49 protein-coding genes and 4 tRNA genes (2 of these 53 cut by a window edge) are annotated in these 57,671 nt (G+C 61.8%); 24 read left to right on the top strand and 29 right to left on the bottom strand.

Annotated elements, in window-relative coordinates:
- The 9 genes from clpP to AC07V5_RS14155 all read left to right on the top strand — a co-directional run.
- A protein-coding gene (clpP, locus tag AC07V5_RS14115; RefSeq protein ID WP_495116306.1) for an ATP-dependent Clp endopeptidase proteolytic subunit ClpP crosses the window boundary here: on the top strand, positions 1-561 show its 3' portion. 48 nt of this gene lie to the left of the window's left edge; the window shows 561 of its 609 coding nt (coding positions 49-609); its start codon lies off the left edge, out of view; its stop codon occupies positions 559-561.
- A 133-nt stretch (positions 562-694) separates the two neighbouring features.
- Positions 695-1,966: an ATP-dependent Clp protease ATP-binding subunit ClpX gene (clpX, locus tag AC07V5_RS14120; protein ID WP_495116307.1), complete on the top strand. Its 1,272-nt coding sequence runs from the start codon at positions 695-697 to the stop codon at positions 1,964-1,966.
- Between the two features lie 59 nt (positions 1,967-2,025).
- Positions 2,026-4,440, top strand: coding sequence for an endopeptidase La (lon, locus tag AC07V5_RS14125; protein WP_495116308.1), 2,415 nt, complete (start codon positions 2,026-2,028; stop codon positions 4,438-4,440).
- Positions 4,441-4,532: 92 nt separating this feature from the next.
- Positions 4,533-4,608, top strand: a tRNA-Gly gene (locus tag AC07V5_RS14130).
- 76 nt (positions 4,609-4,684) lie between these two features.
- A tRNA-Cys gene (locus tag AC07V5_RS14135) sits at positions 4,685-4,758 on the top strand.
- Positions 4,759-4,771: 13 nt separating this feature from the next.
- A tRNA-Gly gene (locus AC07V5_RS14140) sits at positions 4,772-4,847 on the top strand.
- 57 nt (positions 4,848-4,904) lie between these two features.
- Positions 4,905-4,980, top strand: a tRNA-Gly gene (locus AC07V5_RS14145).
- 218 nt (positions 4,981-5,198) lie between these two features.
- Positions 5,199-6,500: a site-specific integrase gene (locus AC07V5_RS14150; RefSeq protein WP_495116309.1), complete on the top strand. Its 1,302-nt coding sequence runs from the start codon at positions 5,199-5,201 to the stop codon at positions 6,498-6,500.
- 303 nt (positions 6,501-6,803) lie between these two features.
- A complete protein-coding gene (locus AC07V5_RS14155) occupies positions 6,804-8,093 on the top strand; it encodes a tyrosine-type recombinase/integrase (protein WP_495116310.1) in 1,290 nt (429 codons plus the stop codon).
- A 118-nt stretch (positions 8,094-8,211) separates the two neighbouring features.
- Here the strand turns inward: AC07V5_RS14155 and AC07V5_RS14160 are convergent, their stop codons facing one another.
- The 8 genes from AC07V5_RS14160 to AC07V5_RS14195 form a co-directional block, all read right to left on the bottom strand.
- Positions 8,212-8,820, bottom strand: a complete 609-nt coding sequence (locus AC07V5_RS14160) for a hypothetical protein (protein WP_495116311.1) — start codon at positions 8,818-8,820, stop codon at positions 8,212-8,214.
- Between the two features lie 252 nt (positions 8,821-9,072).
- Positions 9,073-9,855, bottom strand: coding sequence for a hypothetical protein (locus tag AC07V5_RS14165; protein ID WP_495116312.1), 783 nt, complete (start codon positions 9,853-9,855; stop codon positions 9,073-9,075).
- A 12-nt stretch (positions 9,856-9,867) separates the two neighbouring features.
- Positions 9,868-10,257: a hypothetical protein gene (locus tag AC07V5_RS14170; RefSeq protein WP_495116313.1), complete on the bottom strand. Its 390-nt coding sequence runs from the start codon at positions 10,255-10,257 to the stop codon at positions 9,868-9,870.
- A gap of 491 nt (positions 10,258-10,748) precedes the next feature.
- On the bottom strand, positions 10,749-12,581 hold the full coding sequence (locus tag AC07V5_RS14175) for a type IV secretory system conjugative DNA transfer family protein (protein WP_495116314.1): 1,833 nt from the start codon (positions 12,579-12,581) through the stop codon (positions 10,749-10,751).
- Positions 12,582-12,598: 17 nt separating this feature from the next.
- Positions 12,599-13,426, bottom strand: coding sequence for a hypothetical protein (locus tag AC07V5_RS14180; protein WP_495116315.1), 828 nt, complete (start codon positions 13,424-13,426; stop codon positions 12,599-12,601).
- A gap of 45 nt (positions 13,427-13,471) precedes the next feature.
- Positions 13,472-14,035 (bottom strand): hypothetical protein, encoded by a 564-nt coding sequence (locus AC07V5_RS14185; protein WP_495116316.1) that lies wholly within the window; start codon positions 14,033-14,035, stop codon positions 13,472-13,474.
- A 16-nt stretch (positions 14,036-14,051) separates the two neighbouring features.
- Positions 14,052-14,822, bottom strand: a complete 771-nt coding sequence (locus AC07V5_RS14190) for a hypothetical protein (RefSeq protein ID WP_495116317.1) — start codon at positions 14,820-14,822, stop codon at positions 14,052-14,054.
- Positions 14,823-14,919: 97 nt separating this feature from the next.
- Entirely contained in the window at positions 14,920-15,477 is a 558-nt protein-coding gene (locus AC07V5_RS14195) for a hypothetical protein (protein ID WP_495116318.1), read from the bottom strand.
- Positions 15,478-15,826: 349 nt separating this feature from the next.
- On the opposite strand from AC07V5_RS14195, the gene AC07V5_RS14200 reads away from it, so the two are divergent.
- Positions 15,827-16,201 (top strand): plasmid mobilization protein, encoded by a 375-nt coding sequence (locus AC07V5_RS14200; protein ID WP_495116319.1) that lies wholly within the window; start codon positions 15,827-15,829, stop codon positions 16,199-16,201.
- A 9-nt stretch (positions 16,202-16,210) separates the two neighbouring features.
- Positions 16,211-17,569, top strand: a complete 1,359-nt coding sequence (locus AC07V5_RS14205) for a relaxase/mobilization nuclease domain-containing protein (RefSeq protein ID WP_495116320.1) — start codon at positions 16,211-16,213, stop codon at positions 17,567-17,569.
- Positions 17,570-17,593: 24 nt separating this feature from the next.
- Here the strand turns inward: AC07V5_RS14205 and AC07V5_RS14210 are convergent, their stop codons facing one another.
- The 3 genes from AC07V5_RS14210 to AC07V5_RS14220 all read right to left on the bottom strand — a co-directional run bounded on the left by AC07V5_RS14210 (position 17,594) and on the right by AC07V5_RS14220 (position 18,818).
- Positions 17,594-18,082, bottom strand: coding sequence for a hypothetical protein (locus AC07V5_RS14210; RefSeq protein ID WP_495116321.1), 489 nt, complete (start codon positions 18,080-18,082; stop codon positions 17,594-17,596).
- 24 nt (positions 18,083-18,106) lie between these two features.
- On the bottom strand, positions 18,107-18,523 hold the full coding sequence (locus tag AC07V5_RS14215) for a hypothetical protein (RefSeq protein WP_495116322.1): 417 nt from the start codon (positions 18,521-18,523) through the stop codon (positions 18,107-18,109).
- 103 nt (positions 18,524-18,626) lie between these two features.
- Positions 18,627-18,818, bottom strand: coding sequence for a hypothetical protein (locus AC07V5_RS14220; RefSeq protein ID WP_495116323.1), 192 nt, complete (start codon positions 18,816-18,818; stop codon positions 18,627-18,629).
- Positions 18,819-19,103: 285 nt separating this feature from the next.
- Between AC07V5_RS14220 and AC07V5_RS14225 the strand changes: the two genes are divergently transcribed.
- Both AC07V5_RS14225 and AC07V5_RS14230 read left to right on the top strand, forming a co-directional pair.
- Positions 19,104-19,301, top strand: coding sequence for a hypothetical protein (locus AC07V5_RS14225; RefSeq protein ID WP_495116324.1), 198 nt, complete (start codon positions 19,104-19,106; stop codon positions 19,299-19,301).
- Positions 19,302-19,616: 315 nt separating this feature from the next.
- A complete protein-coding gene (locus AC07V5_RS14230) occupies positions 19,617-20,573 on the top strand; it encodes a hypothetical protein (RefSeq protein ID WP_495116325.1) in 957 nt (318 codons plus the stop codon).
- Between the two features lie 75 nt (positions 20,574-20,648).
- Here the strand turns inward: AC07V5_RS14230 and AC07V5_RS14235 are convergent, their stop codons facing one another.
- The 9 genes from AC07V5_RS14235 to murI form a co-directional block, all read right to left on the bottom strand.
- Complete coding sequence (locus AC07V5_RS14235) at positions 20,649-20,945, bottom strand: H-NS histone family protein (RefSeq protein WP_495116326.1); 297 nt, start codon at positions 20,943-20,945, stop codon at positions 20,649-20,651.
- A gap of 110 nt (positions 20,946-21,055) precedes the next feature.
- The gene (locus AC07V5_RS14240; protein WP_495116327.1) at positions 21,056-21,700 is read right to left on the bottom strand and encodes a hypothetical protein; all 645 of its coding nucleotides are present in this window, start codon (positions 21,698-21,700) and stop codon (positions 21,056-21,058) included.
- Positions 21,701-21,842: 142 nt separating this feature from the next.
- On the bottom strand, positions 21,843-23,084 hold the full coding sequence (locus AC07V5_RS14245; protein WP_495116328.1) for a hypothetical protein: 1,242 nt from the start codon (positions 23,082-23,084) through the stop codon (positions 21,843-21,845).
- 377 nt (positions 23,085-23,461) lie between these two features.
- Complete coding sequence (locus AC07V5_RS14250; protein ID WP_495116329.1) at positions 23,462-24,391, bottom strand: hypothetical protein; 930 nt, start codon at positions 24,389-24,391, stop codon at positions 23,462-23,464.
- A 36-nt stretch (positions 24,392-24,427) separates the two neighbouring features.
- Complete coding sequence (locus tag AC07V5_RS14255) at positions 24,428-25,702, bottom strand: type II toxin-antitoxin system HipA family toxin (RefSeq protein ID WP_495116330.1); 1,275 nt, start codon at positions 25,700-25,702, stop codon at positions 24,428-24,430.
- Positions 25,692-26,030 (bottom strand): helix-turn-helix domain-containing protein, encoded by a 339-nt coding sequence (locus tag AC07V5_RS14260; RefSeq protein ID WP_495116331.1) that lies wholly within the window; start codon positions 26,028-26,030, stop codon positions 25,692-25,694. The genes AC07V5_RS14255 and AC07V5_RS14260 overlap by 11 nt, the downstream gene beginning before the upstream one ends.
- A gap of 215 nt (positions 26,031-26,245) precedes the next feature.
- A complete protein-coding gene (locus AC07V5_RS14265; protein ID WP_495116332.1) occupies positions 26,246-27,988 on the bottom strand; it encodes a UvrD-helicase domain-containing protein in 1,743 nt (580 codons plus the stop codon).
- Complete coding sequence (locus tag AC07V5_RS14270; RefSeq protein WP_495116333.1) at positions 27,985-30,075, bottom strand: ATP-dependent nuclease; 2,091 nt, start codon at positions 30,073-30,075, stop codon at positions 27,985-27,987. The genes AC07V5_RS14265 and AC07V5_RS14270 overlap by 4 nt, the downstream gene beginning before the upstream one ends.
- 608 nt (positions 30,076-30,683) lie before the next feature.
- Positions 30,684-31,514, bottom strand: coding sequence for a glutamate racemase (gene murI / locus AC07V5_RS14275; RefSeq protein WP_495116334.1), 831 nt, complete (start codon positions 31,512-31,514; stop codon positions 30,684-30,686).
- A 172-nt stretch (positions 31,515-31,686) separates the two neighbouring features.
- Between murI and AC07V5_RS14280 the strand changes: the two genes are divergently transcribed.
- The 4 genes from AC07V5_RS14280 (at position 31,687) to AC07V5_RS14295 (ending at position 36,204) form a co-directional block, all read left to right on the top strand.
- The gene (locus tag AC07V5_RS14280; RefSeq protein ID WP_495116335.1) at positions 31,687-32,442 is read left to right on the top strand and encodes an electron transfer flavoprotein subunit beta/FixA family protein; all 756 of its coding nucleotides are present in this window, start codon (positions 31,687-31,689) and stop codon (positions 32,440-32,442) included.
- Positions 32,442-33,374, top strand: a complete 933-nt coding sequence (locus tag AC07V5_RS14285) for an electron transfer flavoprotein subunit alpha/FixB family protein (protein WP_495116336.1) — start codon at positions 32,442-32,444, stop codon at positions 33,372-33,374. The genes AC07V5_RS14280 and AC07V5_RS14285 overlap by 1 nt, the downstream gene beginning before the upstream one ends.
- Before the next feature lie 76 nt (positions 33,375-33,450).
- Entirely contained in the window at positions 33,451-35,238 is a 1,788-nt protein-coding gene (locus AC07V5_RS14290; RefSeq protein WP_495116337.1) for an acyl-CoA dehydrogenase, read from the top strand.
- 12 nt (positions 35,239-35,250) lie between these two features.
- Entirely contained in the window at positions 35,251-36,204 is a 954-nt protein-coding gene (locus tag AC07V5_RS14295) for an NAD(P)H-dependent flavin oxidoreductase (RefSeq protein WP_495116338.1), read from the top strand.
- Positions 36,205-36,253: 49 nt separating this feature from the next.
- Here the strand turns inward: AC07V5_RS14295 and AC07V5_RS14300 are convergent, their stop codons facing one another.
- The gene (locus AC07V5_RS14300; protein WP_495116339.1) at positions 36,254-38,524 is read right to left on the bottom strand and encodes a heavy metal translocating P-type ATPase; all 2,271 of its coding nucleotides are present in this window, start codon (positions 38,522-38,524) and stop codon (positions 36,254-36,256) included.
- Between the two features lie 98 nt (positions 38,525-38,622).
- On the opposite strand from AC07V5_RS14300, the gene cadR reads away from it, so the two are divergent.
- Together cadR and AC07V5_RS14310 are read left to right on the top strand one after the other, a co-directional pair.
- Positions 38,623-39,075 carry a Cd(II)/Pb(II)-responsive transcriptional regulator gene (cadR, locus tag AC07V5_RS14305; protein WP_495116340.1) on the top strand — a complete coding sequence of 151 codons (453 nt, stop codon included), beginning with the start codon at positions 38,623-38,625 and terminating at the stop codon, positions 39,073-39,075.
- Between the two features lie 365 nt (positions 39,076-39,440).
- A complete protein-coding gene (locus AC07V5_RS14310) occupies positions 39,441-41,153 on the top strand; it encodes a beta-1,3-glucanase family protein (protein WP_495116341.1) in 1,713 nt (570 codons plus the stop codon).
- A 102-nt stretch (positions 41,154-41,255) separates the two neighbouring features.
- On the opposite strand, the gene AC07V5_RS14315 is transcribed toward AC07V5_RS14310, so the two are convergent.
- From AC07V5_RS14315 to AC07V5_RS14345, 7 genes are read right to left on the bottom strand one after another with little or no spacing between them, the layout of a single operon-like run.
- Complete coding sequence (locus AC07V5_RS14315; protein WP_495116342.1) at positions 41,256-41,615, bottom strand: hypothetical protein; 360 nt, start codon at positions 41,613-41,615, stop codon at positions 41,256-41,258.
- 8 nt (positions 41,616-41,623) lie between these two features.
- On the bottom strand, positions 41,624-42,274 hold the full coding sequence (locus AC07V5_RS14320; RefSeq protein ID WP_495116343.1) for a trimeric intracellular cation channel family protein: 651 nt from the start codon (positions 42,272-42,274) through the stop codon (positions 41,624-41,626).
- Between the two features lie 20 nt (positions 42,275-42,294).
- Positions 42,295-44,241 (bottom strand): 3'-5' exonuclease, encoded by a 1,947-nt coding sequence (locus AC07V5_RS14325; RefSeq protein WP_495116344.1) that lies wholly within the window; start codon positions 44,239-44,241, stop codon positions 42,295-42,297.
- Positions 44,242-44,286: 45 nt separating this feature from the next.
- On the bottom strand, positions 44,287-45,852 hold the full coding sequence (locus tag AC07V5_RS14330) for an ABC transporter substrate-binding protein (RefSeq protein ID WP_495116345.1): 1,566 nt from the start codon (positions 45,850-45,852) through the stop codon (positions 44,287-44,289).
- Entirely contained in the window at positions 45,849-47,417 is a 1,569-nt protein-coding gene (locus AC07V5_RS14335; protein ID WP_495116346.1) for an ABC transporter substrate-binding protein, read from the bottom strand. The genes AC07V5_RS14330 and AC07V5_RS14335 overlap by 4 nt, the downstream gene beginning before the upstream one ends.
- 59 nt (positions 47,418-47,476) lie before the next feature.
- Positions 47,477-47,767, bottom strand: a complete 291-nt coding sequence (locus AC07V5_RS14340; protein WP_495116347.1) for a hypothetical protein — start codon at positions 47,765-47,767, stop codon at positions 47,477-47,479.
- Complete coding sequence (locus tag AC07V5_RS14345; RefSeq protein ID WP_495116348.1) at positions 47,745-48,392, bottom strand: FMN-binding negative transcriptional regulator; 648 nt, start codon at positions 48,390-48,392, stop codon at positions 47,745-47,747. Before AC07V5_RS14345 ends, AC07V5_RS14340 begins: the two co-directional genes overlap by 23 nt.
- Before the next feature lie 98 nt (positions 48,393-48,490).
- Between AC07V5_RS14345 and pdxR the strand changes: the two genes are divergently transcribed.
- Entirely contained in the window at positions 48,491-49,957 is a 1,467-nt protein-coding gene (gene pdxR / locus AC07V5_RS14350) for a MocR-like pyridoxine biosynthesis transcription factor PdxR (RefSeq protein WP_495116349.1), read from the top strand.
- A 99-nt stretch (positions 49,958-50,056) separates the two neighbouring features.
- Here the strand turns inward: pdxR and AC07V5_RS14355 are convergent, their stop codons facing one another.
- Positions 50,057-50,899 carry a 2OG-Fe(II) oxygenase family protein gene (locus AC07V5_RS14355; RefSeq protein ID WP_495116350.1) on the bottom strand — a complete coding sequence of 281 codons (843 nt, stop codon included), beginning with the start codon at positions 50,897-50,899 and terminating at the stop codon, positions 50,057-50,059.
- 299 nt (positions 50,900-51,198) lie between these two features.
- Between AC07V5_RS14355 and AC07V5_RS14360 the strand changes: the two genes are divergently transcribed.
- The 4 genes from AC07V5_RS14360 to zapE form a co-directional block, all read left to right on the top strand.
- On the top strand, positions 51,199-54,054 hold the full coding sequence (locus AC07V5_RS14360; protein WP_495116351.1) for a 2-oxoglutarate dehydrogenase E1 component: 2,856 nt from the start codon (positions 51,199-51,201) through the stop codon (positions 54,052-54,054).
- A 90-nt stretch (positions 54,055-54,144) separates the two neighbouring features.
- Positions 54,145-55,413: a 2-oxoglutarate dehydrogenase complex dihydrolipoyllysine-residue succinyltransferase gene (odhB, locus tag AC07V5_RS14365; protein WP_495116352.1), complete on the top strand. Its 1,269-nt coding sequence runs from the start codon at positions 54,145-54,147 to the stop codon at positions 55,411-55,413.
- Positions 55,414-55,431: 18 nt separating this feature from the next.
- Positions 55,432-56,853, top strand: coding sequence for a dihydrolipoyl dehydrogenase (gene lpdA / locus AC07V5_RS14370; protein WP_495116353.1), 1,422 nt, complete (start codon positions 55,432-55,434; stop codon positions 56,851-56,853).
- A gap of 1 nt (position 56,854) precedes the next feature.
- Positions 56,855-57,671, top strand: the 5' portion of a protein-coding gene (gene zapE, locus AC07V5_RS14375) for a cell division protein ZapE (protein ID WP_495116354.1). Its footprint extends 284 nt past the window's final position; the window shows 817 of its 1,101 coding nt (coding positions 1-817); the start codon lies at positions 56,855-56,857; its stop codon lies off the right edge, out of view.

Consider the following 57,671-nt stretch of genomic DNA (forward strand, 5'->3'; position numbering starts at 1 on the left):
GAACAGTCCGGCCGGGGCGAGCGCGCCTACGACATCTACTCGCGCCTGCTGCGTGAGCGAATCATCTTTCTGGTCGGCCCCGTCAACGACGGCGTCGCCAACCTCGTCGTCGCGCAGATGTTGTTCCTGGAGAGCGAAAACCCCGACAAGGAGATTTCGCTCTACATCAACAGCCCTGGCGGCAGCGTGTCGGCCGGCATGTCCATCTTCGACACGATGAACTTCATCAAGCCCGCGGTGTCGACGCTGTGCATGGGCATGGCGGCCAGCATGGGCGCCTTCCTGCTCGCAGCCGGCGCCAAGGGCAAGCGCTTCTCGCTGCCCAACGCCAAGGTCATGATCCACCAGCCTCTCGGTGGCGCACAGGGTCAGGCCACGGATATTGAGATCCATGCGCGTGAAATCCTGAAGACTCGCGACACCCTGAATCGCATCCTGGCCGAGCGCACAGGCCAGACCCTGGAGAAAATCCAGTCGGATACCGAGCGCGACTACTTCATGTCTGCGGCCGAGGCCCAGGGCTACGGTCTGGTCGACCAGGTGCTGGAGCACCGGCCCTGAGTCGTGAGGGGGTGTAACCGGCCCCCGGATTCGCAGTGAAATCGGGGCCCTTATCCCCACAAGGGCCCCGAGATCGTTTGGACTATCATCATTCAGGCACCCGCCTGTTCCCTGGCATTTCCCGAGCAGACCTATGGCCGACAAAAAAGGCACTTCCAGCGAAAAAGTTCTGTACTGCTCGTTCTGCGGCAAGAGCCAGCACGAGGTCAAGAAGCTGATTGCCGGTCCGTCCGTCTTCATCTGCGACGAATGCATCGAGCTGTGCAACGACATCGTCCGCGATGAGATTCCTGCACCGGTGCCCGCTGCGCGCGCCGGCAAATCCGACCTGCCGGTGCCGAGCGAGATCAAGTCCAGCCTGGACCAATACGTCATCGGCCAGGACGTCGCCAAGCGCACGCTGGCCGTCGCGGTCTACAACCACTACAAGCGGCTGCGCCACATGGCGACGAGCAAGGACTCGGTCGAGCTGTCCAAGAGCAACATCCTGCTGATCGGCCCGACGGGCTCTGGCAAGACGCTGCTGGCACAGACGCTGGCGCGCCTGCTGAACGTGCCCTTCGTGATCGCCGATGCAACGACGCTGACCGAAGCTGGCTACGTCGGCGAGGACGTCGAGAACATCATCCAGAAGCTGCTGCAGAACTGCAATTACGACGTCGAGCGCGCGCAGCGCGGCATCGTCTACATCGACGAAATCGACAAGATTTCGCGCAAGGCCGATAACCCGTCCATCACGCGGGACGTGTCCGGTGAAGGCGTGCAGCAGGCGCTGCTCAAGCTCGTCGAAGGCACGATGGCTTCGGTGCCTCCGCAGGGCGGCCGCAAGCACCCCAACCAGGACTTCCTGCAGATCGACACGACCAACATCCTGTTCATCTGCGGCGGCGCGTTCGACGGCCTGGAAAAGGTCATCCAGAACCGCAGCGAGAAGTCGGGTATCGGCTTCGGCGCGACCGTGAAGAGCAAGTCCGACAAGCGTGTCGGCGAGGTCTTCCGCGAGTGCGAGCCGGAGGACATCATCAAGTTCGGCCTCATCCCCGAACTCGTTGGTCGCCTGCCCGTCGTCGCCACCTTGGGCGAGCTGACCGAGGACGCCCTGGTGCAGATCCTTACCGAGCCCAAGAACGCGCTGGTCAAGCAGTACCAGCAGCTGTTCGAGATGGACGGCGTCGAGCTCGAAATCCGCAAGCCGGCCCTGGCTGCCATCGCCCGCAAGGCGCTGGCGCGCAAGACCGGCGCCCGCGGCCTGCGTTCCATCATGGAGCAGTCGCTGATCGACACCATGTTCGACCTGCCCGCGCTCGATGGTGTCGAGAAGGTTGTGCTCGACGAGCACAACATCGAGGACACATCGGCACGTCCCTTGCTGGTCTACCGCGAACAAGCCAAGGCCAGCGCCTAAGCCCTCAACTTGCAATCGCCACCTCAGGCCATATCTCGGCCTGAGAAAGAGAGGTCTTCATGTCCGGACATCCCATCCTCCCCGCCGACCCCATTACGCTGCCGCTGCTGCCGCTGCGCGATGTCGTCGTCTTCCCGCACATGGTCATCCCGCTGTTCGTCGGGCGCCCCAAGTCCATCAAGGCCCTGGAAGCTGCGATGGAAGCGGGCCGCCAGATCATGCTGGTCGCCCAGAAGGCCGCCGGCAAGGACGAGCCCAAGCCCGAAGACATGTTCGAAGTCGGCTGCGTCTCCAGCATCCTGCAGATGCTGAAGCTGCCTGACGGCACCGTGAAGGTGCTGGTCGAAGGCCTGCAGCGCGCCACGACGCTGTCCATCACCGAGCCGGGTGAGCACTTCGTTGCTGAAGTGACTCCCATCCCGCCCGAGACCGAGCATGCGCCTGAGGTCGAGGCCCTGCGCCGCGCCGTCACGCAGCAGTTCGACCAGTACGTCAAGCTCAACAAGAAGATCCCGCCCGAGATCCTCACGTCCATCGGCGGCATCGACGATCCGGGTCGCCTGGCGGACACCATCGCCGCCCACCTGCCGCTCAAGCTCGACGCCAAGCAGGCCGTGCTGGACTTGTCCGAAGTGGCCAAGCGGCTGGAGAAGTTGCTTGACCTGCTCGAGCACGAAGTCGACATCCTGCAGGTCGAAAAGCGCATCCGTGGCCGCGTCAAGCGTCAGATGGAGAAGAGCCAGCGCGAGTACTACCTGAACGAGCAGGTCAAGGCTATCCAGAAGGAACTCGGTGACGGCGAAGAAGGCGCCGACATGGAGGAGCTCGAGAAGAAGATCATCGCGGCCAAGATGCCCAAGGAGGCGCGCAAGAAGGCAGACGCCGAGCTGAAGAAGCTCAAGCTGATGTCGCCCATGTCCGCCGAGGCGACGGTGGTGCGCAACTACATAGACACGCTGGTCAACCTGCCCTGGAGCAAGAAGACCAAGATCAAGCACGACCTCAAGAATGCCGAGGACGTACTGAACGAAGACCACTACGGCCTCGAGAAGGTCAAGGACCGCATCCTTGAATATCTCGCGGTGCAGCAGCGCGTCGAGAAGGTCAAGGCGCCCATCCTGTGTCTGGTGGGCCCCCCGGGCGTTGGCAAGACCTCGCTCGGCCAGAGCGTGGCTCGCGCCACCGGCCGCAAGTTCATCCGCATGGCGCTGGGCGGCGTGCGCGATGAAGCCGAGATCCGCGGCCATCGCCGCACCTACATCGGCTCCATGCCCGGCAAGGTGCTGCAGTCGCTGACCAAGGTCGGTACGCGCAACCCGCTGTTCCTGCTCGACGAGATCGACAAGCTGGGCATGGACTTCCGCGGCGACCCGTCATCGGCGCTGCTGGAAGTGCTCGACCCCGAGCAGAACCACACCTTCGGTGACCACTACATCGAGGTCGATTTCGACCTGTCCGATGTGATGTTCGTGGCCACGTCCAACTCGATGAACATCCCGCCAGCCCTGCTGGACCGGATGGAAGTCATCCGTTTGTCGGGCTACACCGAAGACGAGAAGGTCAACATCGCTCAGACCTACCTGCTGCCCAAGCAACGCAAGAACAACGGCGTGCTGGACGAAGAGCTGGATGTCACCGAGTCTGCTGTGCGCGGGATCATTCGCTACTACACGCGTGAAGCTGGCGTGCGCTCGCTTGAACGCGAGATGTCCAAGATCTGCCGCAAGGTCGTCAAGGGCATCCAGCTCAAGACCTACGAAGGCAAGGTCACCGTCACCGAGGACAACCTCAACGACTTCCTGGGCGTGCGCAAGTACGACTTCGGCCGCGCCGAGAAGAAGAACCAGGTTGGCCAGGTGGTCGGCCTTGCATGGACCGAAGTGGGCGGCGATCTGCTGACCATCGAAGCCACTGCGATGCCGGGCAAGGGCAACATCATCCGCACCGGCTCGCTGGGCGATGTGATGAAGGAATCCGTCGAGGCTGCTCGGACGGTGGTGCGTTCACGCGCACGTCGCCTGGGCATCAAGGACGAGGTCTTCGAGAAGCGCGACGTGCACGTTCACGTGCCCGATGGCGCCACGCCCAAGGACGGCCCGAGCGCGGGTGCTGCGATGACGACGGCCTTCGTGTCGGCGCTGACCGGCATCCCGGTGCGCGCTGATGTGGCGATGACCGGTGAGATCACGCTGCGCGGCGAGGTCACGGCCATCGGCGGCCTGAAGGAGAAGTTGCTCGCGGCTCATCGCGGCGGCATCAAGACCGTGATGATCCCGGAGGACAACGTCAAGGACCTGCAGGACATCCCCGAGAACGTCAAGAACCAGCTCGAGATCGTGCCGGTGCGTTGGATCGAGCGTGTTCTCGAGGTGGCGCTGGAAACCATGCCCACGCCGCTGCCCGACGAGGAGGTGGCCGTGGCTGCCGCCAAGCCGGAAGAGGCTGCAGCCAAGAGCACGGTTGCGGCGCACTGAGTGCGACTGGCTTGTCATCCGACCAAAAATTGGATTACAATGCGAGCTTCGCTAGATAGGCAGCTGCATAGCTGATTGTCTAGAGGAACAAAGCGGGATTAGCTCAGTTGGTAGAGCGATACCTTGCCAAGGTATAGGTCGAGAGTTCGAGCCTCTTATCCCGCTCCAGTTTTTCCGAAAGGGAAGCCCAGGCTTCCCTTTTCCGTCAGGGTCGCGCCAAACGGCTCTGGCTTGGGTTTACGGCGGCGCGATAGCAAAGCGGTTATGCCCCGGATTGCAAATCCGGTTAGTCCGGTTCGACTCCGGATCGCGCCTCCAAAAAAGCACTCATGCGGGTGTAGCTCAGTTGGTAGAGCGCAACCTTGCCAAGGTTGAGGTCACGAGTTCGAGCCTCGTTACCCGCTCCATAAAATCGGTTCGCACCGATGTTTGGCTCCGATGTAAAAGTCGGTGCCGGACGAAATGCGGGATTAGCTCAGTTGGTAGAGCGATACCTTGCCAAGGTATAGGTCGAGAGTTCGAGCCTCTTATCCCGCTCCAAACTTCACGGGAGATTCGTTGATCGGATCTCCCGTTTTCTTTTTGCGGCTCGGATAATCCGCCCGCCGCCTGGGTGGCGAAATCGGTAAACGCAGCGGACTTAAAAGCAGAAATCTGTTTTCACACAGCGAAATTTCTGCTTAAAAATCAAAGAGTTAGGTGCGTTTCGGCGAAAAAAGCTAACCTACACATGTCTTGCACATTTTTCGAGGTGCAGCATGGCGGACGAGAAGCACACCCTGCTCGATGGCAAGCTCCACGTCTACAGACGTGAGAACAGCCGGTTCTGGCAATGCTCGACGTACCTCGGTGGCCGCAACCATCGAGCAACCACCAAAGAAGACAACCTTGCGCTCGCGTTTGATTTCGCCCGCGAGTGGTACATGCAGCGCTACGTTGAGGAACGGCGTCGCCGCCGCGATGCCGCTGCTGTTCTGCTGGACGGGACCGTCCAGCCTCCCATCGGAACCGACACGACGACGGATCGTCGGCGTCGGCGAACGCCTTCCGGCCCGACCTTCGGCGAGGCCTGCGAGGCCTTCCAGGCCGAATACACCATCATCACGCAGGGCGAGCGCAATGCTCGCTACGTTAAGCAGAAGGCTGACCAGATCCGCATGCACCTGTTGCCGTTCTTCGGCGCGGATCGGCCGGTGGTCGAGATCACATCAGGCCTGATCCAGGAATACCGCGTCCACCGGCAAACGTCCCGCAAGCACGCGAAGACCGGCGAGCCGATCCGTCCATCACGCAGCACGATGCATAGTGAGTCCGTCACGCTGCGCCAGGTGCTGAAGACAGCGAACCGCAAGGGCTGGATCTCGGCTCTTCCCGATATGACGGTGGCCTACCGAGCCTCGGGCAAGGTCGTGCATCGGGCTTGGTTCTCTCCTGACGAGTACCGCATGCTCTACGAGGCCACGCGTGAGCGTGCCAAGAATCCCAAGAAAGAGCGCTGGCGCGAGGCATGCGAGCAGCTCCACGATTACGTTCTCTTCATGGGGAACACGGGCCTCCGGCCTGATGAGGCCCAGCGCCTCCAGCATCGCGACGTCACCGTGGTGAAGGACGACGGCACCGGCGAGCGCATCCTTGAAATCGCAGTTCGTGGCAAACGCGGGGTCGGCTACTGCAAGAGCATGCCCGGTGCCGTGTATCCGTACCAACGTCTGAAGAAACGTAAGAACCCTAAACCGACAGATCCGGTGTTCGGGAACATTCAACGTGAGTTATTCAATGCGATCCTGACCGAGCTTAATCTCAAGGTCGACCGCGAGGGAAACGCGCGCACGACGTATAGCCTTCGGCATACATACATTTGTATGCGGCTCATGGAAGGCGCCGACATCTACCAAATTGCCAAAAACTGTCGGACAAGTGTGGAAATGATTGAGACGTACTACGCTTCCCACATCAAGAATACGCTCGATGCGACGGCGATCAATGTCCGCAAACCAAAGGCATCGGCAGCAAGAAGGAAGGCATCCAATGCTGCGGCGTTGGAAGCTGACCCTGCATAACGCTTATAGGACGCTGAGATATCCACAGTTTTAGCACACGCGCTAGCACATTTCTGGTTTTGTGGGTGATTTATCTAATTAGATCAGATACTTAAAGAGTAGACTTTCTGTCTCATAACCTGAAGGTCGTAGGTTCAAATCCTACTCCCGCAACCAGATTTCTCAATTAAATCAATAGTCCGGAAATCTGGGGCCAGCGAGAGTAGGAGTAAATCTACTATCACAGCGCTAGCACATTTTTGACTTCCCGTTCTCAACCTGATAACCATAGGTTGCAGGTCCAAAAAGAACGGGAGGTTTTTCGTGGCAACACACAAAATCCTGGGCGGCAAAGCCCAGCTTTACCAACGGCCAAACAGCGGATGCTGGCATTGCTCGGCGAGCATCGCCGGCAAGCAGCACCGAACAAGTACAAAAGAGGAAAGCTTCGCACTCGCGAAGCAGATTGCTGAAGACTGGTTTCTCACCCTGTCGGGGAAGAGCAGAGCAGGCCTTCTCGTCTCCGAGAAGACCTTCGAGCAAGCCTCAGCTCAATTCCTCAAGGAATATGAAGTCATCACCGAGGGGCATCGCAGCCCCCGGTGGGTTGAAGGCCACGCCTTGCGACTGCGCCTTCACCTCAACCCCTTTCTCGGCGCTATGGGCCTTTCAGAGATCAGCGCTGGCAAGGTGCAGGAATACCGCATGCACCGCATGACGTCGCGGGTCGACAAGAACGGCAAGGTCATGAAGCCAGCGCGCAGCACTTTGCACGATGAAATCGTGACGTTGCGCCAAACCCTCAAGACGGCCATTCGCCATCGTTGGCTTACATCTTTGCCAGACCTATCGATGCCCTACCGCACACAGGGCAAGATCGTTCATAGGCCGTGGTTCAGTCCCGAAGAGTACAAGCAGCTCTACGAGGCTACTCGGGCTTACGCGCGCGAGGCGCCTGAACGGTTTCGGTGGCACGCCGAGCAGGTGCACGACTTCGTGCTCTTCCTGGCCAACACTGGTCTGCGCCCCGATGAGGCGAAGAACCTTCAGCATCGCGATGTGCTGATCGCTGAAGACGATGCCACCGGGAAGCGCATCCTTGAAATTGAGGTGAGGGGAAAGCGCGGGGTTGGCTATTGCAAGAGCATGCCGAGCGCCGTGCAGCCCTACGAACGCTTGCTTCAGCGACAGCGCCCGGTTGGTCCGTCCCAATCCAAAAGGGCCAGGCGCAACCGTGGCGAGGACGCGGCTGAAGGGTCTCAAGAGATGCGCTATCCGCAGCCGACGGATCCCGTTTTTCCGGGCAACCACATCAAGCTATTTAATGGCGTGCTCACGCGCGCCAATTTAAAAAAGGATCGCGACGGGAACCGGCGCACCGCTTATAGCTTAAGGCACACCTATATCTGCATGCGCCTCACAGAGGGCGCTGACATTTATCAGATTGCCAAGAATTGTCGTACGAGCGTCGAGATGATTGAGAGATTCTATGCAGCTCACATTAAAAACACACTCGATGCTGCGGCAATCAACGTCGTACGACCTAAGCGCGCCGCATCCAAAGCAAGGCACGCTAGGGCTTCAATGACGAACGAAACAAAGGTTTCGTCTTAGCTCTTCGAAATGACGGAGGTCATTTCTTGACAAGAGCCGTTTAGCGGCTCTTGCAAATGGGGTTCAGCCCCTGCTTGCAAGCATTGCTCATGGATTAGGCCTTATGCCGTCCGCAATACTATAGAATCGGTATATTTTGAAATGTTAAAGGATGAAAGCGTCCCGCTATCTTGAGCTTTAGTTGCATTTCCTTAACTTGCGTCATGCCTGCAGGCATTGACTCGAACATGAACACCATCTGAGTCTTAATATTGTGAGCAAGTACGCCACGAATGTAGCCCGTGTACTCTGTAAATGCACTTTGAACGTCGCCAATCATGGCGTGAACAATCCGGGCTTTATTGCCCCGTTCATCGTAGATAACGCAGCAATTGCCAAATTGAATTCCAAACTCGATAGGCACTTCAAAATTGGTCACAACCATGAGGCATGTGATCCGATTTTCGTTATCTCTTTGACAGAACGTCGACTCGACGTTGAGGCCGCGAGGAACGTTGAGAGCTGCACGAGCAGTTGCTGAAGCAGGAATTGCCGCGCTCGGCGTCTGCTGCGCGTCTTCTATTTGATTAGTCTTGCCGTGCAGCGTTGCGGCAGGCGCGTATGCAGGATTTGGATCTTGATACCCGTTGTCACGAATTGGAGTAGGCTCCGTTCGGTGCTGGGTAATTCGCAGGTGTGTTTGAGAGCAATCAATATTTATGTTGCCATCAATCTTGACGTAAGCCATGTTGGGTGAGCATGGCGCGGAGCTTGATTGGTTGACATTTGCCGGCGGCAATTCGGGCCTTGCTTGGCTAGCTGGCCGGGACGCTGCAGCTATGGCAGGCGAAACCAGAGGACTAGCGCTCTGCGGTCCATCCAGTAGCACGTAGGCCGATACGGCGAGGGCTATCGCGGCAAATGCTGCCAACAGCAAATAAAGGATTTTTGCAATTCGCCCCGGCATTTCTGGTTTGCTATGTGATTCGAGATGAATAACTTAGCGGATCGGTATGTCGCGAAGCGCCACGCTTTGGAAGCGGCCGGCTATTTTTAGCTTCAACCGCATCTCCTTAACGAGGGACGCCCCGGTGGGCAATGACTCAAACGTAATGACCACCCTTGTCTGAACGTCTTGAATGAGTTGGCTCCGAACGTAGCCTGTGTGTCGTGAGAATGGACCGCCAACATTGCCAATCATGGCGTAAGTAATTCGGGCTTCGTTTCCTCGTTGATCGTAGATAACGCAACAGGTTCCAAACTGAATTCCGAACTCCGTTGTCGCATTGAAATTGGTAATGACCAACAAGCATGCGATGCCTCCACCTCCGTCTCGTTGACAGGATTCAGCGTCTAAATTCATGCCGCCTGACGGGGGAGGGACGAAGCGCTTAAGTCTTTCGGGTGTGATCGATTCTTGAATCGTCTCTGCGCTGTCCTGACTCCGCGCTGAACGTTTCAGTAATTCTTCAATGCCAGCAAGCACTTTCGCCTGGCCGCTCTTCATTTCATCAAGTGCGCTAAGTATTGCTGGAAGAGTGGCGTTCATCGAGTCAATAAGCGCCTTGGTTTGCTCATTGGAAAGTTTCTGGCTCTCGCGTTGGCGATTCATGTTGTCCAGAATCTTGAGCAATTCCTTGCGTCCCTGGTCGCACATTATGGTGATATTTCCAGCATTTACTTGCGTAAATGTTGGGCTGCACGCGCCCTGGGTGCTTGAGGTCTGAGCTGTACAAGTGCCATTTAATGCCGCAAAAAACAAGATGAGCAAGAGTCTTTTCATGTTTCGCGCGTCCTATTTTTCGACAGGTTTTTGGCATCTGATTTCAATGCCGCCCGACACAATGACACCCGCCATATTCGGTGAGCAAATATCGTTGCTTGCTTGGCTAGCTGTTGTCCCGCTTACCTGAGCCTGAAGAGGAGGCGAGGCTGAAGGTGCAGCAGCAATGGCTGCTGGTGTGCTCGATGGGTTTGAAGGCGATGTAGGAAGCGCGGTGCTTACGGTAATAGCTGCGGGCGGCTTAAAAAATATTGAATATGCCCCCGCCCCACCGGCTACGACCGCGATCACCACAAAGAGCACGAAAACACCTTTTCGCTCGTGCCAGAGCGTGACTAAGGCAGTTAGCTCGCGCAGTACCCGTGAAATCAAAGTCTCGGGATCTTTGGCATCGCTTGACATCGGTTTCCCTCCCTTTGCGTCGGCCTCTTCGCAGAGCAACAGGAGAGGCGAGCGGCCCCTAGCGTATGGGAGGCTCCGTGACTTCACAAGCACGTTCCCCCGGGTCTTTTTACCTCTGCGCTAGCGGCGCCAGTCATGGAGCCGCGCTGTACGCCCTTGCCCTAGAATCGCAGCGTGCCCCGATGGTGAAATTGGTAGACACAGCGGACTTAAAGAAAATTTGAGCACCCAAGCGGAAACCCTTGGTGTGAATCCCGTCAAAGTCGGTGAACCCCCTGGGCAGTCGCCCGAGGCAACGCCGAGCCAAGCCCGAGAGGGAAGGTGTAGAGAGTGGACGGCGGGGGCCTAACGCGCATCGAAGCGTCATGGCCAAGGCGCACTCCAGACCCCAAACGCGGCAAGAGCTGCGGCGGCAAAAGTCGTAGTGGGTAAGAAAATCCGCCGCTAACCCGTGAGGGCGCGTACCGGTTCGACCCCGGTTCGGGGCACCATTAACTTTGAGCTGAAGCGTCTTGCGCTCGGCCAAACTTCCCTGCCACCCACGCTCGTAGGCCCGTCGACCTGGTGGGCTGTGGCTCTACCGCTGTGTGTTGCTTGATCCGCTCCTCGCGGAATGCTCTGGCTTCTTCCCAGCCGGCCGTGAGGCGTGGGAACTCGTCGGCCTGGCCGACTTTGCCTACGAACTCAAAACGATCGTAGTAGCGCACGCGTCGAAGTACGAGCGGATGACAACCGTTGATCAAGACCAACATGCGTTGACTCTCGCGGCTGAAAAGGATGCCGATTTCGTCAGGGTTGAGCAATGGTGCGAGCTGAAAGTTCTCGCTCGCGCTCTCACCGTCATTCGCAGACGATGAGTGTCCATTGCTGATGGAGCGTTGTCTGCGTACGTCGGCATTAGCATTTCCCGCCGCTCCATTGCCGTACGACTCGCCGCTGCTCGAGCTGTAAGTGAAGCGTCGCAGCTCTGTTTGACCGAGGCGACGTGACAGGTACTCCTGTGTCGTCAGGTCTGCGTTGCCCCAAGCCACGATGGCGCCGGCATTGTTCAGGAACGTCTCCCAGCGATCCCGATAGAGCGACTTGAGCTGGCCAAGGTCTTGAAGGATGGCCCACAGCTTCACCCCGAACCCGGCCATGTAGCCAGCGGCGTCCTCGACCACACGCAAATGGCCAAGCGTCGCGAATTCGTCAAGAACCATCAAAACAGGTAGGCCGGTTCGTGGCTGGCCCTTCGTTCTCTCCATGATGGTGATGGTTTGCTGAATGAGCATGCGCACCATGGCAGCATGTGTACTCAGTCGCGAGACGGGCAAGCACATAAAAACCGAGCAGCCCATAGGGGCAGTCTTTAGCGCTGATAGCTCGAATGCCATCGAGCGCGAGAAAAGTTCCCGGGGGCCTTCATATTTCAAGAAGGACAGCATGCGATCTGCGGTCGATATCACACCACCAAATTCATCGGGCCCGAGGCGGCTCAAAATTCGCGCTGCAGCTTCAACAGTACCGCCGAAAGCCTGATTGGCACACATGAGCCTAAGCAGCCATTCGAATGGATCAGGAAGCTTCTGCGTATCCTTGTCTCGCGCTTGATCCGGTGGGCGTATGCCAATGGTGACATATTCGTATACCGTCACAAGATTTCTACGCTCAGGCGGTTCCGAACTTACGCAGTGAAGAATAAGTCCTTCGATTAAGGCGCGGGCTCGCTCATCAAAATGGCGCGATGCGCCGGTCGCCTCGCCGTGGCTGAACGTTGCTGCAATCTCACCGGCATCAGCAACACTGTGTTTGTTATGTTCACCGAGTAAGTCGAGCGGGTTGAAGCCAGAACGGTACGCGTCTGGTATGTTTGCAACGCCGTAAGGATCAAGAACAGCTACCTCTTGACCTAGGCCGTGAATCGCTTCAGAGCCGGCCCCACGCCGTTCAGCGAGAAGACTCGCAACCTCGCCTTTGGGATCATTTACTAACAGTGAACCGCCATAGAGAGCAACATTCGGTACGATTGCTGCAACGCCTTTATCAGCGCGACTGCCAGCAATTGTGACAAGGTGACGATCATCCTTCCAAAATAAGGCGGCGTTCTCTCCAATGCGATATTCGTATTCGTCAAAATCTTCGCCGCCGCCATTTATGCGGCATGTAGAGGCATCTCGGCCTGTTGGATATTCGCCAATCAATAGCGCAGGTGAGGCATCTTCATAGTCAATCAGATCTCCCCAAATCGCGTTGGGTGTTTCTATGTCGGTTGCCCGCGCCCATCGTGATGACGCCAAGGCAGGGTCGGCGCTTTCATTGCGATCAATAAATGGTGACGGCATGGGTTTCTTTTGGGAAATTACCAGCGAGCTATCCGCTGATGGGTCGCTTCAATGCTTTGCTTGAATAGTATTTGTTCTTCTTTGATGGGGGTCATATTCTCGACCTCGGCCAGCATGCTGGCTTCCATTGCCGGGATATTTGTGTTCGGATTGCTCCATAGCCGAGTAATTATTTCGTCCGCTCGATAGAGGGCGCCAAGCGCCAACCCCTGTTTGAATGATTCCTCTTTAAAGAGACGAATGTAGTCGCCTAATTCGAGACGGTTTCCTTTTTTCAAAAATAACTCTCTGAAGGGGTCCTCGTAGAATTCCCGTCGACCGCTGTTAAGCATTGATTCAAGGGCTTGCCTGGCGATGGTGCTCCCTTGTCGTCGCACTTGCATTTTGTCGTTCAGAGCCATTGCTTGCGCATCTATACGGAACTCTATAGTCCAGAGCTGAGGCATGCCATTGGTGTCTTGGATGGCCTGTTCAAATTCATTCTTGTGTTTGACCTTCCAAAGATCGTAAATGCCTTTAATGTAGCTGTGGCCATTGGAAAGATTACTGTCGTTGTCCATCCAGCGGGCGAGCATGCCTCCGGTGGTGACTGCGGTAGTTGTGAATGACGGGTCTGCCCACAGCTGAGTTTTTTCTGCTTCAGCACGCTGATTTGTCGTGAGCCAAATGTTGGTCGCGAGAATGGCCGCAACGCTGATGATTGCTAAGCCCGTTGAACCTATGAACACTGTGCGCAGAAGCCCCCAGAATCCCACTTGATTTTGAGGACGTTTTACAGCTGTTTCCGAAGCAGATTCAACAGGGCGCGCTGGTGAGGCGTCCCTTATGCGAGGCTGGTCGTTCATTGAGATGACCTTCGCTGAGAGCGTGTGGCGGCTTGTGCTTGAATACTAATACTGTGTTGCATTAGGCGCGTCATACTTGTTCGGCGCTGACGAGGCTTTTGGTGGTAATAACGAGCGGGTGCCTCGCATTTCCATGGCCGCTTTCTGAATAGCGGCATAGTCGGCATTGAGTTCGAGCAGCCATAATTGAGGAAGCTTGGAAATTGCATCGTCGCCACCGAGATGATGAAACATATCCCACTCGGCGGCATGCTTTACTTTCCAAAGGTCGTAGATGCCTTTGATGTAGCTATGACCATTCGAAAGGTCTCCGTCGTTATCCATCCACCTCGCGAGTAGGCCGCCAGTAGTAACGGCTGTCGTTGTAAAAGATGGATCAACCCAGGGCTGAGATTTTTCTGCTTCAGCCCGCTGATTCGCCGTAAGCCACGCACTGCCCGCCAGCGTTGCAAGAACACCAATAATGGCAAGGCCTGCAGATCCAATGAACACGGTTCGAAGAAAGCTCCAGAAGCCAGTTGCAGAACGTACTCTAGTCTTCGTTGACGGTGTACTGGCCTCGATTGAAGCAAGGGGGATGGACTCAATAGTATGTTTGCGTTGATTCATCGCGGGCCTCGTTTCACTAATACTTAATGGCCCAAAGGGAGAGGCGGCGATGTATCGTTTCGAGGGCTTCTTTGAGGGCCGCTCTTTCAGTTTGCGCTCGTGTAATCGAGTCTACGCTTTCCAGCATTTGATCCGTTGTGCTGAAAAGAGTCGAACCTTCGGTTTTCCAAGCAATTTGAATTGCTTGAACCATTCGTTCAGTAGTGGGCTGACTTATTCCCTGGCGCAGAGCCTCTTCTCGAAACATTGCTGTGTAGTCGGTAAGTTCTAGAATTTTCCCTTTTCTTGAGAAAATTTCCTCGAATCGATCTGCAGTGCTTGCAGATGCTGTGGATTGAGGTGTGGAATTTGGCAGGGCATAGACTGAAAGCGAGCTGGCCTGGTATTGACGTTGCACGTTGGCACTCGTCGATTTGGTGATCGCGGTATAGTCGTTTTCAAATTCACTCTGCCAGAGTTGAGGCAAGACGTGCAGTGATGAATTTTTCTGACTCAGCTCTCGCCATTCAGTTGGATGCCGTACTTTCCACAGATCGTAGATGCCTTTTATATATGTATGACCATTCGACAAGTCGCCATCGTTGTCCATCCAGCGTGCAAGCATCCCGCCGGTTGTGACCGCTGTTGTGATAAAGGATGGATCAGCCCACGGTTGGGCCTTGTCAGCCTCTGAGCGCTGGTTTGCGGTGACCAATGCACTTCCCACAAAGACGGCTAATGCCGTGATGAGGGTGAGCCCAACGGACCCTATTAACAGAGTGCGAAGAAGCGCCCAGAGATTGCGCAACGGCGGAGAGCGTCGAGACGGCTCTAGCACGGGTTCAGTGGGGCGCACTCTTTCCGGCTGGCTAATGGATATGGGCCGCTTCATTGGAAGTCCTTTACTAGAGGCCGGGATTATTCAGTAGCTGGTTTTTTATTTCGTTCATTTTTCGAGAATATTCCGCCTTTAACTTTTCGGCCTCAAGAAGAATGGCCTGATTCCGGCTGAATGCGTCCTTGTTGAATTCAATTTGCCAAAGTTGGGGGAGTGCAGCTTGCGCATCTTTGGAATCGGCAATTGCTACCCAAGTTGATTGGCCACCCTTAACCTTCCATAAGTCATATATACCCTTGACGTAGCTATGACCGTTGTCAAGATTGCCATCTGAATCAGTCCAGCGGGCTAAGAGCCCTCCGGTAGTGACTGCGGTGGTGGTGAAAGCTGGGTCAGCCCAGGGCTGCGCCTTCTCGGCTTCGGCGCGTTGGTTGGCTGTGAGCCAGGCGCTGCCGGCGAGGACGATGACGACGCTGAGTACAGCGAGACCCGCTGAGCCAATGAATAGCGTGCGGAGGAAAAGCCAGACGCCGCCTGGCCGCTTGCCGCCGCCGGCCGCGCTAGCGGCCGGCGGCGCTTCCTGTGGGCGCGCGGATGTCGATTCTTTGATGCGCGGTGCGCTCATGCGTGCCTCCCCTGCAGGCGCACGGCAGTGCGCCTGCAGGGGAGTATTCCGGCCGTTGGGATTTGGCTCAATGGGTAGCCCCCCTAGCGGGGGGCGCCTTCGGGGACTGCAAGCGCTGCGCCGTTCTACATGCGCCTTGTGTGGCCCCGAAGGGGCGCATGCGGCGGTGTGCAGGTGACCTGGACACGTTCTGCCGAATCGTTAGAGTGTGCGCTGTAGCGAGATATGTTTTTGGTGCCCAAAAACCGGCGCACCTTCGGGCCGCCGATCTCGCCAGGGGGATGCTTGCCGCGCCCCCCTGGACCTCCATGCGGTGCTGAAGGCGTCGGCTGGCGCGAACGCCTGAGCCATGTCGCGACCCCGCAAGCCACCCGCTGAGTCCCGCATACACCGCCTGAATCTGCGATTCACGGCGTCTGAAGCGGCGCATCTGCGCGTCTTGGCCGGCGCTGCCGGCGCAAGCGTCGCGGCGTATGCGCGACGTGCGACGCTTGGCGACCTGGCGCCTCTGGAGCCAATGCGGTGGCGTGCCGGCTTGTCGCTTGAGCCAGCCGCCGTCTCTGCGTTGAATCGCGTTGGCGTCAATCTCAATCAGCTTGTCCGACGGGCGAATGCTGGCGACATGCTGCAGCCAGGCGAGTTGCCGGAAGTCCTCGCCGCGCTGCATGACCAACTGACGCGGATAGAGGCGTTGCTGCTGCCCGCCTTTGACGACCTGAGCTGAGGCCTCTCCATGGTCCCCAGAATCACCAGCAAAGGGCGGTCGTTTCTCGGTGCAGGGGCCTACTTCCTGCACGATCTGGGCGGCGCTGAGACGGCGGAGCGCGTCGGCTTCACACATACCGTCAATATGCTGACGGACGACCCGCAGAAGGCCCTTCGTGTGATGACGTGGACCGCTGGGCACGCCGAGGAACTTAAGGCCCTTTCGGGGCAAAAGCGCACCGGCCGCAAAGCGCAGGATCCGGTCTACAACTACTGTTTGGCCTGGGCGCCCGACCAAGATCCCAGCAAAGACGACATGGTCGCTTTCGGCCTGCGCTCCATGGTCGCGCTGGGCGTTGAGGATCATGAGGCGCTGTTCGTCGCGCATGACGACACCGATCACAAACATTTGCATGTGATCTTGAACCGCGTGCATCCCATTACCGGGCTGATGTCCAAGATGAGCCACGACCGCAACCTGCTCTCGCGATTGAGTCAGTCTTACGAGGAAGAGACGGGACGGGTGTATTGCGTCGAGCGCGTGAAGAACAATTTGCGTCGCGATCTTGGCGAGGCCGGCGTGAAGGCAGCCGAGGCGGTTCGTCTTATGGAGACGCCCGCATACAAAGAGCGGCGCGCTGCACGCGTCGTCGCTCAACGGCAAGCCAGCACGTTGGCTACCGAGCAGCGTGATCGGCAGCGGCACGACAGCGAGCCGGCGGCCAGCATGGGGCAGCGTGAGCGCGCGCGTCGGGCTTGGCTGGACGCTCAGCGTGGTAGCGCGTGGGACGCCTATGAATCCGTGCACTGGCAACGGCTCAATGACCGACATACCACGCGGCGGGAAAACCTGAACGAACGATTGAAGGCAGCCGAGACACGCGACGAAGCGCGCCTTGAGCGCAAGTATGCGGAGACGGAGAAATACGCCCGGCGTCGCATTGAACGGCTGGAAGAGCAAATTGCCGTCAGCGGGGTCCGCAGCACGCTGGACCGCCTGACGGGCCGGCAAGCCAAGCGGCTTGAGGATTTGGCTGCGGCGCGGAAGGGATGGGACGACTTGCAGGGTCAGAAATCTCGCGAACGCGACGCTCGCGCGACCAAGCACCAGGGACAGCGCGAGGCGGAGCAGGCGCGCCAACGCCTTGATCGCGAAGAAATGACTCGCCGGCTCGATAGGCAACGGCGAGAGCGCGACTCCGCCTTCGAGGCGCGAGAGGAGGCGCGGCGCGGCCGGATGGCTACGAAAAAGCCAGTGAGCAGCGAGGGTCAGTCGCAGATTGAAGCTGCTCAGCAGGCTCAGCAGACGCTGACCGAACGTGCCCGGGCAATTGAAGTCACTTTGCCCAGTGCAAATCGATCCCAGAAGCGGGGCTTCGGACTCTGATTGCATGGCGGCTCGGCAATTGATCTAGTTCGCTTGATTGAACGGGTCGCGGATTTCGGCTTCAGGACGAAGCTGTCGCGCGCGTGCGATGTTCTTGAAAGGCGAATATTGAATGCGCGGGAGTCGGTGTCGGATAGGGCGCGCGCGTCGAGATGTCTCGCGGGCCTCTGGCATAGCCTCGCGTAGAACTTTCATGACCTCGCCTTTGCGCAGGCGGTCTCGCATGCGCTGATATGAATAATTGTCGTTGACGAGCTTGTCGCGACGCATTTTGTAAGCGTCCCAGCGCAATTCTAGATAACGGCTAATTGACCATGCTAAGGATTCGGTCCCTTCGTATGGGTATCTTTCCGAAATATCACGATGAATCGTTTCTGCGGGCATTGCATTGATGCTGCAGATGTAGTCAAAATAATACCAATGCCAGCGCGTTAGCGTCACCAGTCCATGCTGGCCAGACCAATGCCAGTCAACGAATCTCGTCTCTGGTTGTTTGGCTGTCCATGCGTCCATGCTTCCCTCCCAGTGGATGTATTTTTATAAGCCCAGCTTCGGGCCTTTATTCAAAGATAGCTGATCTGATGAGCCTAAATCAAGTCTTCTGTCTAATTTTTCCCGCAGACCCGGAATCTCCGGCGGCATTTTGAATTCGGGATCTTGAATCTTGTTGGCTTGCGTAGGAGGTTGGTCCTCTTTGGCTTCGTCACCTACTTTCTCGGGGCGATGGGCAGTCTGATTGAATTCCTGTTTCAGGCTTTGATCGTCAGAGCTTGGCGCAGCTTGATGCGCAAAGCTCATACCCGCACTCAAGCGGTTCGCATCATCGACAGGTGGTTGAGGGCCTGTGCCCTCGGAGGCATTTGGTGATGAATCGTTCCCGGCGGCGCGTGTGAAGGCCTCCTTGGTGGCTTCCGCCTGGGGATCAGGGCCTTTGTCCATGTTGAGATCACTCATGCATGCGCTCCTGGCTGACCGGGTCGACTCAGTGTAGGGCGCGCGGGTGAAAAGAGGGGGAGTGACCAGCGGGCGGACGCCGGCGGGTCACATGGCAGTCGGCTTACCGGTTTTGGCTGTTGCCGAGGTTGTTGAGTTGCTTGAAGGAGTCGTCGACGAGCCGGTCAAGCTGTCGTTGCTCTTTGCCCTGTTCCCATTTCAGATGCGCGTCCACGCTGTCGCTGTGGGGGGAGGGCTGTTGGCCGCCGCTGCGGCCTTCGTTGTACCAATCGATCTTGTCAGTTCCGGATGCCATGGTGCTGCTCCAGGGAGGCGCGACATCGTTAGCCCACAGGGATGCGCCAGGCCCTGCGGACGCGTCGGCTGTGCTCAAAAAACCGACGTACGGAGTCTAGACAAAATTGGAAAATATTCCAATAATCCAGATCGTCGCCTGCTTCCTAAGCTGGTGCCCGGAGGGTGCCAGTCGGGGTGAGGCCGCCGCATAGGCGAGAATTGCTGACCCAATCCCTGGAGTCAGCGTTCAGTGTCGTCCGTGCGGCGGAAAGCGATCACCTGTGCCTTCGACAGCGCTGCTGTCTTGGAGGCCATGATTGCTATTGCGCTGGCGGAGGGACGAACGAAGAAGGCGTTTGCCGAGGCGGCGGGACTGGATCCGGCGGATCTCCACAAGTACACCAAGCCGGCCGGGCCAAAGATGAGCACTGCGACCCTCGCGCGCGTCGCCGAGGGCAACGGCTTCGAGCTGTCGATCATGCTCACGCGTAAGCTGGCCTAAGACCGGCTCTGCGGCGACGATGCGCGTCGACATCAACGATAGGGCGAGGCCGCCGCCGAAATTCGCGCGCGAACTTCGGTAAATGCGGCTGACTTGGTGCCCAAGACAGCCTGCGGACTTCAGCTTCGCTCAAGCCCGCCAATACCATCAACGCCAGTCCAAGGCTCCGCCTTCAACCGGCGGTTGATCGGCGTCCAGCCCCAGTACGGTCAAGAACTTGTCGAGCAGATGGCGAAGAGTATGAAAACAGCGTTCCGTATGAGGCTGGCCTTTGGTAGCAAAACGCCTCGGGCGTTCGCTTTCTCGGAATCGTCCGTGACGTTCGACCTGTCCGCCGATCAAGCTGTGGAGCTGGTGGCGCGAAACGCGGACAAATTGACCGATGCCACATCGTTCCATATGGAGGCGGGGGGCTTCCTCACTGAGCCGGAAGCTCGGGCGTTTGGGAATCGCCTTCGCCTTCGCCTCCAGGTGCTCAACGCGATGTTGGGGCTTGGTCTACATATCCCCGAGACCGACAGCAATAGCCAGTCCTGGGCCAACGACGTCAAGGAGAAATTGCTTCGCGAGCACGATTCGCTCCTGATGGATTCCGTGCGTGGCGTAGCTGTTTTTCCTGACGACGGCAGGCATTTCGAGGCCGCTTTTAGCGGCCTGATGCAGACGCAACCGAGTGACCCGGGCTACGTATTCACGGCACTTGGCGTGCTTTGGCCGCTTGATGTTCAGCTCGATGAACAATCAGAGGACGCGCTCCGCATCCTTGGCCTTTCGACTGTCGATCCCTCACCGAAAACTGCTTTCCTGACGGTCTATCTTGCGCTGGAGACATTGATCCCCAAACAGAAGCGTTCCGACGAGGCGCGTGCGCTTATCGAGCGCTTCGCTGCCCAGATTGACCGTGCCACAAGGCGCAAACGAAGCCCGCTCGCGTCCAACGAAGCGACGTCGCTGAAGGGCGCGATCACGGCGCTTCGCGAGGAGTCTTTTTCATCCGCCTTGACCAAGCTGGCCAGGAGGCCAGGCTTCCCGGAGACGCTGCAGGGCGAGCCGGCCAAGAAGTTCATCTCGACGTGCATTAGCGTTCGAAACAAGATCGCGCACCAAGCGCGGCTTCCGGAAGGTCTCGACCTTAATCGCCTGACCGCCGGCCTATCGCATATTGCGCTGTCACTGATCTGGGCAAAAACCGGTATGGCTGATGTGACTGTCCACCGTCCCGCTACGCAAATCGTCGTGCCGGAAGGTGGCATGAAGATGCGGCACCTTTAGGCTCAACTGCACACGATTCGGGTCATCAAGAAAAAGGCCACCGAGAGGTGGCCTTTGTAGCAGCGGCTGAAAGAGTCAGACCGCGAAATCTCCAAGCTTGGCGCCGCCGGAGATGGCGGCCTTCAGCCACTTGGGCTGCAGACCACGGCCACTCCAAGTTTCGCCGGTCGCCGTATTGCGATATTTAGCGGCAACCTTGGATACCTTGGCCCCCTTGGGTGTACGGGTGCTCAGGTCGGCAATGGTCAGGCCGTAGTCCGCCATCAAGGACTTGACCTTGGCAACAGCGTCCCCGCGCTCCTTCGCAGTCGTTTCGGCGATTTGCTGTTCGAGGGCCGCCCGCTGGGCCAAAAGATCCTGAAGAGATGCCATAGCTGTGTCCTTAAAGTGTTTCGTCTTGCCGAAGCTCGTCAGGCAAAAATGCCTTGTTGGTATTGTGACGGTTTAGCGCCGAATTCGACAAGCGCGGTTTCGCAACGATCTCAAACATGGCGTCGTTCGCTTTGAGCCTGTCCCATCACGAAGACCAGGCCGCATACGAAGAGAACCATGACGAGGGCGTCAGTAAAGCTCTTTTCGTAGAACAACCATATCGACGTTCCAGCAACGGGAACGCAAAGGACGGTGCAGAACAGCAGCTTGATCGCCCTCCAGATACGGGGCGTGACACGCCACACCTTGTCAACCACCGGATAGATCAACGAAGTGAAGAACTCGGCGATGAGCAGCAGTGGCCAATACAGCACGGCAGCAAACAAGAAAAAGCTGATTTGCAGATACTGCCTGCCGACGGGAACGTCGGGCAGATATGAACCGATAAACCGGGCATCGCTGAGCAGCAAGGCCGCCTTTGAGAACAACGCCTTAAAGAGTGGTGGCATCGTAATCGACAGGTAGAGCAGGGCGAAGGTCAGGAGATAGAAGAAGAATTGATGACCGGCATGTTCGAGAGTCCTTCGATTCTGGGCGCGGCTGTCGAGTGACGGCTCATAAGGTGCTGCTTGTGGCACCGCTGCCGGAGAGGTCAGAGAAGGCTTGGCACGGCGTCGTTGCCACAACCAGATCATGCCTGCATAAATGAACGACGCAACGACGTTCAGAACGATGTTCCAGAGATCACTAGCCATGACCTAATACTCTTGTTGAGGGGGTTCAATGCTAGATGATCCACTCGGTAGGTGCGCTAGATGGCGCGCGTGGCATATTTCACGAATTTTGCTGCCTTGGAATTTTTCTGAAATACGTTGAGGCAGCGACGCTGTCGCAAAGTCAGCGCGTGAGATGAGCGGCGCCGAATACCCCTTCAAAGAAGGGTATGAGAGCGCTTTTGGCATCAACTGGCTCACCCGAAAATTCGCCTTCTGCCATTACGCAATCTGAAAGTATCACTGGGTTCCGCATTGGCACAGTCCGCCCCTCCGGTATGAAGCCTCGTTTTGCAATGCCTTCAAGACCTGCGATCCAACGATAGGGGCCGTTGACGCCTATGCGTTTCAAGTAAGTTGCACAGTCTGCCAAGCAGCTCGAAAAATTTTCTTCCTTGAAATAGATGACATTAGGATTAATCGCGAGACGCAGCGTATCAATTGTCCATACCTCGCCATTTGTGAGCCCAAAGATCACAGATCCTATTTTCTCCTCGTTGAGGCCGACACTCACCCCGAAACCATCAATACCCCGGATGTAGTGAATGTTTCCACCATCGGCCCCGTTGAGCGGCAGGATGATATTGCCCGTTGCCGTCAACGCCGTTTCAATCTTCTTCGTGCTGACGGAGAAGGTTGGCTCTAGGGCATATTGAGGCATGAGTCGCAGCCACATTGATGCGGCGGCCACCGGAAGGTACAGCGCGCCAAGAGGATTCGACCCAAAAGGGAGGGGGCTGTAGGGAGCCCCAATAGGCTCGACCGAACCGCGGAAGCGCGATTGACCGTGGAGCGGCTGACGTGCTTCGAAGAGTGGTCGACTGGGCGCACTGGGCTTGGTTGAATCATCGCCAAGTATGGCTGTGAGCGCGACCTTCAAATGCTTGACGAGACCGTCGCAAGCAATTTTCCGGGTCGCATAGTCTGCACCCTCTTCGCAAGAATATTGGATCGGATGCCGGAGGTGGATCATGTCAAACGGCAGCGTCTGACTAGTAGGGGCGCCATAGGCCGTATTCATGACCGCAACAATCCTTTTGTGTGTGAGCGCTTTGGAGGCCCAGCCATACTCAATAAGGACATTGGGGTTGGCCATCGGGCGACCGTCCGCTCGGACGCCGACAAAGGTTAGATCAGGTACGAATACTGTCGCTTCGTCAATCTTCTTGAAAATCGTGTCAGCAATGGGCGGCGAGCCGCCCACGCCTTGCGTGTCTTTGTCCAGGGCGAGCGTCTCACGAATAGGCTCTTCGATCTCGGCGTCGCTCCTAAGCTCCTTGATAGCTTGGCGAAGCGCTTTTTCGACCAGATTCCGGCCTGTCGTAGTGGGGCGGTCGGCTTGCCACGAATAGAAGACTGTTGTCATTTTTTCCTCCGTGAGGCAATGCTAGCCATCGACGCGAGGTGAGCCGTATGGGGCGATCCCTGCGCGCGCGTTGCATCCAGGGCCGGGCTCTAGGCATTGAAGCGCCCTGAGCCCTGCGGTGCAGGTCGCAGCCCAGGGGTCACGATCCCTATCGCGAATACCCCGCCTGGCGCCAACTTGCCGCTCGCGCCAGGCGGCGGGCTCCAGCTCCGCTCGAACCCTTGAGAAGCCGCCGTGCCTCCATGGCTGCGCCACCAACGCGCGGCCGAAGACCCTAAGGGGCCAGCCCCTCGCGTCGCGCAAGGGTGAGGCGCCGATGGCGCCAGGGCGGAGGCATAGACCGGACGCGAGCGAGCAACGCGTCACACCGGCTACGCTCACGACATAGGGCCGTGCTGCGTGCGCAGCCGTTGCGGCGCTCGAAATTCATGCACGAGGTGGCACAACTGCTGCGTGCCCGGGGGAATATTTTCCAACTTCTGTGTGTGAAGCTCAGGTTCACCTTCTTCGCCGATAAAGCGACATGCGATTTTAAGTTCAGCGCGGTCCGGCCAAACGAGCGTGCGGCATTCATATTGCACCAGGCGTTTGGCAGGCTGATGTGGCAGGAAGGCCGGATCTTTGGGTGGAACTGAAATAATTTCCGCGTCAGAAAACACTTCGCTCAGCGTCTCACGCGGCCCGGCCTCTCCTGGGTCCAAGGTTCTAAAAGGAACGGCAATCTGATTTGTGCAGAGGGTCGGGTAGCCGCTGGAAAAGTCAAAGGTTAGCGTTGACGAGACGCCAGCGTCATCCGCCCTGTGCCAGATGCGCCGAATTCCGTCTTGCGGCGTCCACAAGAAGATCTGTTCAAACGCGTGCTGAACCATCTTTGAGCCATGTTCTACGGCCCGCCGTATCCATTCTTTACCATCGTCCACGTAGAACTGCTGTGCGTGCGTCGGTGTATGAATCAGGAGCCAAGCTTTCTGAGCACCGGTCGTCGCTAGATACCCTGCATGAAGTTTCGTTTTCTTCTGAATTGCTTCGGCAACCCATAGATGAGGTTCATTAGGGCATAACACGGTGAGTATCGGTTTGCCATTCCAAGCGCCTTGGTCGCGCTTCTTGTACTGCTGCTGATAGATGTACTCGGGCGGCACCTGTATGCATTCGCACGCAATCCGAGTACCAGCCCATTCAAATAGCGCATCAGGCTTGTCTTCGCTATCCCGTGGGACGGGCGTTGCGGGGGCTCCCTCATCGTTGCAAAAGTTGAGTAGCGCAGCGATGCTGACTTTTTCGGCTTCTGTTGGCGCCTTACGCATTGACCCTCCACATGCGGCGAACGAAATGACCGCAATTCATTGATTTTCGGTCGCTTCCTCAAACCCTGGATAGACAAATGCGCCTGCGATCCGGTCGCAGTCGCGCTCGTTGACGCCCGCAGTGCGCGCGGTTGAATACCAACTGGCGCGCACCTGATCGGTCATCGTTCGAAGAATCGAAGTCGCCGCGTCGTTTGTAAGGAGAAAGCGCGCATGCTGCGACATCAGATTAGCCGCGCTTGCTCGCCGCCCTTGGTCACCACAAGTCATCGCGAGGTCGCGACGTTCGACGCTCAAGGGCGTGAAGGGCGTCAAGTCGTAAGCGGGTGACAGGAACCATTCGGTGCGGCGTGCAATCACAGCATGGTTGCGCGGGTGATCGTCGGTATTACTGATGAGCGCGTTAAAGCACATGCGCTTGAACAATTCCTCGGCATTGATCTCCGGCTCTTTGCAGATGCGCCGCAGTTCCTCGGCGAGCGTGACATAGGACCACTGTTCGCGCGACCGGTGTGTATCCTCAGCGCGGAGCAGTGTCAGGGCGCTAACCATGCGCGCGCGCATGTAGCCGCCCTCGATGCGCTGACGGTCAAATCGCTTCACCAGCAGCACTGAGCGTCCAGCGATTTCGACGACACGGCTCTCAGCCGCGTCAAGGCCGCACGCGCGTGCGAGCAAAAGCATGGCGTGCTCGACCTTGGCGCTGTCCCATCGGTCGCCAGACCGATTGAATTTGGCGATCCAAAGGCCGTCTTGATCCTCAACGACTGCTTTGGGCCGCGCGCCACCCATCGACGTGCCGAGCAATAGCAGGTTCTCGACCTGACGCGCATCAGCCGTATCTGCCTGATCTTCGTCGGCCAGGATGTTGTCTGCGAGCTGCTGCAGGTTGGCCAGATCAAGGGTGCGATTGAAGACCCGCCGCGGCGCCGGGGGAGCGTGGTTGAGGCCAAAGCCAAGCGCGCCCGCGCGGTCATCAGGCGAATGAAGCAAGTATTGAAGCTCGTTCAATGACCCACGGCCAAGATGCCGCTCAATGACGCCTCGGCCCCAATGGTCAGGGCTGGCGTCACGGATCGCGCCAAACACCCCGCCCATGGCTGCCGTCGTATAGACGCGTGAGCCAAGCTTTAGTTCTACCGGATCGAGCGGCACGGCATTGGGCCGCTCAAGGTAACTGCGACCGTAGACGAATCGTCCTTCTGGATTGCCGGTGCGGCCAACAGTGAGCGTGAAACGGCCAGCCGTCACCGGTTCGGTGTAGCCGGGGAGGGTGATGTAGACAAAGCACTCCGACGGCTCAGAAGTCATTGTCGGCCTCGGTCTTTCCGACCTTCATGCGTTCTCGGGCTAACGCCAGCGTCTGGCCTTCGCTGTCTGTCTCGGGCGCTGCCAGATCCGAAGCGGGGCCAAGCAGATCGAGCGCCCAGAGCATGGCGAAGTAGACGGCGATCCCGGTGGACGGCTTGCCTTTCTCCGCATCCATGATGGCCCGCTTGCCGACGCCGATCTTCTCGGCCAGGTCCATGATGGACAGGTCGCGACGGATCCGGGCCGTGCGGAGGTTTGCGCCGAGGCGCGTCAGGGCTTGCTCAACCGCAAAGGGGGGAGCCGTCAGGAGCTTGTTGCGCGCGCTCATCGTGTCGGGGACGTGGTGAACCATAGTTCATTGGTAACACGCGCACGCCAGATAAGTCAATAAAAAGTGCTCTCAAGAGCACTTTGATAGGCTGTAGGTGCCCTTGAGAGCACTTATAAGAAGAAAACCCCAAGAGAACTTTGAAGACAAGATAGGCTCGATGGGCTGGCTTAGCGTCCGAAGACAGCCCACGCGTCGCGCTAGCGTCGACGACGCTAGGGTCCGGATGTGGGTATTGCCACCGGCTCTACGTTTGCGTCTCCGAACAATCGCTGGGCCGATGCCAATGCACTGCCAGACAGTTGTTGGGTTGCTAGAACGGCTAGCCGCCTCATTGGTCGCGATACGGAAACGTAGAAGAGATTTCTAGCGCGGTAGTAGCCTTTCGTATTCTTGGCGGTCAGCTTTTTCGTTTCTAGAAGCTCAAGCAGTAGTGGCCAGTTGTAGTGATTCCACCCGCCGCCGAGAACAACCAAAACATTTTCAAACTCAGCGCCTTTTACGCTGTGCTGCGTGGCAAAGGGAGTTCGCCGTTCGATGAACTTACAGACTTCGATGATTTCAACGTACGGCACGGCCCGCAATAGACGATATCTCTCAAGAGAAGTTGACTCTTCCGGGACAGGATTTCCTTCCAGTGCTGCTAGCTCTGCGTCTCGACGCAGAACACGATCAGGTGGGGGAGGGCGTTTGGTGGCTTTCAGGTGATCTATCACGTCGCCGACAGTGGCAGTGGTTCGCAACGTGAGAAGTTTGTCCATGTCTGCGCGCCAACTCGCCTTGTCCGCATGTTTTGAAATCACCAAGCTTGAGCCAAATAGCTTAAACATGTCGCCGTATCGAGAGTCCGAATATGCTTTGCACACCGGCTCTATAATTTCAGCGAAGAACTTTATTGCTGGGTCTTCCTTCTTAACAAATTGATCTGTGCGGCCGGCGTATATGCTAGCTATATTGGGGTAGCCTTGCTCCGCCGCAAGGACATTGTGCGTCAGCATGAGTATCTTCGTATTGGCTAAATCCCAGCCTTCACCTTGTAAGCGCTCCAGCAGCGCTTTGCGCGTCTCGCGCGCCAAATCGGGTGGCAAATCCCCCTTGGAATGTGCTTCATCTGTTCTTGCGCCGCTATACGCGTTGGCATGGAAGAAGCGTGCCTCACCTTGGGCCTGTGGATCACTGACCGCCTGAGTGAGTTCTGGCCGAAGCTGATTGAGAACGTTCACGACCGCAGGCACTGATCGAAAATTCGATCCTTTGTCAATTCCCTCGACGGGGTAGTCTGCAAGCTCATAATCGCTGCGATAGATGGTCTGCCAGTGATCGCCAAAAAGACCAATCTGCGGGCCTGTACCCGTCTTTAGAAATTGCTCTGATATGGCTTCCATGAACCCAAGATCAGTGTCTTGGTATTCATCAATAAAGATGACTGGGAACTGTTGCGCTAAAAGTCGGCGAAATTTCTCTTGGGAAAGGAGTTCCGCCATGAATTTGGGAATATCGTCGTGGCTGAGCGTTATGTGTTCGTCGTTCACCCCAAAAAAACCAAGATCGTAGTCCACGCGCTTGACGCCAATTCCGCCACCCTGTTCAACTTTCTCTTTGTATTCGTCTTTGGCGGCAATGAGTTCCCGAAGCGATTTCTGAAATTGCCCGAGAAATGCCCACGAGAATGCATGGATCGTGGCGACAAGAACGGCGGGGTGTTCTTCGATCTCCTGCGCAATTTCGTTTCGCGCTACTTCCGTGTACGTTATGCACGCTACCCGCTGACCTGACTGGATTAGGGCGGGGCCGCGCTTGGAAATGATGCGCTTTAGCGCGGCGACGAGTGAATAAGTCTTGCCGGCGCCTGCTCCTGCTTCAAGGCGAAAACTCTGTCCAGCATCTAATGCGCCGTTAATCTTCTCTTGCGCTTGCATAGCTGCGACGAGCGCCGGATTCTCTACGGCTGAAGTCATGCCGCCACCTGCTGTGCTTCGTCTGAATCGAAGAGATCAGCGTTTGGCATTGCGGACGGCGCCGAAGGTGGCTCCGATAACCAGATCAGGCCTTCGCGGATATATCTCGGAACAATCCAATCTTTCTCGCGGATGGCAAATTGCAGTGCGGTGTCTGCCTTGCCGAGGCCTTGCGCAATGTCCCAGGCCTCTGTCGCTTCGTCCTGTTCACCAGGCCATGTGAATCGGTCGCGATTTGCAAGCGCTAAGGCGTCTTCGTAGCTCCTAGCGCATGCGGCGCCCTTGGGATCTTCAGGAACTTGATACGCAATACGTCGACTGCCTTTGCGCTTGTCCCCGTCCGTTTTGCTCATTATTTCCTTGAGCGATATTTGCCAATCATCCTCGGCGTCGGATGGCTTAAACCAATTGACAATTGCAGCGTTGGATGTTTTCTCGCCATCAGCGACGGGACACTTCTCCCATACTTTTCTCTTCTTCCCGTTTTTCTCCTTCTCAACTTGTTGGACCGAGTCGAGATCAGTGACGATCAGCGTTTTCAGCTCCAAGAAATCAATAAGCGGATAGAAGATGTGTGCGTAAGCTCCGCCCACTTCCACACAGGTGACATACTGGCTTCCAAGCTTATGTTTGGCATCGGGAAGCTTGTCCGTAAGCTCGCGCAGGCGCGGCAACAGAATTCGTTCCGTTGTGCCCTCTACCATGATTGCCTTATCGGCAAAGTAGAGGTCGCATTTCGTCAGCGTCATGTACTGATGAAGGAAATTCTGATCATCAGTGGGAATGACTGCGGCGCCCTTCCGAAAATCTTTTACTTTTGTACGCCTCGTCTTCTCGGACACTAGTTCGTTCAAGAAGTAGCGGACAGCTTCAAAGGAAGCTGCGTTTGCCACATGCGGCGAATGCGTCGTGATGACGAATTGCACATTCCACTTGGGTTCGTCGGGGTAAGCTTCAGAGAGCTTCTGAATAGCTTGATTTAACTGCTGTATGAATACCTCTTGCATTTGTGGATGCAAATGGGCCTCAGGCTCTTCAATAAATACCAAATGAGTAGCAGGGCGGATAGCCCGCGCCCGATAGAGCTTGTGATAGCTTTCGAGCTGCAGAAGCATATAAATTAAATTGCGGGTGCCAAGTCCGTTATAGCCCTCAGGTAAGTGAACACCATCAGTTCCGGTATAAAAAACCTTTGTGTGGTCGCTCAAGAGCGCCTCGACATTCAGGGAGGTTTCTGGACGAAGCTCAGTGTCATTTAGCCCAGGGAAGCCGAGCGCACCCATAGCCGGCAGAAGCTTTTTCAACATTCCGTCGAAGTCGCCCTGCACCGTTCGCTCAATATTTTCAACCGACGCTTTGAGCTGAAGTGCTAGCGCTTGGTCTGCTGCTGCCGCCGTTGGTGCCGTCGCGGTTTTAAAGAGCGTGCTGAGCAACTTGCCAATTACATCTGTGTCGCCGGCTTTCGGCTTGTCCAATGTTCGCTGCGCGCGGACAAAATTGCACTGGACGAGCGCTTCCAGAGCTGATGTTCCCTCGAAGTCGCGACGGTTGTTTGGATCGGTAGGATCGATTGCGCCAACCCGGACCTTATACGCCTTAGGCAGTGTCTCACGTAAGGTGCGGAAGAAATGAATTCTAGGCTCGACCCCATCGGGGGTAGCCGTCGTATCAAGCAAGCTTGCGAGAGCGGATAAAACTGGCGCATACTCGACTTGCACGACCGCTTTGGTCGACGCAACATCGAGATCGATGATAAATGGAGACAGGGTGCCTAAGCTGGCCGCACCGGTGTCATAGTTAAAAGTCAGTGTGAGGCTGATTTTGGGAAGTGCAGCAAGAATTTCTTCAGGCTTTGCTTCCTTTTCGCGCAACGTCTTTGCCGTCCAAAACTGCTCCCTATTCGCAGCAGAAAAGTCCTCAAGACGGAAAGACGCGCCGCTCTCGCCAATGAAGCGATCAAAGACTTCGGTGAACGAGGTCTTTCCGCTATTGTTTCTTCCGACGATTGCTGTCGAATCTTTTTCTAGCAATATCTCCACGTCTTGGAGCAGCCGGAAACCCTCAACCTTCACCTTTTCGATTCGCATCATCACTCCCTGAATGGTTATGAACTGACGCTACTCCAGGGACGATGAAAACGCAATTTGGGCTAACGAGGCGAGTGGTCGTCAGCGCTTTGAAAAAGCTGCCAGAGCCTCAGCTAAGGTGCACGGGCGGCAGCATCCCTGCTGCGTCCCACACCGCCTTCATACGCTCATACGCGTATCGATGGGCCGGCGAGCGGGCCTGCCAAGCAACGCACCGCAAATGCTTGCTGACGTCGTAGTCGAGCCATGCAAACCTGCGATCCATGTCGCCGCCTCAGCCGCAACGCGCCGAGAGCCCCTTGGCATATCGCTTTGACTTGCTTCCTCGCCGTCGGCAGCCTCATCTGGATACATGACTCTCACTCCACGCTTGGGCGATGTCATGGCTGAGCCGGGCGGGGCAGCAGTGTTCTAGGCAGAGCTAAAAACCCTCTGGGGCATGCGCCTTTCGGCCGCAAACTTGCACAAAATCTTGCACAGATTGCATGGGGTCCGAAAAAAGTCTTTTTGAATCAATGATTTGGCGTAAACGCAGCGGACTTAAAATCCGCCGTCTCGAAAGGGACGTACGGGTTCAAGTCCCGTCCCAGGCACCATGCCTCAGCTCCTCAAACGGTCAGCGCTTGCTGGCCGTTCTTGTTTTCGGGTTGCCAGGCGTGCACGTTCAGGTCTCGCCAGCCGAGCACATTGCTGATCCACGCCTGCAATACGGCCGGGTTGCCACTGGTGTCGATGTCGAGTGCGGCCACATCGCTTGGCGCCGGCGCCCACAGATCGGCGGCGCGGCGCGCCACGGCGGTCTCGATGCGCAGCAGCTGAACCCCGTGGCCCAGCGCGGCCTGCCACATCGGCTCGATCAGCGGGTAGTGGGTGCAGCCGAGCAGGGCCGTGTCGATGCCGGCGGCTCGTAGCGGCTCGGAGTAGCGCTCGACGAGCGCGCGCAACTCGGCGCTCGCAAGGTCGCCGGCCTCGATACGGTCGACGATGCCCGGACAACCCTGCACAACCACCTCGCGCCCGCCCGCGTGGCGCTCGATGAGCGCCCTCAACCGGGCACTCGCCGCCGTGGCTGGCGTGGCGAGCAGGCCGATGCGGCCGTTGCGCGTGGCCGCGACGGCGGGCTTGATGCCGGGCTCAGTGCCGACGAAGGGCAGGGCGGGCCAGCGCGCGCGCAGCGCCTCGATGGCGTGGGCTGTGGCCGTGTTGCAGGCAACGACGATCAGCGTGGCGCCGCGCCCGACCAGATGCTCGGTGATGGCGATGCTGCGCGCGCGGATCTCCTCCGGGCTGCGGCCGCCATAGGGCGCATAGGCCGTGTCGGCCAGGTAGCGCAGGCGCGCGGTGGGCAGCAGGTCACGCAGCTCGCGCAGCACCGTGAAGCCGCCGACGCCGGAGTCGAAGACGCCGATTTCTCGGCTCAGGGGAGGGTCAATCTGCATGTGCGCAAGCAGTCTAGCTTCGCGATTCGAGAGGCCTCTCCAAAAAGACTTCTGTTGGCGTTGGCAGACCTCTGGCTAGAATCGAACGATCGTGCTTTTTTATGCGCCGCTCCCGCGCGGAGCACCCGTAGAATCTGGTTAACGTTTACGTCAATTCGAGCTGGAGTTTTCGATGAAGGTCTTGGTTCCTGTCAAACGCGTCGTCGACTACAACGTCAAGGTACGCGTCAAGAGCGACGGCACGGGCGTCGACATTGCCAATGTGAAGATGTCCATGAACCCCTTCGACGAGATCGCCGTCGAAGAGGCCGTGCGCCTGAAAGAGAAGGGCGTCGTGACCGAGGTCATCGCCGTGTCCTGCGGCGTCACGCAGTGCCAGGAAACCCTGCGCACCGCCATGGCCATCGGTGCCGACCGCGCCATCCTCGTCGAGACGCCCGCCGACCTCGAACTGCAGCCGCTGGCCGTCGCCAAGCTGCTGAAGGCGCTGGTGGACAAGGAAGGGCCGAGCCTGGTCATCCTCGGCAAGCAGGCCATCGATGACGACTGCAACCAGACCGGCCAGATGCTGGCTGCGCTGACCGGCATGCCGCAAGGCACCTTCGCGTCCAAGGTCGAAGTGACCGGCGACAAGGTGGCCGTGACCCGCGAGGTCGACGGCGGCCTGGAGACCGTGTCCCTGAGCCTGCCGGCCGTCGTGACGACCGACTTGCGCCTGAACGAGCCGCGCTACGTCACGCTGCCCAACATCATGAAGGCCAAGAAGAAGCAGCTCGACATCGTCAAGCCGGCCGATCTCGGCGTGGACGTGACGCCGCGCATCAAGACGCTGAAGGTCAGCGAGCCGCCCAAGCGCGGCGCTGGCGTGAAGGTGGCCGATGTGGCCGCCCTGGTGAACAAACTGAAGAACGAAGCGAAGGTGATCTGATGACTGCCCTGGTTATTGCCGAACACGACAACGCCCACATCAAGGGCGCCACGCTGAACACCGTCACTGCTGCTGCCGCCACCGGTGGTGAAGTCCATGTGCTGGTCGCAGGCCACAACGCTGCGGCTGCCGCCGCGGCTGCCGCACAGATCGCCGGTGTCACCAAGGTGTTGCACGCCGACTCCGCCGCGTTGGCCGAAGGCCTGGCCGAGAACGTCGCCGCGCAAGTCATCGCGCTGGCGTCCGGCTACAGCCACCTGCTGTTCCCGGCGACCGCCTCGGGCAAGAACGTGGCGCCCCGTGTCGCGGCCCTGCTCGATGTGGCCCAGCTGAGCGACGTGACCAAGGTCATCAGCGCCGACACCTTCGAGCGCCCGATCTACGCCGGCAACGCCATCGCGACCGTGCAGAGCAGCGACGCGACCAAGGTGCTGACCGTGCGCACGACCGGCTTCGACCCGGCCGCCGCCACGGGTGGCTCGGCCACCGTCGAGACCGTCGCCTCGGCCGCTGACAGCGGCAAGAGCAGCTTCGTCGGCCGTGAGGTGACCAAGAGCGATCGCCCCGAGCTGACCGCCGCCAAGATCATCGTGTCGGGTGGCCGTGCCCTGGGCTCGAACGACAAGTTCATGGAAGTGCTGACGCCGCTGGCCGACAAGCTGGGCGCCGCGCTGGGTGCTTCGCGCGCTGCCGTGGACGCAGGCTATGCCCCCAACGACTGGCAGGTCGGCCAGACCGGCAAGATCGTGGCGCCCCAGCTCTACATCGCCGCCGGCATCTCGGGTGCCATCCAGCATCTGGCCGGCATGAAGGACTCCAAGGTCATCGTCGCGATCAACAAGGATCCTGAGGCACCGATCTTCTCGGTGGCCGACTACGGTCTGGAAGCCGATCTGTTCACGGCCGTGCCTGAACTCGTCGCTGCGCTGTAAACCCACGCGCTGATCACTGCCGGGCGCCCGACTGAACCTGTCGCGGCGCCCTTTTTGTTTCCGTCAGGAGGAACAAATGAGTTACCAAGCCCCCGTCAAAGACATGCTCTTCAACATCCAGCACCTCGCCGGGCTGGATTCCCTAACGCAGCAAGTCCCCGCCTTCTCCGACTTCGGCCTGGACACCGCCGCCGCCGTGCTGGAGGAGTGCGCCAAGCTGACGCAGGACGTCATCGCGCCGCTGAACTTCGAGGGCGACAAGAACCCGTCGAGCTGGAAAGACGGCGTCGTCACGACGACGCCCGGCTTCAAGCAGGCCTTCCGCGCCTACGCCGAGGGCGGCTGGCAAGGGCTGGTTCACCCGACCGAGTTCGGCGGTCAGGGTGCGCCCAAGACCATCGCCGCGGCCTGCAACGAGATGCTGCAAGCGGCCAACATGAGCTTCGCGCTGTGCCCGCTGCTGACCGACGGCGCCGTCGAGGCACTGCTGACCGCCGGCAGCGATGAGCAACGTGCTGTCTACATCCCCAAGCTGCTGGACGGCTCGTGGACCGGCACGATGAACCTGACCGAGCCCCAGGCCGGCTCCGACCTGGCCCTGGTGCGCACGCGTGCCGAGCCGCAGGGCGATGGCACCTACAAGGTCTTCGGCACGAAGATCTTCATCACCTACGGTGAGCACGACATGGCCGAGAACATCGTCCACCTCGTGCTGGCCCGCGTGGTCGGCGCGCCGGAAGGCGTGAAGGGCATCAGCCTGTTCCTGGTGCCGAAGTTCCTCGTGAATGCCGACGGCTCGCTGGGAGCCCGCAACGACGCCCACTGCGTGTCCATCGAGCACAAGATGGGCATCAAGGCCAGCCCGACGGCCGTGCTGCAGTTTGGCGACCACGGCGGCGCCATCGGCACGCTGATCGGCCAGGAAAACCGCGGCCTGGAGTACATGTTCATCATGATGAACGCGGCCCGCTACGGCGTCGGCCTGCAGGGCATCGCCATCGCTGACCGCGCCTACCAAAAGGCCGTGGGCTATGCGAAGGACCGCGTGCAGTCGCGCCCCGTGGATGGTTCTGTGGCTGGCAGCGCCGCCATCATTCACCACCCCGACGTGCGCCGCATGCTGATGACGATGCGCTCGCTGACCGAGGGCTGCCGCGCGATGGCGAGCACCGCTGCGGCGGCGTTTGACGCGGCCCACCACCATCCCGATGCGGATGCGCGCAAGCAGAACCAGGCCTTCTACGACTTCATGGTGCCGCTGGTGAAGGGCTACAGCACCGAGATGAGCCTGGAGGTCACGAGCCTCGGCGTGCAGGTGCACGGCGGCATGGGCTTCATCGAGGAGACCGGTGCGGCGCAGTACTACCGCGATGCCAAGATCCTGACGATCTACGAAGGCACGACGGCCATCCAGGCCAACGACCTCGTCGGCCGCAAGACCTCGCGCGACGGCGGCCAACTGGCCCGTGCCGTGGCCGGGCAGATCGAGGGAACGGAAGGCGAACTGGCCAAGCGCGACAGCGTGGCTGCCCGCGCCGTTCTGAAAGCCTTGCGCGCCTCGCGCGAGGACTTCCTCGCCGCCGTCGACTTCATCGCCGGCTCGGCCAAGAGCAACCCGAACGCGGCCTACGCCGGCTCGGTGCCCTACCTGATGCTGGCGGGCAACCTCGTCGCTGGCTGGCAACTGGCCCGCGCGCTGATGGCTGCGGAAGACGCCTTGGCGACTGACAAGGAATTCATGGCCGCCAAGATCGTGACTGCGCGTTTCTATGCCGAGCACATCCTGCCGCGCACCGCGTCGCTGCGTGCCGCCATCGTCGACGGCGCCGACAGCGTGACCGCCCTTGAACTCGAAGCCTTCTGACGGAGACCGAACTTGGCCCTGCCTCCCATCCTGAAGAACCTGCCGCTGCCGGTCATCGGCTCGCCGCTGTTCATCATCAGCAACCCCAAGCTCGTCATCGAGCAGTGCAAGGCCGGCATCGTCGGCTCCATGCCGGCGCTCAACGCCCGCCCGGCCGAACTGCTCGACGAGTGGCTTGCCGAGATCACCGAAACGCTGGCCGCCTACAACCGCGCCAACCCGGACAAGCCTGCCGCGCCCTTCGCCATCAACCAGATCGTGCACAAGAGCAACGAGCGCTTGCAGCACGACATGGAGGTGTGCGCCAAGTACAAGGTGCCCATCGTCATCACGTCGCTCGGCGCGCGTGAGGATGTGAACGCTGCCGTGCATGCCTGGGGTGGCATCGTGCTGCACGACATCATCAACAACAAGTTCGCCAAGAAGGCCATCGAGAAGGGCGCCGACGGCCTCATCGCCGTGGCGGCCGGCGCGGGTGGCCATGCCGGCGTGAAGAGCCCGTTCGCGCTCGTCCACGAAATCCGTGAATGGTTCGACGGCCCGTTGGCGCTGTCGGGCTCCATGGCCACCGGCGACGCCATCCTGGCCGCCCAGGCCATGGGCGCGGACCTGGCCTACATCGGCTCGGCCTTCATCGCGACCGAAGAGGCCCGCGCCAGCGACGAGTACAAGCAGATGATCGTCGCCAGCAACAGCGACGACATCGTCTACAGCAACCTCTTCACCGGCGTGCATGGCAACTACCTGCGCGGCTCCATCGTGGCGGCCGGCATGGACCCCGACAAGCTGCCCGAGAGCGACCCGAGCGCGATGAACTTCGGTGGCAGCGCAGCCAAGGCCTGGAAGGAAATCTGGGGCAGCGGCCAGGGCATCGGCGCGGTGCGCGAGGTGCTGCCGGCGGGGCAACTGGTGGCGCGGCTCAAGCGCGAGTACGCCGCGGCGCGTGAGCGTTTGGCGCTGAACTGACCCGGCGCTGCGCCTGCAGAACGGCCGCCTTCGGGCGGCCGTTGTTCTTCTAGCGACGCACGCCGCGCAGCAGCCGCAGCCCGTTGAACACCACCAGCAGGCTCGCACCCATGTCGGCGAAAACGGCCATCCACATCGTCGCGCTGCCGAACACGGCGAGCACGAAGAACACCGCCTTGATGCCCAGCGCCAGCGCGATGTTCTGCCACAGCACGGCGTAGGTGCGCTGGGACAGGCGGATGGTCTCCGGCACCTTGCGCAGGTCGTCGTTCATGATGAGCACGTCGGCCGCCTCCTTGGCGGTGTCGGTGCCTGCGGCGCCCATCGAGAAGCCGACAGCGGCCGCCGCGAGGCTGGGCGAGTCGTTGACGCCGTCGCCCACCATGCCCACCGCACCGTGGCGGCCCAGCGCGACGATGGCCTGCTGCTTGTCCTGCGGCAGCAGGTTGGCTTGCACCTCGGTGATGCCCACCTGGTTGCCGATGGCCCGCGCCGTGGACGGGTTGTCGCCCGTGAGCATGACCGGGCGCACACCCATCGCGATCAGCTCGGCGACGGCCTCGCGGCTGGTGGCCTTGGTGGTGTCGGCCACCGCGAAGAGGGCGAGCACGCGGCTGCCATCGGCCAGCAGCGACACGGTGCGGCCCTGGGCTTCGTGCTCGTGCATCAGCGCCTCGAGCTCGGGCGAGCACTGGCCGCGCTCGTGAATCCAACGGTGGTTGCCCAGCACCACGTCCAGATCGTCAACGCGACCGTGCACGCCCAGGCCCAGCTCGGCGCCGAAGCCGTCCACCGGCAGCGCTTCGCCGTCCAGCCCGGTGGCCACGGCCTTGGAGACAGGGTGGTCAGACCGCGCCGCGAGGCTGCGGGCGATGCGCAGCACACGGTCCTCCGGCAGGTCGGCTGCGAGCACGTGTTGGGCGACAAGCCTGGGGCGGCCTTCGGTAAGCGTGCCGGTCTTGTCCAGCGCCAGCACCTTGAGCTTGCGTGCTTCTTCCAGATGCACGCCGCCCTTGATGAGGATGCCGCGTCGCGCCGCCGCGGCCAGGCCGCTGACGACCGTGACCGGCGTGGAGATGACCAGCGCGCAGGGGCAGGCGATGACGAGCAGCACCAGCGCCTTGTAGATGCCGGTGAGCCACGGCCAGCCCAGCAGCAGCGGCGTGCCGACGGCCACGGCCAGCGCCAGCAGGAAGACGGCGGGTGTGTAGATAGCAGCGAAGCGGTCGACAAAGCGCTGCGTGGGCGCGCGCTGCCCTTGCGCGGCTTCGACGGCGTGGATGATGCCGGCCAACACCGTATCTCCCGCCGGCTTGGTGACCTCGAACTCCAGCGAGCCGCTCTGGTTGATGGTGCCGGCGAAGACCTCGTCGCCGGGCGCCTTGTCCACCGGAATGCTCTCGCCGGTGACGGGCGATTGGTCGACCGCGCTTTGCCCAGCCCTGACGCGGCCATCGAGCGCAAAACGCTCGCCCGGCTTCACGCGCACCACGGCGCCCACGGCCACGGCCTTCGCCTCCACCCGCGCCCAGCTGCCGTCGGGTTCGCGCACCTCGGCCTGCTCGGGCGACAGCGCCAGCAGGCCGCTGATGGCATTGCGCGCCCGCTCCACCGAGCGGGCCTCGATCAGCTCGGCCAGCGAGTACAGCGCCATCACCATGGCCGCCTCGGGCCACTGGCCGATGGCGAACGCGCCGATGACGGCCACCGACATCAGCGCGTTGATGTTGAGCTGGCCGTGCGCGAGGGCCGTGAGGCCTTTGCGGAACACCGCGAGGCCCGATAGCGCGATGGCAACCGCGGCGACGGCCATGCCGGCGGCGTGCCAGGTGAAGCTGTCGGGCGCGAAGAAGTGCAGCAGCTCGGCGCCCACCGCCACGGCCAGCGCGGCCACCAGGCGGACGAGTTCGGCGCGCCGGGCCGTGGCCGTGTCTTCCGCAGCGGGCGGGGCCGACAGCGTCTCGGTCTTGAAGCCGGCCTTGGCGATGGCGGCGGTGATCGCGCCCCACGATGACGACGGCGCGTGGACAGTTAGCGCGCGCGCCGCCAGGTCGAAGTGCAGGCGGCGAACGTCGGCAAAGCCCTCCAGCGCGCGGCGGATCTGGCCTTCCTCGGTGGGGCAGTCCATCGCGGGGATGCGCAGCAGCAGCCCGCCCGCCAGCGCCGGGGCGGGCAGGGGCGCGGCAGTGGCGGCGCAGGCGCTGCCGTGGCAACAGGCCGCCGGTGCGGGGGCGTGTTCATGCGCGTGGCCATGGCCATGATCGTGGTGGTCATGGTTGTCGTGCCGGTGCCCGGCTTGGGCGTGATCGTGGGAGCTCATGGGCTTGTCGTAGCGCTGTTGTGGCTATTGGAATCCCTGGAGCAACTCCAGAGTCAAGTGTCTAGACTCGAAGCCCGCACACGCCTTGGAAGCCCGCCGTGAAGATCGGAGACCTCGCCGCCGCCTCATCGACCGCCGTTGACACCATCCGCTACTACGAGCGCGAGGGCCTGCTGCCCGCGCCGGGGCGCACGCAAGGCGGCTTTCGGGTCTACGAGGCGCCTCACCTGGAGCGGCTGCAGTTCATCCGCTACTGCCGTGGGCTGGACATGTCGCTGGACGAGGTGCGTGTGCTGCTGCGGGTGAAGGATGCACCGGGCGGCGACTGTGGCGACGTCAACGCGCTGCTGGATTCGCACATCGGCCACGTGTCGCGCCGCATCAAGGAGCTGCGCGCGTTGGAGAAGCAGCTCAAGGACCTGCGCCAGCGCTGCGGCGCGGCCCAGGGGGCCGATCAGTGCGGCATCCTGAACGGTCTGGCCGCCGCGGCCCAGGAGGGCGGGGCGCAGGTCGCGCCTGCGTCGCACCTGCGCTCCGTGCATTCGCACTGAACCCGACACCGGGCCGGCTGTAGACCGCGCTGAGCTTCTGGGGGCAGGGATCGACTGTCCCTGAAGCGGGCGACTCGTGAAAACGCTCCGCACGGGTTTTCCATGAAACCGCTTTCTTGCCTCTCCCAGGAGGATGCGCCCAAATTTGAAAGCGCTTTCAGTTGGCTTTCGGATGGCAGCCTGACCCTGGCAGCGGCTGCATGCCGGGGAGCGCAGTAGGGCTTCGCAGTCGAGACCGGCCTCTTGATCCAAGAAACGTTGGGGCCCCTGAACAGCCTGCCGATCCGTGCGACGAGCGGGCCAAGGAGACAAAGGTGAATCTTGTTTTGCGTTGCATGCGTTCCTTGAGCGCCTGCCTTTTCCTCATGCTCGGCCTGCTCGGCACGGCCTCGGCGGCGGACTACGACCAGGGCGTCGAAGTCAGCGGCAGCACGGCCACGATCTGGTTCAAGTCCAACGTGTCGACCACCTGGGTCGACGCCCACTACACCGTCAACAACGGTCCGCAGCAGAACATCCGCATGACGGCCGCCAACGGCCGCTATGAGCAGAAGGTGACCGTCGCCACCGGCAACGTCATCAGCTACTGGTTCACCTACAACAACGGCACGCCGGCCTACGACACGCCCAAGTTCAGCTACACCGTCGGCACGCCTCCGGTGGCCACCGGGCCGGTCTGCTTCTACGCCGACATCAACTACACCGGCGAAAGTTTCTGCGCCAGCGCAGACTCCAGCTGGATCGGCGCTGCCTGGAATGACCGCGTGTCTTCCGTGAAGGTGCAGGCCGGCTACCAGGCCACGCTGTTCAACGACGTCAGCTACGGGGGCGCCTCGCTGGTGCTGACGGCCAACGAGCCCAACCTCGTCAACCGTGGCTTCAATGACCTGACGTCTTCCTACCGCGTTGGCACCAACACCAATACCGGTACCTGGAACGGCCGCACAACCTTCAACATCGTCAACCAGACCGGCGGCCGCTGGCCTGATGACCAGGTCTACTGGGCCATCATTGGCAAGGACTGGGCCACCGGCAAGTTCGTGCGCGTGGACGCCTCGGGCAACTTCATCCCCATGTCCACCGCCGACAACGGCGCGCTGACCAAGGGCGGCCAGACGTACACCAACTACTTCCACAAGCTCAGCGCCACGCGCACTATCACTATTCCCGCGCTGAACTCGGCTCGCATCTTGCTGTCGGTGGGCTCGCCGATGTACATCAAGGTCGTCGTCGACGGCAACGGCAACATCGGCTACGCCGGCGCCAACATCGAGAACCCGACCGATCCCAACATCGACGTCTACTTCGACTTCGGCGAGATGGCCATCATTCCGCTGGGCCAGCCGGACCAGGGCATCTTCATCAACACCACCCGCGTCGACCACTTCGGCTTCCCGCTGAAGCTGCGCGTGCAAGGCCTGGGCGGCTACGACCAGACCGTGGGTGAGGCCCTGACCGAAACGCGTGACCAGCTCTTCAGTAAGTTCATTGCCGAAGTGCCGGCGCAGTTCAAGCCCCTGGCGCAAGCGCCGTACTCGCCGTACCGCATCATGGCCCCGGCCCATGGCACCTTCAAACCCGGCCAGGCCAACGCCAACTACCTGCAGCCCTATATCGACGCCGTCTGGGCCCGCTATCGCAACGAAGACCTCGTCTTCACGCTGCAGAACCTCGGCACCTTCCGCGGCCGCGTCAGTGGTGACCGCTTCACCTTCACAGGCGGCTCACCGGCCGGCACCTTCTACATCAACGGCAAGCCCGACACCGCCATGGTGCTGCTGGGCGCCGGCCTGCTGGCGGACGCAAGCGGCAACCCGACCAACATCGGGACGCAACTGCAGCTCCAGGCCCAGGTCTGCGCTGCGCTGAACCGCCACGTGATGGAGCAGCCCGCCAACTGGTACGTGCAGACCGCGCACTACCCGGCCGGCCAACTGGGCAACTGGTACGCCAAGTTCTGGCACGACCACAGTATCAACAAGAAGGCTTATGGCTTCGCGTATGACGACGTGGGCGACTTCAGCCCGTCGCTGCACACGACGGCGCCGACGACGGTGACTTACACGATCGGCTGGTAAGCCGGGCTAGACACCCAGCACACGCGGACGTCTTGCGCATTGGCGCAAGGCGTCCGCTTTGCATTGGGGGCGCTGGTGTGGCGGCCTCAGCCCTCAAGTGCTTCAGCTTTGCAAATCGGGATCGTCCGTCATGCGACTCAGCAGGGCCCCAAGCGTGCCGTCCGGGAAGACGCGTCGATACCCTTCGGGATATGCCTTGAACATGGGCGGTGCCGGTTTGGCCATGAACTCGGGGAGGTAGCCGATCGCGCAGGCCTCGCAATACAGACCCTGCATGAAGGGGCCTTGGTGGGCGAAATCCGGCTTTAAGTCGTCGATGGAAAAGCCATGGCAGGCGCAGCCGTGCCTCCAGGCTGACTGCGGCGCCTCGGGGTGGCCTTCTGCTGCATTGATTAGCAAGAGCTTGCGGCTGACGTGAGTGGCCAGCTTGCAGCGTGGGCAGGCCTCGGGTGGGCTGGTCATCGTGGCCCCTAGCGCTTCGCGTTGATCCGCCAGGCCGGCAGCGTCCACCCCGTCCACAAGGCCAGGCCGCGCAGCATCACCGCTGTCGCGGCCGCCGCGCTGATGGCCGCCCACTGCGGCGCGTCCATCGCGACGGCTGCCACCAACACCCAGCCACCGACGAAGCTGCACAGCGCGTAGGGCCGGTGGTCGTGGAAGGCAGCGGGGATCTCGTTGCAGACGATGTCGCGCAGCACGCCGCCGAAGACGGCGGTGATGACGCCCATCAGCACCGCCACGATGGCGGGCATGCCTGCATCCAGCGCCACCAGCGTGCCGTTGGCGGTGAAGAGGCCCAGGCCCAGCGCATCGGGCCACTGGATGGCGCGCTCGGTGAGCCCGAGGTGGCGCCGGCGCATCAACAGCATGGCCGCCAGGCACAACGCCATCAGCGCCCAAAGCCAGTCCGCATGCTCGACCCAGAAGAAGGGCCGGCGGTCCAGCAGCACGTCGCGCAGCGTGCCGCCGCCGAAGGCCGACAGGCCCGCGACGACGCACAGGCCGACGACGTCGAGCTGCTTGCGCGCGCCGGCCAGCAGGCCCGACAGCGCGAAGGCGAGGGTGGCCGTGATCTCGACGGTGGCCTGCAGCGTGGAGAAATTGATGACTGGGGGCTTCATGGCGGCAGCATCATCGTCGCTCAGTCGACGAGGGCCGCTTCCTTCAGGAAGCGGGACGGGCGCTGCGGGTCGAAGGTCATCGTGAGGCGGCGCTTGGCGCGCGTCATCGCGACGTACAGCAGGTTGCGGTTCTCCGTCGACCCGTCGCCGAACTCGCCTTTGGAGAGGTGAGGGATGAGCACGTGGTCGAACTCCAGGCCTTTGGCGGCCTCGATGCTGGACAGCACCACGCGTTCGCTGGCGCGCAAGCCGCGGCGCGTCCCGTCCATCGCCGAGAACATGCGGAAGGCGCCGTCCACCCCGGCGTCCTCGTCAACGGCGAGGCGGTGCAACTGCGTGACGTTGTCGGCTACCTGGGCGGCCTCTTCCTTGCGCACGAACACGCGGGTGGCGAGCTTCAGGGGGTCCAGCGCGTTCAGGAAGGAGGCTTCGAAGGCGTCGAAGTCGTTGTTGCGCAGGATGGCTAGCGCCGCATCCAACTGCCGCCTTGCTGCCGGGTCGGCGCTGCGCAGCACGTGGCCCTCGATGAAAGCCTGCGTGGAGTCCAGTTGGGCCGAGGCCTCTGCGACGGCGGCGCGCTGGGCCGCATGGCTGTCCAGGTGTCGCAGCTCCAGGCTGTCGACCTTGGCGCCGGAGAACATCAGCAGGGCGTCCAGCAGCCGCGCGCGCTGCGTTGCGTCCTCGAAGCCCGTGTAGTCGTGGCGCGCGTGGGCGTACAGGCCGCGCACCAGCAGCGTCTCGGGGCGCTCCAGGTAGGGCGCGAAGTCCACCGAGCCGTAGGGCACGGCGAGGCGCAGCAACTCGTGCTCGATCAACACCGACTGCGCGGGATGGCGCAACAGCACGCGCAGACTGGTGAGCGCCTGCTGCTGGTGGTGGGCCTGCGCTTGGCGAGCGACGAACTCGGCGGAGAGGCGCGAGGTTTCGCAGCGCTCAAGCCGGATATCGGTGCGCAGCGCCTCGTCCGCCGCGTAGGGCTTGCGGGCGAGCGCCCCCATGTGCCGCGCGAGCTGGGGGCTGAAGCGGCGGCTTTGCGTGAGCGGCAGCACTTGCGGCGTACCGATCTCGGCCCTGAAGTGCTCACCCATGAAGCCGGCCTCGGCGCCGGTCTGCGAGTGGATGACCTGGTCGCGGTCGCCCACGCCCACGAAGGCCGCGCGAGGGTTGGCGGCCAGCACCGCCTTGAGCACGGTGAAGGCGGCGCGGTTCACGTCGTGCATTTCGTCGACGCAGATCAGCGAGAGGCTCAGGTCGAGTGTGTCGTCGCTGGCGGCGATCTCGCCGGTGGTCAGCAGGCGGGCGAGATCGTAGGTGCCGTCGCCGTCGAACCGGTACTCGGGGTGGTCGGGGTGGCCGCCTTTGCGGATGAACTCGTAGCAGGGCCACACCCGCATCGTGAAGTAGCCGAAGCCCAACTCGTCGGCCAGCGCGGGCGTCACGCGATCCTCCGGGTCCAGGTGCTCCACCACCATGCGGCCTTTGAGCACGTCGAAGGACTTGAGCAGACCCTCCACAAGGTCGCCGGGCATGGCGTTGTTCATCAGCTCGTCGGAGTGGGGCTCCTCGGGTGCCGACTGGGCACGCTCGATGGCACGCACCACAAACGGCTTCACCTGCTCGTGCAATGCGAGGGTGCGCGTCTTGGCGCCTTCGAAGGTGGCCAGCACCGCGAGGCTGAAGGCCTCGAAGGTCTGGATGCGCAACTGCTGCGCGGTGGCCTTGGGCACGCCGATGTGAGCCAACCGCTCCCGCAGGGCCTCGACGGCCGGAGCTGTTGACGTGAGCGCCAGCACGGTCTCGGGCGGCGCACCGCGTTGCAGGGCCTGGGCGATGCGCAGGGCCAGCGTGGTGGTCTTGGCCGCGCCGGCATTGGCCTCGACAAGCAGCAGTCGGCTCCTCAGCAGCTGGATGGCGAGTTGCTCGTCACTCGGCGTGATGTGGGTGGGCTGGAAGGGGGCGTCGCTCATGACGCGGATTGGACCGCAGATGCGAGCTGGTCCCCCGAGCCATCGTTACTTCACAGTGGCCCACTTCGCCTGCGGTGCATCGTTGGCCGAGTGCGGGATCGTCAAGCCGGCCTTCATGGCCCACGGCCGCACCTGGTGGTGGATGGGGATGAAGAGAAACTCGTCGCGCGTGCGCTTCAAGGCCTCCTGCATCAGCGCCAGGCGCTTGGGCACGTCGGTCTCGACCTTCATCTGCTGCACCAGGGCGTCCACCTTGGCGTCGCTGACGCGTGAGTAGTTGCCCTTGCCGTCGGCACTGGCGGTCTTGGTGTGCACGATGTCCTGCAGCGTGTACTGCGCATCAAACGTCGTCACACCCCAGCCGTACATGTACAGGGGCAGCTCAAAGCGCTGCATCGCTGCCGAGTGCTGGGTCATGGGCTGGGTCGACAGCTTGGCCTTGATGCCCACGCGCGCCCACATCGACACCACGGCCTGGCAGATTTCCTCGTCGTTGACGTAGCGGTCGTTCGGGCAGGCCAGCGGCACGTCGAAGCCATCGGCGTAGCCGGCTTCGGTCAGCAGCTGCTTGGCGCGTGCGACGTCGGCCTTCTGCACCGCGTCCAGCTCCTGCGACCAACCGTAGGCCACCGGCGCCACCATGATGGCCGCCGGGATGGACAGGCCACGCATCAGGCTGCGCTTGATGGCGTCGCGGTCGATGGCCAGGCTCATCGCCTCACGCACGCGCTTGTCCTTGAACGGGTTCTTGCCCTTCACGCTGCTGCCCTTGATCTCGTCGCTGCCCAGGTCCAGTGCGAAGAAGATGGTGCGGTTCTCGGGCCCGTCGATGACCTTCAGGCGCGGGTCGGCCTTGAGCTTGGCGACGTCCTGCGGCGGCAGGTCGGTCAGCAGGTCCAGGTCGCCCGACAGCAGCGCGGCCACGCGGGTCGCGTCTGACTTGATCGGCAGGTAGGTCACCTCGCTGATGTTGCCCTTGGGCTTGTCCCACCAGTCCTTGTTGGCCACCATCGTGATCTTCTGGTCGGGCGTCCAGCCGGTGATCTTGAACGGGCCGGTGCCGTTGGCGTTGCGCGAGGCGTAGGTGTCTTCCTTGGCCTTGAAGTCCTGCGGGTTCTCCGAACGGTTCTTGGCCGCCCAGGCCTTGCTGAGCATGCGCACATAGGTCAGGTTGCGCGCCAGCACGGGGTTGGGGCCTTCGAGGATGAAGTCCACCGTGTAGTCGTCGATCTTCTTCACCTCCTTGATGCCGGAGGCGTAGATGACCATGTTGCTGGCCGGATGCTTGATGCGCTGCAGGCTGAAGACGACGTCATCGGCCGTGAAGGGCGTGCCGTCGTGGAACTTCACGCCGCGGCGCAGGTCGAAGCGGAGCTGCGTCGGCGTGATGTAGGTCCATTTCGTCGCCAGCGCGGGCTCGACGTCGAACTTCTCGGTGTAGCGGGTCAGGCCTTCGTAGGCATAGCCCGTGATCGTCGATGTGGCGGAATGGTTCTGCGAGTGCGGATCCAGCGTCTGGATGTCGTTCTGCGCGGCCCAGCGCAGCGGGTTTGCGCCGGCGAGGCCGGTAGCCAACAGCAGGGCGGCGGCGAGTGTCGTGAGCTTCTTCATTTGACGGTGGTGTAGCGAGCTTCGAAGTAGTCGTTGGAGCGGTGGATAGTGTCCACGCCCGGCTTCATGGCCCAGGGTCGGATCTGGTGATGGATGGGGATGAAGAGGGATTCGTCGCGGATGCGCAGCAGCGCCTCCTTGATGAGGGCGTTGCGCTTGGGTACGTCGGGTTCGAACTTGATCTTCTGGATCAGGCCGTCGAGCGTCGTGTCGCTGACCTTGCCGAAGTTGAAGTTGCCGTCGGCGCCGTTGGTGCGCGTGTGGCCCCAGGCCTGCATCGCGTACAGCGCGTCATAGGTCGACACGCCCCAGCCCAGCATGTAGAAGGGCGACTCGCCGCGCTGGAAGGTCTGGCTGTGCGTGGCGAAAGGCGCCGCGATGAGGCGCACCTTGATGCCGATCTTGGCCCACATCGACACCGCCGCCTGGCAGACCTGCTCGTCGTTGACGTAGCGGTTGTTGGGGCAGTGCAGCGGCACCTCGAAGCCCTGCGGGTAACCGGCCTCGGCCAGCAGCTTGCGGGCCTTGTCGAGGTCGGGCTTGATGGCCGCGTCCAGCGAGGCGTCGTAGCCGTTGACGCCGGGCGGCACCATCAACGCTGCCGGCACCGACAGGCCGCGCATGATGCTGCGCTTGATGGCGTCGCGGTCCAGCGCCAGGTTCAGCGCCTCGCGCACCTTCTTGTCCTTGAAGGGGTTCTTGCCCTTCACGCTCGACTCGCGCAACTCCTCGCTGCCCTGGTCCATGACGAAGAAGATGGTGCGGATCTCCGCGCCTTCCAGCAGCTTGACCTTGCCCTCTTCCTTGAGCTTGAAGAAGTCCTGCGGCGGCAGGTCGGTGACGAGGTCGACGTCGCCGGACAGCAGGGCCGCGACCCGCGTCGGTGGAGACTTGATCGGCAGATAGCTCAGCTCGGTCACGTTGCCCGGGTTTTTGTCCCACCAGTCCTTGTTGGCCACCATCTTGACGACCTGGTCGGGTTGCCAGATCACCAGCTTGTAGGGTCCGGTGCCGTTCGCGTTGCGGCTCGCGAAGTTCTCTTCCTTGGCCTTGTAGTCCTGCGTGTTGGTCGTGTTGTTCTTGGTGGCCCACACCTTGCTCATGATGGGGAAGCTGATGATGTTCTGCAGCAGCATCGGCGTCGGCGCCTCCAGCAGCAGGTCGACCGTGTAGTCGTCGATCTTCTTCACTTCCTTGATGCCGGACACATAGGTCTGCTTGGTGCCCTGCGGCTGCGTGATGCGGCCGAAGCTGAAGACCACGTCGTCCGCCGTGAACGGCGAACCGTCATGGAACTTGACGCCCTTGCGCAGATCGAAGCGCACCTGGGTCTGCGAGAGATAGGTCCACTTGGTGGCGAGCGACGGCTCGGGCCGGTATTCCTTGCTCAGGCGCGTCAGGCCCTCGTAGATGTGGGTGCCGATGGCGTTGGAGGTGTTGTGGTCCTGCGAGTGCGGGTCCAGCGTCAGGATGTCGTTCTGGGCGGCCCAGCGCAGCGGGTTGGCGGTGGCCGCCCCGAGCGTCAGCGCGGCTAGCAGGGGCAGGAGTCGGAGCAGGGATTTCATGCGGCTTCCTTGGGGTCGGCAGAAGCCAAAAATACTAGCTGCGACTTGGGATGCTCCGGCTAGGGCTTGCCCGTGGCTTCTAGTGAGCAATCGCAACCGACGCCGGCGGCGATCCAGCGTTTCACCAGCCAGCCACGCAGGCCGCTCGGTTGCGCTGCTAGCGCGCCGCACACATAGCGTGCGCCGTCCCAGCGCAGTGCGACGCATGCACCTTTGAGGCGCCGGCTCAGGATGACGCCCAGCGGGCAGGGCTCCGCCAGGCAGCAGACGCCGCAGCCATTGCAGGTTTCGCCGAGCGCCGGCTTGGGCGGCGCGTCGGGGTGGATTTCAATGATCCGTGGTTGAGCCATCCGGCAGGAACTCCTCCATCGCTTTCGCCACATCATGGCCGCCGCGTGCATGCAGCGCCTCGGCCGCGCCGCGGATGTCGCGGGCCTCCTTGTTCTGGCTCAGCTTGCGCTTGCCCTCCAGGCGCTCGATGCTCACCTCGATGCCCACGATGACGGTCAGCAGGTGGTCGATGAAGTCCTTGGGCGCGTCGCCCATCTTCCACGGCGTGGGCTCCTGCGCCTCGTGCCTGCGCGTGAGCCGCCCCACCAGCCCGCGCACGAAGCGCTCGTCGTCGACGATGCGCAGCCGCCCGTGGGCGTGCACGACCTCGTAGTTCCACGTGGGCACCTGCTTGTGCGCCTCGTGCTTGCTGGGGTACCAGCTTGGCGAGATGTAGGCCTCGGGGCCGCGGAACACCACCATGACCGGCGCACCGTCCTTCACCAGGCGCCACACCGGGTTGTTGCGGGCCACGTGAGCGCGCAGCACGCCGTGCTCGCCTTCCTCGGCGGCCAGCTCGAACGGGATGTGGTTGGCGTCCAGCCCCTCGGCCGTGTGCGTCACCAGCATGCCCAGCGGGTGCGCGCGCAGCAGCGCGTGCAGCACGTCGGGGCGGGTCTCTTTGTAATGGTCGGGCACGTACATGGCGGGGCGAGAGAAGTGGACAGGGATGCGCCACTATGCGCCCGGTGTGGTCTTGTGAGAAGCTCCAGTTTCATGAAAAACCACTGGTCCAGTTGGCTGTGAGCGATCCGGAACCTCGCGCCAGCCGGGCGCGCGAACTCTACGAGGAGCTCAAGGCCCGCATCCGCGACGGCACGCACGCGCCGGGGCAGCTGCTGCCGTCCACGCGCGCCTGCGCGGCGGAGCGCGGCCTGTCGCGAACGACGGTCAGCGCCGTCTACGAGCAGCTGGCGGCCGAGGGCTTCATCGAGACGCGGCTGGGAGCGGCAAGCCGGGTGGCCGCTGGTGCCCGCGGCCCGGCCGGGATAGCGCCGCAGTCGCCCGGCCCGGCGGCGGCACCACGCCTGTCGTCGCTGGGCGAGCGGCTGCAGCAGCGCCCGGTGTTCGACTTCAACAGCCCGCCGCCCCGCGCCATCGACTTTGCCTACGGGCCGCTGTCGTGCGGCGACTTTCCTGCGCTGCTGTGGCGCAAGGCGGTGCGCGCGACCGAGAGCGCGACCGACGCGCGGATGACCTATCGCGACCCGCGGGGCGACCTGAGCCTGCGCCGTGCCCTGCAGGGTTATCTGGCCCGCTCGCGCGGCATTGCCAGCAGCGTGGAGCAGTTGGTGGTGGCCAACGGCTCGCAGCAGGTGCTGGACCTGTGCGCGCGGCTGCTGCTGGACGCGGGTGACGCCGTCGCCGTGGAGGACCCCGGCTACGGCATGGCCAATCGCGCCTTCGAGGCCGCCGGGGCGCGGCTGGCGGGCGTGCCAGTGGACGATCATGGCCTCGTCACCGACGCATTGCCGCGCGCGGCGACGCGGCTGGCCTATGTGACACCCACCCACCAGTTCCCGCTCGGCGGCTTCCTGCCCATGGCGCGCCGCCACGCGCTGCTGGCCTGGGCCCAGGCCCAGGGCGCCTGGGTCATCGAGGATGACTACGACGCGGAATACCGCCATGCCATCCGCCCCGAGCTGACGCTGCGGTCGCTGGACGCGCACGACCGCGTCATCTACGTCGGCACCTTCTCCAAGACGCTGTCGCCCGAACTGCGCCTGGGCTATGCCGTGCTGCCGAGCTGCCTGATCGGGCCGTTCGCCCAGGTCCGCCAGTTGGCCGACCGTCACGCACCCACCGGCCCGCAACGGGCACTCGCCCGCCTCATCGCGGACGGCGGCTACGAGCGCCACGTGCGCCGCATGCGTCGTGCTCAGGAGGTGCGACGCACGGCGCTGCTGGACGAACTGGCACGCCATCTGCCCGGGCGGGTGAGGGTGCAGGGCAGCGCAAGCGGGCTGCACGTCGTCGTGTGGTTCGACGAGGTGCCGGCGGCGCGCGAGGCGGAGCTGGTCGAGGCCGCGAGGCGCGCGGGCGTGTGGGTTTATCCGCTCGGGCCGCTCTATCTGGCGCCTGCCGCGGCCGAGCCGGGCTGCGCGGCGGGGCTGGTCATGGGTTATGCGCTGCTGGGCGTGGACGAGATCACACAGGGTGTGCGCAAGCTGGCTGCGGTGCTGGATGCCACGCCAGGCCTGACTCGTTAGGGGGCGGAGGGCTTGCTGCGATGGCGAGGGGCCCGGCTGCCGATGGGCAAGAAGAAAGGGCGCCCACGGCGCCCTTTTATGCATGAACGAGCGTTCGCCTCAGGTCTTCACACCCAGCTCACGCAGCCGTTCGTCGAGATAGGCCTGGGCGGTGTAGCGGTCGCTCAGCACCACGTTGTCGCGCGGATGCAGGAACAGCGGCAGCGACACGCGGCTCTTCTTCGCGCCTTCGCCGGTCGGGTTGACGACGCGGTGCTGCGTGGACGGGTAGTAGCCCTCGGAGGCTTCCTGCAGCATGTCGCCGATGTTGATGGTCAGGGTGCCGAAGTCGCAGGGCACGTCGTGCCACGCGTTATCGGTGCCCAGCACCTGCAAGCCCGGCTCGTTGGCGGCGGGCAGGATGGTCAGCAGGTTGATGTCGCCATGCGCCGCGGCGCGGATGGAGCCCAGCGGCTCTTCGCCCGTCAGCGGCGGGTAGCGCAGCACGCGCAGCAGCGTCTTGGTGCTGCCCTGGATCATGTTGGACAGCGGCTCGCGATATTTCGCGGCGATCTCGGGTGGCGTGTAGCGCTCCACCCAGCTCAGCAGCTCTTCCGCCAGCGCGTTGGCTTCGCGGTAGTAGGTGAGGGCGTCTTCCTTCAACTGCTCCGGGATGCGGCCCCAGGGGTAGATGTGGAAGTACTCCTTGATGTCCTTCTGCTTGGAACCCTTCGCGGTTTCGGAGATCTCGGTAGAGAAATAACCGTCCTGCGTTTCCTTCGAGAACGCGAAACCATGCTTGGCCTCGCTGTTGAAGAAGGCCAGCCAGTCGGCGTAGATCTTCTCGACCAGGGCCTGGCGAATCGGGTGGTTGGTCAGCACGCCGAAGCCGGTTTCGTGCAGGGAGCGGGTGAACTTTTCGGCTGCATCCGCAGCGCGGTAGTCGACGACCTGGACTTGCATGGGGAATCCTTGTTGTCCCGTGGCGCAGCCATTCAATCGCGGGGCTGTCGCGGGCGGTAAGTTTACGAGTTAGTCAACTTTTGCAAACCTCAATCGGTGAACTTTGTCGCAACCCGCAGGCCTTCGCGGGCAAACCCGAAGTGCTAGAGTTCGCGCCCTGAGACGTAAACCAGTCCTTCCCGTCCCTTTTGCTGGCAACAGCGAAGGTGGGTCGCAATCCGCCAACCGGTCGAGCCGTGTCGCGGAAGGTTCTTCAACCAGCCAACTCCCTGGAAGCCGGGGCATGAGGTGAGCGAAAGATGATGCAGCAATACAGGTCCAACTCCTACCTGTTCGGCGGAAACGCGCCGTATGTGGAGGAGATGTACGAGGCCTACCTCGACAACCCCGGTTCCGTCCCCGACAACTGGCGCGCCTATTTCGACGCGCTGCAGCATGTCCCGGCGGTCGACGGCAGCGAGGCCCGCGACGTGGCCCATGCGCCGGTCGTCGAATCCTTCGCCCAGCGCGCCAAGGCCAATGCCTTCGCCAACAAGGCTTCCAGCGCCGATCTGGCCGTTGCCCGCAAGCAGGTACACGTCCAGTCGCTGATCGCGGCCTACCGCTTCATCGGCAACCGCTGGGCCGAGCTGGACCCGCTCAAGCGCGCCGAGCGCCCCAAGATCCCCGAACTCGACCCCGCGTTCTACGACCTGACCGAGTCCGACATGGACATCTCGTTCAGCGCCGTGAACAGCTATTTCGGCGGCGAGACGATGACGCTGCGCCAGATCGTGCAGGCCCTGCGCGAGACCTACTGCGGCTCCATCGGCTCCGAGTTCATGCACGGCTCCGACCCGGCCGAGAAGCGCTGGTGGCAGGAGCGGCTGGAGAAGGCGCGCGGCAAGCCGACCTTCACGGCCGACGAGAAGAAGCACATCCTCGACCGCCTGACCGCGGCCGAAGGCCTGGAGCGCTACCTGCACACCCGGTACGTCGGCCAGAAGCGCTTCTCGCTGGAAGGTGGCGAGAGCTTCATCGCGGCGATGGACGAGGTGATCCAGCGCGGCGGTGAACGCGGTGTGCAGGAAATCGTCATCGGCATGGCCCACCGCGGCCGCCTGAACGTGCTGGTCAACACGCTGGGCAAGATGCCCGCCGACCTGTTCGCCGAGTTCGAGCACAAGGCCGCCGAGGACCTGCCGGCCGGCGACGTGAAGTACCACCAGGGCTTCAGCTCCGACGTGTCCACGTCGGGCGGCCCGGTGCACTTGAGCCTGGCCTTCAACCCGTCCCACCTCGAAATCGTCAACCCGGTCGTCGAAGGCAGCGTGCGCGCCCGCCAGGACCGCCGTGGCGACAGCGTCGGCGCCCAGGTGCTGCCGGTGCTCGTGCACGGTGACGCGGCCTTCGGTGGCCAGGGTGTCGTGCAGGAAACGCTGGCGATGGCCCAGACCCGTGGCTACCGCACGGGCGGCACGGTTCACATCGTCATCAACAACCAGATCGGCTTCACCACCAGCGACCCGCGCGACCTGCGCTCGACCTGGTACTGCTCCGACGTCGTCAAGATGATCGAGGCTCCGGTGCTGCACGTGAACGGCGACGATCCCGAAGCGGTCGTGTGGGCCACGCAGCTCTGCATGGACTACCGCGCCGAGTTCCACAAGGACGTCGTCCTGGACATCGTCTGCTTCCGCAAGCTGGGCCACAACGAGCAGGACACGCCGGCCCTGACCCAGCCGATGATGTACAAGAAGATCGCTGCCCACCCCGGCACGCGCAAGGTCTACGGCGACAAGCTGGTGGCGCAGAACGTGCTGCCGGCCGAAGGCCCGGACGACATGGTCAAGGCCTACCGTGCCGCCATGGACGAAGGCCGCCACACGGTCGACCCCGTGCTGACCAACTTCAAGAGCAAGTTCGCGACCGACTGGTCACCCTTCCTCGGCAAGAAGTGGACGGACAACTGCGACACCGCCATCCCCGTGGCCGAGTGGAAGCGCCTGGCCGAGAAGCTGACGACCATCCCCAAGGACTTCGCCGCCCACAACCTGGTGCAGAAGCTCTACGGCGACCGCGCCGCGATGGGCCGGGGTGAGGTCAACGTCGACTGGGGCATGGGCGAGTCCATGGCCTTCGCGTCGCTGGTGGCGTCGGGCTACCCGGTGCGCCTGTCCGGCGAGGACAGCGGCCGTGGCACCTTCACCCACCGCCATGCGGTCATGCACGACCAGAACCGCGCGAACTGGGACGACGGCACCTACATCCCGCTGCAGAACGTGGCTGAAGGCCAGGCTCCGTTCACCGTCATCGACTCCATCCTCAGCGAGGAGGCGGTGCTGGGCTTCGAGTACGGCTATGCCGCTGCCGAACCCAACACGCTGACCATCTGGGAAGCGCAGTTCGGCGACTTCGTGAACGGCGCGCAAGTCGTCATCGACCAGTTCATCGCTTCCGGCGAAGTGAAGTGGGGCCGCTCCAACGGCCTGACGATGATGCTGCCGCACGGCTACGAAGGCCAAGGCCCCGAGCACAGCTCGGCGCGCCTGGAGCGCTTCATGCAGCTGGCCGCGGACAACAACATGCAGATCGTGCAGCCCACCAACGCCGCGCAGATCTTCCACGTGCTGCGCCGCCAGATGCTGCGCATGTTCCGCAAGCCCTTGGTCATCATGACGCCCAAGAGCCTGCTGCGCGCCAAGGACGCGACCTCGCCGCTGGTCGACTTCACCAAGGGCGAGTTCAAGACCGTCATCGGTGAACAGGACGCGACGCTGAACGCCGAGAAGGTCAAGCGCGTCATCGTCTGCTCGGGCAAGGTCTATTACGACCTGGTGCGGGCGCGTGCCGAGAAGAAGTCTGCCGACGTGGCCGTTGTGCGCGTCGAGCAGCTCTACCCCTTCCCGCACAAGGCCTTCGCGGCCGAGCTCAAGAAGTACCCGAACGCCACCGACATCGTCTGGTGCCAGGACGAGCCGCAGAACCAGGGCGCCTGGTTCTTCGTGCAGCACTATGTGCACGAGAACATGACGGAAGGCCAGAAGCTCGGCTACGCCGGCCGCCCGGCCAGCGCCAGCCCGGCCTGCGGCTACGCCCACCTGCACCAGGAGCAGCAGAAGGCGCTGCTGGATCAGGCGTTCGCCAAGCTCAAGGGCTTCATCCTCACCAAATAAGACCGCACCGCGCAGCGCCACTTCCACGGCGCTGCGCTCGTTCGCGCCTGTACCGCATCACACCGAATAAAGAACACGGAGCCTCACATCATGGCCATCGTTGACGTCCAAGTTCCCCAGTTTTCCGAATCCGTTTCCGAGGGCACGCTGCTGACCTGGAAGAAGAAGCCCGGCGAAGCCATCACCATCGACGAGACCCTCGTCGAGATCGAGACCGACAAGGTCGTGCTCGAAGTGCCCGCACCCGCCTCCGGCGTGCTGGGTGAGGTCCTGGTCGCTGACGGCAGCACCGTCACCAGCCAGCAATTGCTCGCCAAGATCGACACCGAAGGCAAGGCCGGCGCTGCCGCCCCGGCGCCTGCTGCTGCCGCGCCCGCAACCGCGCCCGCGCTCGCAACCGCCGCCGCACCCGCGGCTGCCACCGGTGGCAACAAGGGTGACGTGGCCATGCCCGCCGCCGCCAAGATCCTGGCCGAGAAGGGCCTGGCTGCCACCGACGTGCCTGGCTCCGGCAAGGACGGCCGCGTCACCAAGGGCGACGCCCTCGGCGCCGCTGCGAAGCCTGCCGCCGTTGCCGCCCCGCTGGTGGTGCCCGCTTCGCCCGCCGTGGCCAAGCCGCTGCCGGCCGTTGCCGCACCGGCTCAGCAGAACCTGGGTGACCGCCCCGAGCAGCGCGTGCCCATGACCCGCCTGCGCGCCCGCATCGCCGAGCGCCTGGTGCAGTCGCAGTCCACCAACGCCATCCTGACCACCTTCAACGAAGTCAACATGGCCCCGGTCATGGAGATGCGCAAGAAGTTCCTGGAGAAGTTCGAGAAGGAACACGGCGTCAAGCTCGGCTTCATGAGCTTCTTCGTCAAGGCAGCCGTCGCGGCGCTGAAGAAGTACCCGATCATCAACGCGTCGGTCGATGGCAACGACATCGTCTATCACGGCTACTTCGACATCGGCATCGCCGTCGGCTCGCCGCGCGGCCTCGTCGTGCCGGTGCTGCGCAATGTCGACCAGATGAGCTTCGCCGACATCGAGAAGAAGATCGCCGAGTTCGGCCAGAAGGCCAAGGACGGCAAGCTGTCCATCGACGACCTGACCGGTGGCACCTTCTCCATCTCCAACGGCGGCACCTTCGGCTCGATGCTGTCCACGCCCATCATCAACCCGCCCCAGTCGGCCATCCTGGGCGTTCACGCCACCAAGGACCGCGCCGTCGTCGAGAACGGCCAGGTCGTGGTGCGCCCGATCAACTACCTCGCCATGTCGTATGACCACCGCATCATCGACGGCCGCGAAGCCGTGCTGGGCCTGGTCACGATGAAGGAAGCGCTGGAAGACCCGGCCCGCCTGCTGTTCGACATCTAAGCCCAGGAACGAATCAGCATGAGCACCAAGCAATTCGACGTCGTCGTCATCGGCGGCGGCCCCGGCGGCTATATCGCGGCCATCCGCGCGGCCCAGCTGGGCATGAACGTGGCCTGCATCGACGAGTGGAAGAACGACAAGGGCGGCCCCGCCCTGGGCGGTACCTGCACCAACGTCGGGTGCATCCCGTCCAAGGCGCTGCTGCAGTCCAGCGAGCACTACGAGCACCTGAACCACCACTTTGCCGACCACGGCATCACGGCGGACAACGTCAAGATCGACGTCGCCAAGATGCTGGCCCGCAAGGACCAGGTCGTGAAGCAGAACAACGACGGCATCGTCTATTTGTTCAAGAAGAACAAGGTCACGTTCTTCCACGGCCGTGGCTCGTTCATTGCCGCCAAGGATGGCGGTTATGAACTCAAGGCCGGCGAAGAAACCATCGCCGCCAAGCAGGTCATCATCGCCACGGGCTCCAACGCCCGCGCGCTGCCTGGCGTGCCGTTCGACGAAGAGAACATCCTGTCCAACGACGGCGCGCTGCGCGTCGGCACCACGCCCAAGAAGCTGGGGCTGATCGGTGCCGGCGTCATCGGCCTGGAGATGGGCTCCGTCTGGCGCCGCCTGGGTGCTGAAGTCACCGTGCTGGAAGGCCTGCCGGCCTTCCTGGGCGCGGTGGACGAGAGCGTCGCCAAGGAAGCCGCCAAGGTCTTCAAGAAGCAGGGCCTGGACATCCAGCTCGGCGTGAAGGTCGGCGAGATCAAGTCGGGCAAGAAGGGTGTCAGCGTCGCCTACACCGACGCCAAGGGCGAAGCCAAGACGCTGGAAGTCGACAAGCTCATCGTCTCCATCGGCCGTGTGCCGAACACGATCGGCCTTGGGGCCGAGACCATCGGCCTCAAGCTTGACGAGCGTGGCGCCATCGTCGTTGACGACGACTGCAAGACCAACCTGCCCGGCGTCTGGGCCATCGGCGACGTCGTGCGCGGCCCGATGCTCGCGCACAAGGCCGAGGAAGAGGGCGTGGCCGTGGCCGAGCGCATGGCCGGCCAGCACGGGCATGTCAACTTCAACACCGTGCCCTGGGTCATCTACACCAGCCCCGAGATCGCCTGGGTCGGCAAGACCGAGCAGCAGCTCAAGGCCGAAGGCGTGGCCTACAAGGCCGGTCAGTTCCCCTTCCTGGCCAACGGCCGTGCCCGCGCGCTGGGCGACACCACCGGCTTCGTCAAGTTCCTGGCTGACGCCAAGACGGACGAGATCCTGGGCGTGCACATCATTGGCCCGTTTGCGTCCGAGCTGATTTCGGAAGCTGTCGTTGCGATGGAGTTCAAGGCCTCGGCCGAGGACATCGCGCGCATCTGCCACGCCCACCCGTCGTTGTCCGAAGCAACGAAGGAAGCGGCGCTCGCCATCGACAAGCGCACGCTGAACTTCTGAAGTGACCTCAGTCACCGAGCTCTACCAGCAGACGCTGGCCGAGCGCGGCTACACGGCCGACGCGGCGCAATTGAGCGCCGTGTCGTCCCTGCAGCGCTGCCAGGACGAGTGGGAGGCCTACAAGGCCCGTCGCAGCAATGCAGTGACCAAGCTGCTGGTGCGCCCGCCCATCCCGCGCGGTGTCTACATGTACGGCGGCGTGGGGCGTGGCAAGAGCTTCCTGATGGACTGCTTCTTCCAGGCCGTGCCGCTGACGCGCAAGACGCGGCTGCACTTCCACGAGTTCATGCGCGAGGTGCACCGCGAGCTGCAGGAGCTGAAAGGCATTGCCGACCCGCTGGAGGAACTCGGCAAGCGCATTGCGCGGCGCTTCCGCCTGATCTGCTTCGACGAGTTCCACGTCTCCGACGTGACCGACGCGATGATCCTGCATCGTCTGCTGGACTCGCTGTTCCGCAACCGCGTCAGCATCGTCACGACCTCCAACTTTCATCCGGACGGGCTGTATCCCAACGGCCTGCACCGCGACCGCATCCTGCCGGCCATCGAGCTGCTGAAGGCCAACCTCGAGGTCATCAACGTGGACGCCGGTACCGACTATCGGCGCCGCACGCTGGAGGACATGAACCTCTACCTGACGCCGTTGAACGAGGCGACCGAGGCGACCCTCACCAAGGCCTTCGAGTCCCTCGCCGAGGCGCAGGACGAGGACCGCAAGCTGATGATCGAGCACCGCGCGATCTACGCGCGCCGGCGCGCCGGTGGCGTCGTCTGGTTCGATTTCCAGAACTTGTGCGCCGGCCCGCGCTCGCAGAACG

This window comes from Roseateles sp. GW821-FHT02E12 (assembly GCF_059421665.1).

Coding starts and splice junctions, on each gene's coding strand:
- clpX (WP_495116307.1), top strand. CDS start 695: ATGGCCGACAAAAAAGGCACTTCCAGCGAAAAAGTTCTGTACTGCTCG.
- AC07V5_RS14205 (WP_495116320.1), top strand. CDS start 16,211: ATGGTCCCCAGAATCACCAGCAAAGGGCGGTCGTTTCTCGGTGCAGGG.
- AC07V5_RS14195 (WP_495116318.1), bottom strand. CDS start 15,477: ATGAGCGCACCGCGCATCAAAGAATCGACATCCGCGCGCCCACAGGAA.
- AC07V5_RS14170 (WP_495116313.1), bottom strand. CDS start 10,257: ATGTCAAGCGATGCCAAAGATCCCGAGACTTTGATTTCACGGGTACTG.
- AC07V5_RS14265 (WP_495116332.1), bottom strand. CDS start 27,988: ATGACTTCAGCCGTAGAGAATCCGGCGCTCGTCGCAGCTATGCAAGCG.
- AC07V5_RS14240 (WP_495116327.1), bottom strand. CDS start 21,700: ATGGCTAGTGATCTCTGGAACATCGTTCTGAACGTCGTTGCGTCGTTC.
- lon (WP_495116308.1), top strand. CDS start 2,026: ATGTCCGGACATCCCATCCTCCCCGCCGACCCCATTACGCTGCCGCTG.
- odhB (WP_495116352.1), top strand. CDS start 54,145: ATGGCCATCGTTGACGTCCAAGTTCCCCAGTTTTCCGAATCCGTTTCC.
- lpdA (WP_495116353.1), top strand. CDS start 55,432: ATGAGCACCAAGCAATTCGACGTCGTCGTCATCGGCGGCGGCCCCGGC.
- AC07V5_RS14330 (WP_495116345.1), bottom strand. CDS start 45,852: ATGAAGAAGCTCACGACACTCGCCGCCGCCCTGCTGTTGGCTACCGGC.
- AC07V5_RS14220 (WP_495116323.1), bottom strand. CDS start 18,818: ATGGCATCCGGAACTGACAAGATCGATTGGTACAACGAAGGCCGCAGC.
- AC07V5_RS14215 (WP_495116322.1), bottom strand. CDS start 18,523: ATGAGTGATCTCAACATGGACAAAGGCCCTGATCCCCAGGCGGAAGCC.
- AC07V5_RS14175 (WP_495116314.1), bottom strand. CDS start 12,581: ATGCCGTCACCATTTATTGATCGCAATGAAAGCGCCGACCCTGCCTTG.
- AC07V5_RS14355 (WP_495116350.1), bottom strand. CDS start 50,899: ATGCAAGTCCAGGTCGTCGACTACCGCGCTGCGGATGCAGCCGAAAAG.
- AC07V5_RS14335 (WP_495116346.1), bottom strand. CDS start 47,417: ATGAAATCCCTGCTCCGACTCCTGCCCCTGCTAGCCGCGCTGACGCTC.
- AC07V5_RS14290 (WP_495116337.1), top strand. CDS start 33,451: ATGAGTTACCAAGCCCCCGTCAAAGACATGCTCTTCAACATCCAGCAC.
- AC07V5_RS14185 (WP_495116316.1), bottom strand. CDS start 14,035: ATGAATCAACGCAAACATACTATTGAGTCCATCCCCCTTGCTTCAATC.
- AC07V5_RS14210 (WP_495116321.1), bottom strand. CDS start 18,082: ATGGACGCATGGACAGCCAAACAACCAGAGACGAGATTCGTTGACTGG.
- AC07V5_RS14315 (WP_495116342.1), bottom strand. CDS start 41,615: ATGACCAGCCCACCCGAGGCCTGCCCACGCTGCAAGCTGGCCACTCAC.
- AC07V5_RS14235 (WP_495116326.1), bottom strand. CDS start 20,945: ATGGCATCTCTTCAGGATCTTTTGGCCCAGCGGGCGGCCCTCGAACAG.
- AC07V5_RS14320 (WP_495116343.1), bottom strand. CDS start 42,274: ATGAAGCCCCCAGTCATCAATTTCTCCACGCTGCAGGCCACCGTCGAG.
- AC07V5_RS14255 (WP_495116330.1), bottom strand. CDS start 25,702: ATGACTTCTGAGCCGTCGGAGTGCTTTGTCTACATCACCCTCCCCGGC.
- AC07V5_RS14340 (WP_495116347.1), bottom strand. CDS start 47,767: ATGGCTCAACCACGGATCATTGAAATCCACCCCGACGCGCCGCCCAAG.
- AC07V5_RS14160 (WP_495116311.1), bottom strand. CDS start 8,820: ATGGCTTACGTCAAGATTGATGGCAACATAAATATTGATTGCTCTCAA.
- AC07V5_RS14285 (WP_495116336.1), top strand. CDS start 32,442: ATGACTGCCCTGGTTATTGCCGAACACGACAACGCCCACATCAAGGGC.
- AC07V5_RS14325 (WP_495116344.1), bottom strand. CDS start 44,241: ATGAGCGACGCCCCCTTCCAGCCCACCCACATCACGCCGAGTGACGAG.
- AC07V5_RS14200 (WP_495116319.1), top strand. CDS start 15,827: ATGTCGCGACCCCGCAAGCCACCCGCTGAGTCCCGCATACACCGCCTG.
- AC07V5_RS14260 (WP_495116331.1), bottom strand. CDS start 26,030: ATGAGCGCGCGCAACAAGCTCCTGACGGCTCCCCCCTTTGCGGTTGAG.
- AC07V5_RS14280 (WP_495116335.1), top strand. CDS start 31,687: ATGAAGGTCTTGGTTCCTGTCAAACGCGTCGTCGACTACAACGTCAAG.
- AC07V5_RS14165 (WP_495116312.1), bottom strand. CDS start 9,855: ATGAAAAGACTCTTGCTCATCTTGTTTTTTGCGGCATTAAATGGCACT.
- AC07V5_RS14310 (WP_495116341.1), top strand. CDS start 39,441: ATGCTCGGCCTGCTCGGCACGGCCTCGGCGGCGGACTACGACCAGGGC.
- AC07V5_RS14150 (WP_495116309.1), top strand. CDS start 5,199: ATGGCGGACGAGAAGCACACCCTGCTCGATGGCAAGCTCCACGTCTAC.
- AC07V5_RS14245 (WP_495116328.1), bottom strand. CDS start 23,084: ATGACAACAGTCTTCTATTCGTGGCAAGCCGACCGCCCCACTACGACA.
- AC07V5_RS14250 (WP_495116329.1), bottom strand. CDS start 24,391: ATGCGTAAGGCGCCAACAGAAGCCGAAAAAGTCAGCATCGCTGCGCTA.
- AC07V5_RS14270 (WP_495116333.1), bottom strand. CDS start 30,075: ATGCGAATCGAAAAGGTGAAGGTTGAGGGTTTCCGGCTGCTCCAAGAC.
- AC07V5_RS14345 (WP_495116348.1), bottom strand. CDS start 48,392: ATGTACGTGCCCGACCATTACAAAGAGACCCGCCCCGACGTGCTGCAC.
- AC07V5_RS14180 (WP_495116315.1), bottom strand. CDS start 13,426: ATGAACGACCAGCCTCGCATAAGGGACGCCTCACCAGCGCGCCCTGTT.
- AC07V5_RS14360 (WP_495116351.1), top strand. CDS start 51,199: ATGATGCAGCAATACAGGTCCAACTCCTACCTGTTCGGCGGAAACGCG.
- murI (WP_495116334.1), bottom strand. CDS start 31,514: ATGCAGATTGACCCTCCCCTGAGCCGAGAAATCGGCGTCTTCGACTCC.
- AC07V5_RS14300 (WP_495116339.1), bottom strand. CDS start 38,524: ATGAGCTCCCACGATCACGCCCAAGCCGGGCACCGGCACGACAACCAT.